Annotated in this window: 46 protein-coding genes, 3 tRNA genes and 1 pseudogene (1 of these 50 cut by a window edge); 23 read left to right on the top strand and 27 right to left on the bottom strand. The window is 45.3% G+C overall.

Annotated elements, in window-relative coordinates:
• The 14 genes from panP to KXJ80_RS15890 all read right to left on the bottom strand — a co-directional run.
• On the bottom strand, window positions 1–505 hold the beginning of the coding sequence (gene panP, locus KXJ80_RS15955) for a pyridoxal-dependent aspartate 1-decarboxylase PanP (RefSeq protein WP_218738334.1). Its footprint begins 1,145 nt before the window's first position; 505 of the gene's 1,650 nt are visible here — the first part of the coding sequence; it begins with the start codon at window positions 503–505; its stop codon lies off the left edge, out of view.
• Window positions 506–747: 242 nt separating this feature from the next.
• Entirely contained in the window at window positions 748–1,893 is a 1,146-nt protein-coding gene (locus KXJ80_RS15950; RefSeq protein WP_218738335.1) for a glycerate kinase, read from the bottom strand.
• 58 nt (window positions 1,894–1,951) lie between these two features.
• Window positions 1,952–3,310: a GntP family permease gene (locus tag KXJ80_RS15945; RefSeq protein WP_037427906.1), complete on the bottom strand. Its 1,359-nt coding sequence runs from the start codon at window positions 3,308–3,310 to the stop codon at window positions 1,952–1,954.
• Between the two features lie 300 nt (window positions 3,311–3,610).
• Window positions 3,611–4,603, bottom strand: coding sequence for a catalase family peroxidase (locus KXJ80_RS15940; RefSeq protein WP_144375644.1), 993 nt, complete (start codon window positions 4,601–4,603; stop codon window positions 3,611–3,613).
• Between the two features lie 253 nt (window positions 4,604–4,856).
• On the bottom strand, window positions 4,857–6,089 hold the full coding sequence (locus KXJ80_RS15935) for a sugar diacid recognition domain-containing protein (RefSeq protein ID WP_218738336.1): 1,233 nt from the start codon (window positions 6,087–6,089) through the stop codon (window positions 4,857–4,859).
• Window positions 6,090–6,107: 18 nt separating this feature from the next.
• Entirely contained in the window at window positions 6,108–6,818 is a 711-nt protein-coding gene (locus KXJ80_RS15930) for a uracil-DNA glycosylase family protein (protein WP_218738337.1), read from the bottom strand.
• Window positions 6,819–6,820: 2 nt separating this feature from the next.
• Window positions 6,821–7,435 carry a hypothetical protein gene (locus tag KXJ80_RS15925; RefSeq protein WP_218738338.1) on the bottom strand — a complete coding sequence of 205 codons (615 nt, stop codon included), beginning with the start codon at window positions 7,433–7,435 and terminating at the stop codon, window positions 6,821–6,823.
• A gap of 280 nt (window positions 7,436–7,715) precedes the next feature.
• Window positions 7,716–9,809 carry an MtrB/PioB family decaheme-associated outer membrane protein gene (locus KXJ80_RS15920; protein WP_218738339.1) on the bottom strand — a complete coding sequence of 698 codons (2,094 nt, stop codon included), beginning with the start codon at window positions 9,807–9,809 and terminating at the stop codon, window positions 7,716–7,718.
• Between the two features lie 12 nt (window positions 9,810–9,821).
• Window positions 9,822–10,823, bottom strand: a complete 1,002-nt coding sequence (mtrA, locus tag KXJ80_RS15915; RefSeq protein ID WP_037417148.1) for a decaheme c-type cytochrome MtrA — start codon at window positions 10,821–10,823, stop codon at window positions 9,822–9,824.
• Between the two features lie 68 nt (window positions 10,824–10,891).
• Window positions 10,892–12,844, bottom strand: coding sequence for an OmcA/MtrC family decaheme c-type cytochrome (locus tag KXJ80_RS15910; protein ID WP_069454675.1), 1,953 nt, complete (start codon window positions 12,842–12,844; stop codon window positions 10,892–10,894).
• 329 nt (window positions 12,845–13,173) lie between these two features.
• Window positions 13,174–15,354 (bottom strand): OmcA/MtrC family decaheme c-type cytochrome, encoded by a 2,181-nt coding sequence (locus tag KXJ80_RS15905; RefSeq protein WP_218738340.1) that lies wholly within the window; start codon window positions 15,352–15,354, stop codon window positions 13,174–13,176.
• 245 nt (window positions 15,355–15,599) lie between these two features.
• On the bottom strand, window positions 15,600–17,519 hold the full coding sequence (locus KXJ80_RS15900) for an OmcA/MtrC family decaheme c-type cytochrome (RefSeq protein WP_218738341.1): 1,920 nt from the start codon (window positions 17,517–17,519) through the stop codon (window positions 15,600–15,602).
• 35 nt (window positions 17,520–17,554) lie between these two features.
• Window positions 17,555–19,693 carry an MtrB/PioB family decaheme-associated outer membrane protein gene (locus KXJ80_RS15895; RefSeq protein WP_218738342.1) on the bottom strand — a complete coding sequence of 713 codons (2,139 nt, stop codon included), beginning with the start codon at window positions 19,691–19,693 and terminating at the stop codon, window positions 17,555–17,557.
• 13 nt (window positions 19,694–19,706) lie between these two features.
• Window positions 19,707–20,672: a DmsE family decaheme c-type cytochrome gene (locus KXJ80_RS15890; RefSeq protein WP_144345834.1), complete on the bottom strand. Its 966-nt coding sequence runs from the start codon at window positions 20,670–20,672 to the stop codon at window positions 19,707–19,709.
• A 425-nt stretch (window positions 20,673–21,097) separates the two neighbouring features.
• Between KXJ80_RS15890 and KXJ80_RS15885 the strand changes: the two genes are divergently transcribed.
• From KXJ80_RS15885 to glnS, 3 genes are all read left to right on the top strand, one after another.
• Window positions 21,098–21,337, top strand: a complete 240-nt coding sequence (locus KXJ80_RS15885) for a FeoA family protein (protein WP_011623257.1) — start codon at window positions 21,098–21,100, stop codon at window positions 21,335–21,337.
• A complete protein-coding gene (gene feoB / locus KXJ80_RS15880; protein ID WP_218738343.1) occupies window positions 21,330–23,624 on the top strand; it encodes a Fe(2+) transporter permease subunit FeoB in 2,295 nt (764 codons plus the stop codon). Before KXJ80_RS15885 ends, feoB begins: the two co-directional genes overlap by 8 nt.
• Window positions 23,625–23,808: 184 nt before the next feature.
• Entirely contained in the window at window positions 23,809–25,479 is a 1,671-nt protein-coding gene (gene glnS / locus KXJ80_RS15875) for a glutamine--tRNA ligase (protein WP_037417167.1), read from the top strand.
• Between the two features lie 193 nt (window positions 25,480–25,672).
• Here glnS and KXJ80_RS15870 read toward each other — a convergent pair whose 3' ends face one another.
• On the bottom strand, window positions 25,673–26,269 hold the full coding sequence (locus KXJ80_RS15870; protein WP_037427921.1) for a Yip1 family protein: 597 nt from the start codon (window positions 26,267–26,269) through the stop codon (window positions 25,673–25,675).
• 280 nt (window positions 26,270–26,549) lie between these two features.
• Here KXJ80_RS15870 and miaE (KXJ80_RS15865) point away from each other — a divergent pair.
• The 3 genes and pseudogenes from miaE (KXJ80_RS15865) to KXJ80_RS15855 all read left to right on the top strand — a co-directional run.
• Window positions 26,550–26,672 (top strand): annotated as a pseudogene (miaE, locus tag KXJ80_RS15865) (tRNA isopentenyl-2-thiomethyl-A-37 hydroxylase MiaE); the annotation flags it as partial.
• Window positions 26,673–26,756: 84 nt separating this feature from the next.
• Window positions 26,757–28,349: a recombinase family protein gene (locus KXJ80_RS15860; protein ID WP_218738344.1), complete on the top strand. Its 1,593-nt coding sequence runs from the start codon at window positions 26,757–26,759 to the stop codon at window positions 28,347–28,349.
• Window positions 28,350–29,046: 697 nt separating this feature from the next.
• Window positions 29,047–30,018 carry a DUF2256 domain-containing protein gene (locus tag KXJ80_RS15855; protein ID WP_218738345.1) on the top strand — a complete coding sequence of 324 codons (972 nt, stop codon included), beginning with the start codon at window positions 29,047–29,049 and terminating at the stop codon, window positions 30,016–30,018.
• Window positions 30,019–30,049: 31 nt separating this feature from the next.
• Here the strand turns inward: KXJ80_RS15855 and KXJ80_RS15850 are convergent, their stop codons facing one another.
• Entirely contained in the window at window positions 30,050–30,601 is a 552-nt protein-coding gene (locus KXJ80_RS15850; RefSeq protein WP_218738346.1) for a recombinase family protein, read from the bottom strand.
• A 388-nt stretch (window positions 30,602–30,989) separates the two neighbouring features.
• On the opposite strand from KXJ80_RS15850, the gene KXJ80_RS15845 reads away from it, so the two are divergent.
• From KXJ80_RS15845 to miaE (KXJ80_RS15830), 4 genes are all read left to right on the top strand, one after another.
• A complete protein-coding gene (locus KXJ80_RS15845; protein ID WP_259474464.1) occupies window positions 30,990–32,006 on the top strand; it encodes a hypothetical protein in 1,017 nt (338 codons plus the stop codon).
• Complete coding sequence (locus tag KXJ80_RS15840; RefSeq protein ID WP_218738348.1) at window positions 31,972–32,343, top strand: hypothetical protein; 372 nt, start codon at window positions 31,972–31,974, stop codon at window positions 32,341–32,343. Before KXJ80_RS15845 ends, KXJ80_RS15840 begins: the two co-directional genes overlap by 35 nt.
• A 14-nt stretch (window positions 32,344–32,357) precedes the next feature.
• Complete coding sequence (locus KXJ80_RS15835; protein WP_218738349.1) at window positions 32,358–33,251, top strand: hypothetical protein; 894 nt, start codon at window positions 32,358–32,360, stop codon at window positions 33,249–33,251.
• A 339-nt stretch (window positions 33,252–33,590) separates the two neighbouring features.
• Complete coding sequence (gene miaE / locus KXJ80_RS15830; RefSeq protein ID WP_256931085.1) at window positions 33,591–34,562, top strand: tRNA isopentenyl-2-thiomethyl-A-37 hydroxylase MiaE; 972 nt, start codon at window positions 33,591–33,593, stop codon at window positions 34,560–34,562.
• A gap of 73 nt (window positions 34,563–34,635) precedes the next feature.
• Here miaE (KXJ80_RS15830) and KXJ80_RS15825 read toward each other — a convergent pair whose 3' ends face one another.
• Both KXJ80_RS15825 and KXJ80_RS15820 read right to left on the bottom strand, forming a co-directional pair.
• On the bottom strand, window positions 34,636–35,355 hold the full coding sequence (locus KXJ80_RS15825; RefSeq protein ID WP_218738350.1) for a UDP-2,3-diacylglucosamine diphosphatase: 720 nt from the start codon (window positions 35,353–35,355) through the stop codon (window positions 34,636–34,638).
• A gap of 9 nt (window positions 35,356–35,364) precedes the next feature.
• Window positions 35,365–35,856, bottom strand: coding sequence for a peptidylprolyl isomerase (locus KXJ80_RS15820; protein WP_011623251.1), 492 nt, complete (start codon window positions 35,854–35,856; stop codon window positions 35,365–35,367).
• Between the two features lie 140 nt (window positions 35,857–35,996).
• On the opposite strand from KXJ80_RS15820, the gene cysS reads away from it, so the two are divergent.
• The gene (gene cysS / locus KXJ80_RS15815) at window positions 35,997–37,376 is read left to right on the top strand and encodes a cysteine--tRNA ligase (RefSeq protein ID WP_047535621.1); all 1,380 of its coding nucleotides are present in this window, start codon (window positions 35,997–35,999) and stop codon (window positions 37,374–37,376) included.
• A gap of 140 nt (window positions 37,377–37,516) precedes the next feature.
• Here the strand turns inward: cysS and folD are convergent, their stop codons facing one another.
• A complete protein-coding gene (gene folD, locus KXJ80_RS15810; protein ID WP_037428154.1) occupies window positions 37,517–38,371 on the bottom strand; it encodes a bifunctional methylenetetrahydrofolate dehydrogenase/methenyltetrahydrofolate cyclohydrolase FolD in 855 nt (284 codons plus the stop codon).
• A 351-nt stretch (window positions 38,372–38,722) separates the two neighbouring features.
• Between folD and KXJ80_RS15805 the strand changes: the two genes are divergently transcribed.
• The 9 genes from KXJ80_RS15805 to ppiD all read left to right on the top strand — a co-directional run bounded on the left by KXJ80_RS15805 (window position 38,723) and on the right by ppiD (window position 47,818).
• Window positions 38,723–38,799 (top strand) — tRNA-Pro (locus tag KXJ80_RS15805).
• Between the two features lie 99 nt (window positions 38,800–38,898).
• Window positions 38,899–38,975 (top strand) — tRNA-Arg (locus KXJ80_RS15800).
• A 9-nt stretch (window positions 38,976–38,984) separates the two neighbouring features.
• A tRNA-His gene (locus KXJ80_RS15795) sits at window positions 38,985–39,060 on the top strand.
• A 261-nt stretch (window positions 39,061–39,321) separates the two neighbouring features.
• The gene (tig, locus tag KXJ80_RS15790) at window positions 39,322–40,626 is read left to right on the top strand and encodes a trigger factor (RefSeq protein WP_047538512.1); all 1,305 of its coding nucleotides are present in this window, start codon (window positions 39,322–39,324) and stop codon (window positions 40,624–40,626) included.
• Between the two features lie 89 nt (window positions 40,627–40,715).
• A complete protein-coding gene (gene clpP / locus KXJ80_RS15785; RefSeq protein ID WP_037417193.1) occupies window positions 40,716–41,324 on the top strand; it encodes an ATP-dependent Clp endopeptidase proteolytic subunit ClpP in 609 nt (202 codons plus the stop codon).
• A 99-nt stretch (window positions 41,325–41,423) separates the two neighbouring features.
• Window positions 41,424–42,704 (top strand): ATP-dependent protease ATP-binding subunit ClpX, encoded by a 1,281-nt coding sequence (clpX, locus tag KXJ80_RS15780; RefSeq protein ID WP_144345839.1) that lies wholly within the window; start codon window positions 41,424–41,426, stop codon window positions 42,702–42,704.
• A gap of 132 nt (window positions 42,705–42,836) precedes the next feature.
• Window positions 42,837–45,194 (top strand): endopeptidase La, encoded by a 2,358-nt coding sequence (gene lon, locus KXJ80_RS15775; protein ID WP_037428151.1) that lies wholly within the window; start codon window positions 42,837–42,839, stop codon window positions 45,192–45,194.
• A 244-nt stretch (window positions 45,195–45,438) separates the two neighbouring features.
• Window positions 45,439–45,726, top strand: coding sequence for a nucleoid-associated protein HU-beta (hupB, locus tag KXJ80_RS15770; RefSeq protein WP_255211589.1), 288 nt, complete (start codon window positions 45,439–45,441; stop codon window positions 45,724–45,726).
• Between the two features lie 226 nt (window positions 45,727–45,952).
• Window positions 45,953–47,818, top strand: coding sequence for a peptidylprolyl isomerase (gene ppiD, locus KXJ80_RS15765; RefSeq protein WP_218738351.1), 1,866 nt, complete (start codon window positions 45,953–45,955; stop codon window positions 47,816–47,818).
• Between the two features lie 143 nt (window positions 47,819–47,961).
• Here the strand turns inward: ppiD and KXJ80_RS15760 are convergent, their stop codons facing one another.
• From KXJ80_RS15760 to pspF, 8 genes are all read right to left on the bottom strand, one after another.
• On the bottom strand, window positions 47,962–48,174 hold the full coding sequence (locus KXJ80_RS15760) for a TOBE domain-containing protein (RefSeq protein WP_037417205.1): 213 nt from the start codon (window positions 48,172–48,174) through the stop codon (window positions 47,962–47,964).
• A 117-nt stretch (window positions 48,175–48,291) separates the two neighbouring features.
• On the bottom strand, window positions 48,292–49,494 hold the full coding sequence (gene fabV / locus KXJ80_RS15755; protein ID WP_218738352.1) for an enoyl-ACP reductase FabV: 1,203 nt from the start codon (window positions 49,492–49,494) through the stop codon (window positions 48,292–48,294).
• A 105-nt stretch (window positions 49,495–49,599) separates the two neighbouring features.
• Window positions 49,600–50,385, bottom strand: coding sequence for a peptide ABC transporter ATP-binding protein (locus KXJ80_RS15750; protein WP_037417209.1), 786 nt, complete (start codon window positions 50,383–50,385; stop codon window positions 49,600–49,602).
• Window positions 50,366–51,373 carry a peptide ABC transporter ATP-binding protein gene (locus KXJ80_RS15745; RefSeq protein WP_037417214.1) on the bottom strand — a complete coding sequence of 336 codons (1,008 nt, stop codon included), beginning with the start codon at window positions 51,371–51,373 and terminating at the stop codon, window positions 50,366–50,368. Before KXJ80_RS15745 ends, KXJ80_RS15750 begins: the two co-directional genes overlap by 20 nt.
• A gap of 3 nt (window positions 51,374–51,376) precedes the next feature.
• Window positions 51,377–52,267 (bottom strand): ABC transporter permease subunit, encoded by an 891-nt coding sequence (locus KXJ80_RS15740; protein WP_037417217.1) that lies wholly within the window; start codon window positions 52,265–52,267, stop codon window positions 51,377–51,379.
• Window positions 52,254–53,285, bottom strand: a complete 1,032-nt coding sequence (locus tag KXJ80_RS15735) for an ABC transporter permease subunit (protein WP_037417220.1) — start codon at window positions 53,283–53,285, stop codon at window positions 52,254–52,256. The genes KXJ80_RS15740 and KXJ80_RS15735 overlap by 14 nt, the downstream gene beginning before the upstream one ends.
• Entirely contained in the window at window positions 53,285–54,910 is a 1,626-nt protein-coding gene (locus KXJ80_RS15730; protein ID WP_037417223.1) for an ABC transporter substrate-binding protein, read from the bottom strand. The genes KXJ80_RS15735 and KXJ80_RS15730 overlap by 1 nt, the downstream gene beginning before the upstream one ends.
• A gap of 69 nt (window positions 54,911–54,979) precedes the next feature.
• Window positions 54,980–56,071, bottom strand: coding sequence for a phage shock protein operon transcriptional activator (gene pspF / locus KXJ80_RS15725; protein ID WP_037428146.1), 1,092 nt, complete (start codon window positions 56,069–56,071; stop codon window positions 54,980–54,982).
• A gap of 177 nt (window positions 56,072–56,248) precedes the next feature.
• Here pspF and pspA point away from each other — a divergent pair, with 177 nt between their 5' ends.
• Genes pspA through pspC form a run of 3 tightly spaced genes read left to right on the top strand, consistent with a single transcriptional unit; the run spans window position 56,249 to window position 57,562 of the window.
• Window positions 56,249–56,932 carry a phage shock protein PspA gene (gene pspA, locus KXJ80_RS15720; RefSeq protein ID WP_011071928.1) on the top strand — a complete coding sequence of 228 codons (684 nt, stop codon included), beginning with the start codon at window positions 56,249–56,251 and terminating at the stop codon, window positions 56,930–56,932.
• A 17-nt stretch (window positions 56,933–56,949) separates the two neighbouring features.
• Window positions 56,950–57,189: an envelope stress response membrane protein PspB gene (pspB, locus tag KXJ80_RS15715; RefSeq protein ID WP_086024023.1), complete on the top strand. Its 240-nt coding sequence runs from the start codon at window positions 56,950–56,952 to the stop codon at window positions 57,187–57,189.
• Window positions 57,176–57,562, top strand: coding sequence for an envelope stress response membrane protein PspC (gene pspC / locus KXJ80_RS15710; RefSeq protein WP_047539490.1), 387 nt, complete (start codon window positions 57,176–57,178; stop codon window positions 57,560–57,562). The genes pspB and pspC overlap by 14 nt, the downstream gene beginning before the upstream one ends.
• The last annotated feature ends 109 nt before the right edge of the window (window positions 57,563–57,671 follow it).

The raw sequence follows: 57,671 nt of genomic DNA, 5'->3' as shown, positions 1-57,671 counted from the left end.
CGCCGAGGGAATGGTTGGCGCTGTGCATCCAATTACGATAAAAATCATCATCTTGAGCGTAAATCAAATGGTGCATCATGCCGAGCACTTGGCGCTCAAGCGGGGTAAACGCCTTGGATGTTTCGATTTTGACCAAGTTTTGATTCAGCCCCACCATCATTTTCGACAGTGGTAACACGAAATAGGGCAGTGCCGAGGTCATATGGCCGATAAAACTCGGCGCCGCCGTATGCACCGAATGCGCCACCAGGTTTTGCATAATTTCGTCGGTGTAGTCGGAGACAAAACGCGGCTGGCTTGGAATTTCAAAGGCTTGAAAATCGGTTTCGATCTCTGATAGCGGCTTTTCTAGCGCGGCAATACTGTCACCCAAAAAACCTGCTAAGTCCTCGGAAAGCTTCTGCTCGATAATGCTTAAGGTGGATTCCGCATCTTCGGGCACAGTGAAAATCCGCATTAGACTTTCTTCAGATGCGATGGCTTGGCGAGGGAGTTTTTGGGTCATGGGGCTTGCCGTCTATTAATTCTTATAGTGAAACCGCAAAGGTGATTAAGAGTATAACCAAATACATGGCGCTTAAACCCGTTTACGGATTACCAAAAAGGGAGCTCACTTTACTGCAAGGCCTTTTAGGCATCAAGCACTAAAACACCACTTGAGTTAGTGCTTGGGTTACAGAATAAACAAAGGCGCTATAAATAGCGCCTTGGGTGTATGTCGTTAGCTATCGTAACACTAAGGTAAAGTTAACGCTGGCCCAGCATCAAGACCGCGGCAATATTGCGGGCGGTATTGGTCAGATTCGCTTTGGCATTCGCCAGCACATCGTCCAGCGGACTTAAGTGAGGGATGATAGGGAAAATCGCCGCCATACCTTGCTCGAGCACGGCATTGGCATTGTCGCCAAGGCAACCGGCAATTCCGATAGTCGGAATATTTTGCAGCTGCGCTTGCTTTAAGACGCCCATCGGGGTTTTGCCAAATATGGTCTGGCCATCGATTCGGCCTTCGCCCGTGATAACAAGATCCGCGCCGCGAATTTTGTCTGCCAATCCCACCGTTTGCATCACAATCTCGACACCGGGTTTAAGCTCAGCGCCTAAAAACGCCATCACGCCAAGGCCCATACCGCCCGCTGCGCCCGCGCCAGCTTGATTGCGGTGATCGGTTACACCACTTTGGGCGATCACATCGGCATAGTGACTCAGGGCGGCGTCTAAAATGCTCACCATCTCGGGCGTTGCGCCTTTTTGCGGGCCAAATATGGCCGAGGCGCCACGCTCACCGCACAGCGGATTATCGACATCGCAGGCCACTTCAAAGGTACATTCTTTCAGTAGCGGATGGGCGTTGCTCATATCGATACTGGCAAGCTGAGATAGCGCCGCGCCGCCCGCACTTAGGGTTTTGCCTTGTTTATCCAGCAGTAAAATATCTAGCGCTTGGGCCATACCTGCGCCGCCATCGTTGGTTGCGCTGCCGCCTAAACCTAAAATAATGTGTTTTATCCCGCGATTGAGCGCATCACAAATTAGCTCGCCCGTACCATAACTGGTGGTGAGCAGCGGGTTACGCTGATCCCTTGGTACATGGTGTAAACCCGAGGCGGAGGCCATTTCAATCACCGCAATCGTGCCTTTGGCTTGCTGGCCTAAAATGCCGTAATGGGCTTTGACTTTATGGCCGAGTGGCCCCATGACCTCTAAATTGACAATGCTGCCGCCAGTGGCGTCGACCATAGATTGCACCGTGCCTTCGCCGCCATCGGCGACGGGGATTTTGACAATCTCACAGTCTGGGATCACTTGTGTTAAGCCTTGTTCAATCGCATTAGCCACATCGAGTGCGCTTAAGCTCTCTTTAAAGGAATCGGGGGCGATAACTATCTTCATTCAAAATCCTACAGCTTTTTGGGCGCTTGGTTGCGCCCAAGGACAAGATAACAGCAGCTTAGAGCAGCACTAAGCTTAGTACATACACGGCCAGCATGGAGGTTACACCTTGGATAAGGGTCGCCATAGTTTGGGCTTTATAGGCTTGTTTAACGCTCATGCGGCTAAATTGAGTCACCACCCAAAAGAAGCTGTCGTTAGCGTGGGAGACTGTCATGGCGCCGGCACCAATGGCCATTACGGTTAACACGCGGCCCATTTCGCTGCCAAGACCGATATCGCCCAGCATTGGGGCGACTAAGGCTGAGGTTGCCACTAAGGCAACGGTGGATGAACCTTGAGCCGATTTTAATGCTGCGGCGACGATAAAGGGCATGAAAATCCCAACGCCGAGTGCTGATAATGAGCTGCCTAAAAAGTCACCAATAGGTGTGGCTTTTAACACTGCGCCGAAGGCTCCACCGGCACCGGTGATCAAAATAATCGGTGCTGCGGCGACTAAACCTTGGCTAATACGCTCGCTAAACTCGGCAATCTTGTTATCGCTTTTCAGTAATAGCAGTGACAGGAATAGACCGATAAGCAGGGCGTTAACGGGTTGGCCGAGGAAGACTAATAGGCTGAATAGGCCTTCTTTGCCCAGTGGTGCAGAAGGGAAGTTAGCGATAGAACCTAAACAAATTAAGAGGATAGGCACAAAAATCGGTGCAAATGCCTTTAATGGGCTAGGGAGTGTGCCGTAGCTTTGTTTTAAGGATTCAAAATCAGCGGCTTGAGCTTTGAGTTCTTCCGCGCCTTCGCCATCGGGTTCAACCCCTGCAAAGCGGTTCGCCCATAGCATGCCCGCAAGTGAGGCAACGGCAGCAACAAATAAACCAACACCAATCACTAGGCCCAAGTTGGACTCTAGCCCTAAGTTACCTGCTGCGGCGATAGGGCCAGGTGTGGGCGGTACAAAGGTGTGAGTCGCATAAAGACCTGTCGCTAACGCCACGCTCATGGACACGCTCGAAACCTTCATGCGGTTCGCCATGGATTGTTTAAGCGAGTTTAAGATGACAAATCCCGAGTCACAAAACACCGGAATCGACACTAAGTAGCCGATAATCGACATAGTGAGTGTTGGGAAGCGTTTGCCCAAGACTTTAATCACCACATCTGCCATGGTAATGGCGGCGCCGCTCTTTTCGAGGATGATACCGATAATGGTCCCGAGCACGATCACCAGACCGATATAGCCGAGGATATTGCCAAAGCCAGTGGTGATGGTTTTAGCAATATCGCCACTCGGTAAACCATAGGCGAAGGCGCCAATAAAGGCGGCTAGAATTAAGGTTAAAAACGGATGGAGCTTAAATTTTGAGGTCGCGATAACAATAAATGCAATCACGCCGATGAGGATGAGCACTAAGTTCATAGATTGTCCCGTTCAGTCTTGGCTGAAGTTCTTAAGTGGTTTTGGCTGTTTTGTAGGGCGCGGTCTTTATTTGATCCCAAGTTCAAATAAAGGCTGCTTTAAGGTCAGCCTATTATTGAATACTGCGAATTGAATAGCTTTGGTTAAACTGACGGAATTACGGTATAAACAGGCCATTATTTTGTGCGTGTGCACAAAATAATGCGTGTGACTTCGAATGTAATAGCAGAAATATTGTTGCGAGGGGTTGGTAAACCTGCGGTTTACCAACCTTAAAAGTGTAGCGTTTAATATCTAGAGTTATTGACGACGAATAAAAGACTCAACATAAGCCGCCGTTCTGGCATTAAGTATCGGATCGGCTGAGGGGGCAATACCCTTAGGTAATAACAGTGGGTTAAAAATGCCTTTATCACACTGTTGCACTTGGGGATCGCTATCGCGGTCCCCGTTAATCACCACTTGGCCGACCAGTAATCGCTTGCGAGTCTCAGGCCAAATCACCGTTGGATTATTAATATCATCACCCGATTCAGCCAGTTGAATATAGAGGTTCCATTGTGCTGGCTGGGTGTTTATACGCTGGAGTAATTCTGCCTTTAAAAAATCATCACCAAGATTAGCCAGTTCGCTGGCAGAAAGGGCTGCTGTGCCGGCGACGGGTTCAAAAATCCATTTACCCGCAACGCTGTTATTTTGCTTGTCAGTAAACAAAAAGCTGTTTACGCCAAAATAGCGACTATTGGCAAAGCTGGGGCTGGGTGGCAGTTGTTTTACATAGTCGAAAAAAGCTTTGGCGTCGGGCTTATTATCGATAAGCCACTGTTTACCTTCGGCACCTTGTTTCACTTTGGTCTGAAAGGTAAAAAAATCATCCAGATTACTAGCAAAGAACACTGGCACATTGGTGGTGACAAAGTTCAGGTTTTCTTTATCACCATCAATTTTGAGTGACATAAAGCGCCCAGGGGTTTTGTCGGAGATTTGAGGATTGGTGCCGCCAAGGGAAAAGCGAGCGGTAACCTTAATTTGGCTTTGATTAAAAAATGGAATCGTTAGCGAATCTTGTAACTCTGGGTTGGGCGCAAAATAGCCGGAGGTGCAAAATCCTTTTGTGTGATTACGCAGTTTCACTTTTTTGCCGGCTTCGCGACTCGCCGCATCCGGCGTGCCATTGACTGCATCAACCAGTTCGGGAATGGTTTTTTCAGCGGCGATTAATGTGGGTGAAGTTAGTGCTAAGCCTGTGATGATGCATGCTTTGGCAAGTAAAGTCAGTTTGAATAGGGTCATTGTCATTCCTTCAATGAACTGTAACGAGCGTTCGAAATGTCGACGCGAGAGAGTTATCCAGAGATATAGGACAGGAGATACGGTATAAATCTTTCACCGAATGTATTGCTTACTCAATAGTGTAGTAATAGTGGAGTAAATGAGGTTAGCTTGAGACATGATTGCGATATCCATTGATTGCTTAAGCCACGTGAGTTAAATATTCAGTCGTTGAATTCGGTGGCTAAAGGAGCGTCTGGTTAAACAGAGGCCGCTACTTTGGGCTTGCAGAAGTATCAAGCAGTTGTCCCAGATACAGACTTAATAAGCCGTGTAAGGATTGAATATCAGTTTTGGTTAATTGCTGAATTTTATCTAGACGATATCTTAAGGTATTTCGGTGGATAAACAGGGCGTTGGCACATTGCTGCGCATCACCAAAGTGGGTGATATAGGCCGCTAAGGTTTTGCGTAGCTGACCATTTTTGTCGGCTTGAGTCAGTTGTTGATAGGGACTTGCTAGTGCTTGTCCGCGCCAGTCATGTTTAAGCCCAGAGAGCAACACTTGTAAGGAATAATCCTCAAACAGATATTTTCTGCCTTCAGGGTTTAGCTGTTTACCTAAGCTCAACGTTTCTTGCGCGGTTTGATAGGAGCGTGCAATCCCGCCTTTTACGGGAAAAAAGTGGCCCAAGGCAATTTTAAAATTTAAGTCCATCTGTGCAGGTAATCGTTGCAATAACTTATCAATACGTTGGTTTTCAAGCTCGGGATCCCATTGTTTTCCATCTAGAAAAGCGGGTTTTAGGATCACCAGCTGTGACATGGAGGTCATAGCAATTAGGTTGCCGCGGTCGGGATTTTGCAGTAGATGCAATACTTGCTTGAGGGTTTCGCTGACTCTGGGATTGCGCTCATCACCACCGCTTAGCTCGTTATCTGTTGATGTGTTTACCTGCGATATCATTTTGTGGATGGCGGAGGGTTGTTTTTCACTCACTTCAATAATGGCGGCCACTCGTGGTAGCGTGATATCAATATCGAGCTGCTTGGCCCAGCGATGCAATTGCTCATCGTCATCGGTTTGTGCCTTGATAAGTTGCAGAATAAATTCTTCACGCTGTCGGTTTTCCCATTGCAATTTATCCTGTTGATTGGCTTGCTCGACAATCATCTCGGCGGTCATTTTTAGCAGCTCGCCGTAGTGGGTTAGTTCTGCCGGGTCGCCAGTAATGCCAATCACACCAATAATTTGTCCTTGGTAATGCAAAGGTAAGTTGATGCCTGGTTTTACGCCATGAAGACCGGAGGCGACTTCTTCGCTCAATTCCACATTGCGATTTTGCGCTATGGCTAATAATGCGCCTTCGTGGACTGAACCCATTCGTTTGGGATCGCCTGATCCTAAAATCACCCCCTGACCATTCATCACATTGATATTGTGTCCGATGATTTTCATCGTACGACTGACAATTTTTTTGGCTATGGCGGAATCGAGCAGATACATGGTCTGTGCCTATTTCAATTAAGCATTTAATAATGCCGCGATACGTGATCTTATCTTAGGTATAAGCACTCGTTCAAATTCGGGATGCTGTTTTAGCCAAAGGTTGTTTCGAGGGCTAGGGTGAGGCATGACCATCAATTGCGGCCAATACAAGGACCATTGCTCAATCGCTTGGGTTACTGTGACTTTTGGGGGCGACAATGGCGTCGATAACGTTAAGTCCGGTGAGGTTAACTCCCTGCATGCTGTACTAAGACGAGCCTTAGCACGTGGCAGATGGTAATCAATTGCATATTGGCCAAGGACGAGCACTAACTCTACCTGTGGCATCAAGGCTAATAACTTTTCATGCCAAGTCGTGGCGCACTCTGGGCGCGGCGGCTTATCACCTTGCTTTTTACCGTTTCGCTCAATGGTTCCCGGAAAACAAAACCCCATCGGTACTATGGCGAACAGGGCGGGATCATAGAATTGTTCTCTGCTGACATTAAGCCAAGTGCGCAGACGCTCGCCACTGGCATCATCGAAGGGAATGCCCTTGTGGTGAGTTTTTACACCGGGGGCTTGGCCCGCAATTAAGATCCGTGCTTGGCTACTGGCTTGGAAGATAGGTTTTGCTGGTAGGGGAAGCTCGGCCTGACACAGTTGGCAGGCGCGAATTTGCTTGAGCAGTAAATTGAGTTCTGTTGAGCAAGCGGGCTCGATACTTGGGTGTGGGGCGGTTGTCATCGTTAAGCCCCTAGTTTGCTCAATAGATGATAGAGCCAATAACCAAAGAGTGCATATGAGGCGGCTAATACAAGATAACTCAATGGCTTAGCACCCAAGGATTTAGTGGGATTTTTGGCATGAGAGGCTAAAGCAATATGGGCCAAGATGATGGCAAATAGAGCGCAGGGCGGCAGTAGATAACTGATGCCGAGAATCAATAAGGCGCCAAGACTCAGTAGCCAGCCCGCATGTTGATTGCTGGGCTGATGAAGTTGGCGTAACTGCAGCGGCAATAAAATCAGCCCAACGCCTACAATGATCATCCCAAGATTGAGTGCAAAGTCGCTCCAAGTGCGTTGTTCATAAAGGGTAAAGGTAAAAGCGAGCAGTGGTACTATCAGTGCGGTTAGTACGTGGCGTTTGGCAAAGATGGGATTGCGATACTGACCCGCAAAAAAGAACAGCCCTTGCATTAAGCTATTAATCAGGGTAAATCCACCCAGACCGACGATGATAAATAAGCTTGCTGTGCCACCGCTGGCATCAAATGCCATGGCAGGGGGTGAGAACAAACTTAAGCCTATCAAGGCGGGTACAGGCGATAAACGCCAAAAAGAACAAGTGAAGGACGACATCTGATATCCACTGATAATTAACGGGCTGAATTAACATCCGCTAAAGTGCTTGTAAACTCAAGGAATACCTTATTTTGAGTGCGAGTTTTGCCCCAGATTCTGATCTTATTCAAGATTTTGTGGGATGGAATAGCGAGATGTTGTAATTAAAGTGCGGTGAGTTTTTGTATAGTTTCGCGAGCACGAGCTTGCCAGAACGAATAATATTTACTCTCGAAACGTCAACACGTTCTAATAAAAAAGCCCGCAGAGCGGGCTTTTGACCATCAATAAACGCAGATTAGAGCTTGTAGCTCATGCTCAGCATTAGCATTTGTGCGGTGTAGTCATGGTTATTAGTACCAAAACCTACGACGTTCCAAATGCCATCAACGGCGATATCATTTGCGGCGTCATTGTCCTTATAGTTCTCAACTTTGTAATCGAAGCGCAGCGCGAGTTTTTCGGTGGCTTGATATTGAGCATATAAGTTAATGTTATGTACTTTGGCAAAATAATCGCCATAGTCGCCAGTGATACCTTGTCTGACTTGAGTGTTACTGTCGGAGTTGGAATAGGTGTAGTCCAGTCCGAGGCGTAACTTGTTCTCTAGCAGATTGTTGTAGCTAATACCTGCACCGACCACATCTACTTTGTCTTCAATAAAGCCAGTCCACGTTGGGGTGCTGTAATTGTTGCTACCCGCCTGTTCAGACTCAATGATTTGGTAGTTGTAGAAGGCGGTTGCCAGTAAGTCAGCGGTGATCATATAGCTGATATTGGCATCATAACTGGTGTCTTTTGACTCAGTTAAGCCAATCACAGTATCGGTATAATCATCCAATGCGTAACGGGCACCGACATCGATAGTCAGGCTTTCAAGCGGCGAATGGGTGATGCGCGCTTCGACTTGGGTTCTGTCACGGTCAGCCAGATTGTACTTACGTAACAGGCTGTTAGTTTCAGAAGAAGTCCATTCAGACGCTTGGTATTGTGAGCCGTCACGTTTTCCGTAACTGCCTTTTACCCACATGTCCCACATATCGAAGCTATTGACGCGTAAACGAGCCCAAACGGTATTTTCATCCGTGGTTTCACGGTCTTGATAATCACGTTGGTCACGTTTGAAGTCATAACCACCATCAAGTTTAATATCGCGGTTAATACGGTAATCTGCCGCGACTTTAAAGCGTTGCGTACGATTATCATAAGGCGTGTTATAAGCCACCTTACCGTTGACATTGTTGATGCTGATCTGGGTCCATTCTTCAACTTGGGTATTATTGTCACGGTCGTAATAATCGTAACTACCGGTCAAGCGAAGATCTTTGCTGACTTTGCTAACGACTTTAAGGTTCATGCCCAATAGATCGACTTTTGCATCAACCGCATCACTTGTTAGCTGGCTGGAATAACGATAGTTATCCGTTACTAACGCCTGATCTTGGCTCATTTGTCCAGTAAGAATACGACCCGATAGGGCGTTACTGCCATCGTTGTACTGTCCCATCAATGACACTGTGTGTGCCTGATTATCGGGATCAAGCGCCAACGTACCTTGGGTTTGGGCACCAAAGGTAGGATTGAATGCACTATCAAAGTCCAATTGGTTGTATTCGTTTTTGAATATAGACCCATTGTAACTGAGCGCTGTGAACCAACGATCACCCTTGAGTTTGACACCCGCTTCAATGGTGTCAGTAGTGTAATCCACTGGCTCTGCTAACATCATCGATTGGTTGAAGAAGCTACCAGAGGCTTGTTTTAAGCCAGTTTTTTCTTCACGCATGTAGTTAACATAGGTGCTCCACAGGGATTCGCCTTGATATTCAAATCCCAATCCCGTGCGTTCACGTTTAAGTGATAATTCGAGGGCATTGAGGCTATCCATCAACAATGGCATTTGGCTGCTTGAACCAGCAGTTACCCAGTTATCGGGTAATGTCAGGTTATTGCCACCAATACCCGCGTAGGGCGATAGGGCGCTATTGCTGTCGTAGGTTGCAATTTGGCGATAGTTTACATTGACGTTGTACTGGCCTTGTTTGCCCGCATTCACATCTAAACGACCGCCATCCATACCGAGTTGATAAGCTTCAACACTGGCACGGTAACCTTTTTCACCTTTAAAGCTTAAATCGGCATCAAATTTGCCCGCGACTTCATTGGATGTCCCAAAGGCATTGGCGGAGCGAATATCCTCTTCACTGTTATAACCGACACCGACACCCACAGTGCCAGATGTGCCCGTTTCAACCACGCAGCCTTTGCAGCTCCATGCGGATAATTTCACTTTATCAGTATTGGCATTAGCAAGACCATAACCATCAGCGGCTACGGCAAAGCCAGTGTTGGCTAATAACGCTAGAGTGATCAAATTGAGTTTAAATTTCATTTTCTCGTCTCCTTAGCGCTGTAATAGCTTGCCAGATGGATGGTTAGAACCATGGACCTGACTATGGCAATTTAAGCAGCTTCTTCCACCCGTAAAGGCATTGTCACCGACATTAGAACCTAAACCAGTGTTACCTAAGTAAGCATTGCTGGCGTGGCCATCGCTAGCATGACATTGCTGACACAGCTGCGGCGCGCGGGTTTTCAGCATGGCATCATTCACACTACCGTGAGGATTGTGGCAAGTGACACAATTCTCAGTGACGGGTGCATGCTCCCAAAGTTTTGGGCCGCGTTTCTCGGCATGACAGGAATAACAGGTATCATTAACACTAGGCTTGTTAAGATCGGAATCTGTCATGCTCCCATGGGGATTGTGGCAGTCGCTACAGGTCATTTGGGCCCATTTGAGTGGATGACTTGAGCGTTTATTCATATCCGCTTTTTGCTTAGTGTGGCAGCTAGTACAGACTTCCATCTCAGTGTTTTTAGATAACACAGGATCTTTAGCTACGTGTACTTGGTGACAAGAAGCACAAGCAACATCGGCGTTGTCATGGTGACCGCCATTCCAAGACATACGTTTATCATCTTGGTGACAGCTCATACATACGCTGTTTTGCTTATCGGCACTTAAGGTTGATTGCTTACCAAAAGTGATCATCGGCTCGTTGCCGCCTTTGTTGTGCTGACCCATTGGGCCGTGGCACGCCTCACATTGCAGGCCAGCCATGGGGCTTTTTGACGAATCAATCGCGCCGTGGACACCTTTGAAAAGGTCCATCACTTTTTCAGATTTTTTATGGCACATGATGCAAGAGTCTGCACCTTTAGGGGAGTAGTTGCCTTCGGCAAACTTCTTATCCAAGGTCGCTTCGACTTGCTCAGGGGTCATTTTTTCATCCCACTTCGACGCGTAAGCGTTTGGTGTGATGCATAAAGACATAACTGCTGACATTGCCATTGTGATGACAAATGCCGGCAGTAGATTTTTCATTTTGTGACTGTTCTTCATAATAGGCTTCCCAATTTGTCCCAACAAAATTCAAGAAAGGGGGAGCGAACTCCCCCTGCTTGGGCAAATTACATTTTCACTTGAGTGTGATCTGCAACTGTTGGGGTATGGCAGTAGAAACAGGTTTCTGACTGTGCCGCTTGGTTGGCTTGAGTATAATCACCGTTCACAATCGCACCCATATTTTCTAAGCCGTGGCCAATAGATTCTGGCGCGTGGCATGAAGTACAAGTTGCTGTGATTGGGGTGGTGTATTTACCTGCAGAAGTAGCCAGTGCACCTTTCACTTTAAACGCATCTAAGTTGAAGTCGTTGTGGCACTGAGTACATTCTTTGATCACGCCTTGCTCACCGTGAACCACATGCAGTTTCATTTCGAAACCACCTTTGTTAGCACCGTTTGCATAGGTACCATCTGGTGTGTGACAGGCAACACAAGCATCAACACCCACGATAGGCTTACCGTTTGCATCTTTGGCATGTGAAACTTGTTCAGACATCACAAAGCCTGCATGGTGACCTTTGTGGATTTCAAAGGTGTCACTGTGACAGCCTTGGCAAGTACTGAAGTTAACTGAGTTAACATGACGCGTACTAGGCGCTTTACCAGATTTAGTACCAAAGGCTAACTCGGCTTTCATACTGGTGGTTGTGCTATTAGCAGTACAAGCCGTTAATGTGGTACCAGTGTTACACATTTCTAAGCCAATAAAGGTAAAGGCGGTATCAGTATCGCCCGCACCAAATGGCAGTGCGGGAGTAGTGAACACCAGTTTACCATCAGCGATGGTAACATCAGCTTGTAATGCACCATCTTTGACTAGATCTTTGGCCACTTTAGCTGTACCGCTACCAGGGCTCTTGTTATAGCCCATGATGGGGAAGTTAGGTCCAACGTTAGTGATAGTTTCTAAACGTTTAATCTTATTTTGTACACTAGCCGCATCAATGGCATTGCCGTCTTTATCTAAGATAGACACGGTTAATACCGCAGTATTGTCTGCTTGAGCAGCCAATGTTGCAGACATACCTAATTGAGCGATAACGGCTTTTTTGTCAGCGGTTTTAGCTGTATGTAACTCGGCTGTCCAAGTGCTGTTATGGCAGGCTATACAGTTAGAGTTATCGAGTTGTTGAGAGTGACCTTTACCCGCAGCAAAATCCACAGTGCTATGACAGCTTCCACAGGTTGCGGCAGTTGGAATACGTGACCAGTTGCCCCAATCAGGTGTTGCTTCATTTTCAGTGTGACAGCTTTGGCAGCTTTCTAATGAGCCTAAGGTCAGGTCTTTATGCTTGGCGTGAACTAGAGCATTAAACTCTTTACCTACGCCCACTTTGCCTGCGGTGTGGCACGTTGCGCAGTAGTTAACATCTGAATACGCACCACCATGTTTAACCTGTGCTAAGTCTTGGTGGCAAGTATTACAGCTTTCAGTGGCAACGATTTTACGGCTATAACCAGGCTCGGCACCTGTGTCAGCGGTGAAATCTACAAAAGCGTTGCTGTTAGGCACTAAGGTGCCATCTGGTAGTGGCGTATTGTAAGCGCGGATTAGCACACGTTGAGCCAACTGGTCGTTGTAGGTGATCTTAGCATTGGCAGTTAAGTTCATCTTGAAGGTATAGCTGTAGTGGCCGTTCTTCTTGTCAACAAAAGTACCTGGGCAAGTTGAAGCGAGATCACAGGTTTCATCACCAAAGTATTGCCACTGAGAGGCATTACCGGCACCTGTAGCGCCTTGAGGAAGTAATTGAGCTGCTGCAAAACGCATTTTTTGCAGACCCACGACCGGTAAATCGTCTTCGTTGGTGACAGTGAATTCAACACTAGGTACACCGTTAGTCACAACAGATTTGTTGAATGTAAAATTGAGCTTTTGAATAGCGGGAGCTGGCTCTCCACCAGGTTCTCCGGGTTTACCATCGTTACCATCGCTACCACCACAGCCTGTTAAGGCCATAGTGACGGCACTTGCTGCAAGCAGCAGTGCGAATTTTGATTTTTTTGCGTTCATCATTTTTTTCCCTGCATAGGTTTGGCATTACTTAAGTGCTTGTCTTCTTCACCCGACAGATTCTTTGTCTGTGCTTTGGTCTTGAAGGCAACCTAAGTGGATGCTGGAAATAGAATTCCCCAAGGAAAGGCTAACCTAACATGCCTCTAAAATCTTCTAAGCCTTTGCTAATGTGTGACTTGGATCTTTCTATTTCTAAAGAGGTAGTTAAACCACAGGGGAAAAACAAATTTAGATCAAAAAAACGGCGGATTGTGAAGCTAAAATAAAAAAGAGAGAGGGGATACCTCTCTCTTTTTGTTCTTGCTCTCTATTGAGATCATTACGTCGACTTAGTTACCGTGAGCTTCCATCAATTGTGATGGAGTATGGCAAGTCGCACAGCTTTCAGAGGCACGAGTTTGAACATCTGCTGCACTTGAGCCATTTAAGATACCGCCATTAGTCTCGATGTGCGATTTAGCAGCGTCAGACAGATATTTCTGGTGACAACTTAAGCATGCACCCGCATCGGAAGATACCCAAATTTCTGCACCGTTGTTGTTAATATCACCAAAGCGCCATGCACGTTCTGGTGATCTGCCTAAAGCAATACCTGTAACAACGTTTGATTTATCTGCAGTATGACATGTTGCACAATCGGTTTTTAGTACAGTACCGGATTGTACGCCTGCATATTTCAGATAATGTCCTTCACGTTCGTGCGCTTTCCAAGCAAAGCTGGTTGGTATCTTACCGCCTGGATAGGCCGCATCATTTTTCAGGGTTTTGTCCGATGTATGACAAGTTTGGCAGTTGACGCCATTGTCATAATGGTGGATTACTTGATTATGACAACCTTGACACTTAGCTGGGTCAATGATTTCACGGCGTACACCTGGTTTAGCACTTTGGTCAACAGCTGTTCCGTTCCAAACAAAATGGAATGGAGCTTCTTTGATCATAACTTTACGTACATTGGGTGTAGAGCAATCGGTCATCACAACATCTGAAACACCGTAACCGCCGTTGTTGAAACAAACTTCAAGAGTTGACCATAGTTCGAAAGTTTTACCTACAGCGTCTGCAGGAAATACCATTTTACTAGCAGTTAACGAATAAGTTTTGTTAGCCGCATCAAATGTACCTTCCGATAGCGCAACGCGACGAGAAGAAGATGAAGCGTATTCTGGGTAGTTTTTATCACTATCCCATGCAATAAGCACTCTACTTGACTGATTTATGCTGAGTTTATCTACTGCATTACCAGAACCGTCTAAGATTTGGACTTTGAATGTTAATTTGCCATTAGCATCTGCTGCAATGTCAGTGAACTTAACGCTCATTGCTTCTGCATCTTTGTAAGCTTTAAGCACATCACCATGTCGCTTAGTTGCACTACCTGTACCACCGTAAGGCTCTGTCGCATTGTGGCAAGAGGTACAGTCAGTGCTGCTATGGTGAGCAGATGGTTTTTCAGTATGGCAACCAATACAAGCTTGATTGCTTAAGTCTGCTTTGAATAGGTCTGCATTGGCAGGTGCACCAGCACCTTCAACGTGACAAGCTGAACAATCAGCAGCAGGTTTTAATGGGAAGCCTACTTTGCCGTAGTCGATCACTTTACCACCGTAACCGACAATCTTATAAGGAGCAGGTACTTCTGCGCCTGTCTCATCGAAGGTATGACGCTCACCACCTTTGTGGATAGCGTGGATCATGTAAGTAAATTCAATGCTATTGCCTGATTCTGGATCGCCAGAGGTCGCAGTATGGCAAGATGCACAGTTTTCAATATCGATACGGCGACCACCATGAAGCTCTAAGCTTTCAGGTTGGTGACAGGTATAACAAGCTTGAATAGAAACCACGTTACGGGTTTGAATACCTTCCGTCTTACCAGTAGAAGGTTGCCAGTCGAAATGGGCGTTGGCTGTGAGTTGTGGTAATTCAAGCTCCATCGTCGCGCGTTGAGTCGCGTCAGCGCTGTAAGTGACGGTTAATGGCTGAGTTACATTGGCAATGTTGGCTTGGTAGGTGTAGCTATAGCTACCATCACCATGGTCAACTAAGCAAGTATCACATTTACTTGCGGCTTCAACGTTTGCTTGGTATTGGGCTGATGGCTTGAGGTTATCAACGCCGGATGGAATAGTACCTGGCTCTTTTTTGGCATTAATATAAGCTTGCCATTGATAACCGCGGTTAGCTTCAGTTTCACCCACTTTTTCTTTAACTGGAGTTAATTGCGCAATACCAAACCGTAAATCGTGATCTTTAGTTAAGCCTAAAACGGCAACGCCATTAGCATTTTCCAACGTAAAATCAACGGTGACTTTGCCTGCATCAACAGTGGCATTTGTGAATTTTGCTTTTAAGGTTGAGGTGGAGTTGATATTGACACCAACAACGCCTGGTTTACCATCTTCACCATCTTTACCGTCACTGCCACCGCAGCCAGTGAGAAGAAGTGAAAGTAAACCGGCACCCAACATCGCTTTTGTTGCGGTATTGAAATTGAACCGTTTCATCATGATATTTCCCTGCAATAGTTTTAATCATCATTAAACACTTATCAAATAAGAATAAATCTCATTATTGGCATTTAATGTGTGGGATTAGATCCCACCTGTAAGGCTAACTAAGTCATTGGTATTTATCAGTCACTTTAAGCGGGTTATGTGATTGAGATCTGACTATTTCTTTAGAGGTAGAAGACTGCATAGTATGAGTTCCTTTTATATCTGCAGTTGCAGGCCTTTTGGCCTGCATCATAGGGTTAATTAATTGGGTGGACTTTGAGTACATCGGCGACGGCCCCTTGTCCATGGCAGAATGCACAGGTTTCAGTGCCTGCGGTTGCATCAGCTTTGGAGCCTGCAAACACGGCACCTTGTTGCTTCATATGATTGTGGGTCGCATCACTTGAGTGACAGTTACTGCATACGGCGGCAATTGGGCTGGTAAAGGTGCCATTGTTAAGCGCAAGCGGTTGAACCGCTGTATTTAAGGGCAGGGCAACCGTTGAAACGCCTGCTGCATCTTTTATATGGCATTGAGCACAATTACCGATTTTGCCTGGGTAGTTGAGATCTGCAAAACCAGCAAATTGGCTGGTATGGATGCCATGAATTAACTGCTTAAAGTCAAAGGAGGTAATGGAGGGATTTGCCGCAGTAGCGTCGGCCTGCATATTCGGGTTGTGGCAAAGTTGGCATTGGCCCGCTAAATCGTTGCGCGCACCATGAATATTCAGTTGTTGATCGCCGTGGCAGCTAGCACAGTTGGCATTGCTAATGATTTCGCGGCGGCCAGTGCTGGTTAATGCAGACATATTGAAGTAACTATGACTTGATTTGATCACCAGCACTTCTGCCTGTTCGGTGCTGCAATCCACTAATACTTTATCTTTGGCGCAAACTCGACCTTGAATCGCTAAGCCTCCATGGTCGGCCTCAGTACCAGCGGGAACAGTGAGACCTGAAATAGTGTAAACGTAGGTGCCATTGCTGCCAGAAACTGGCGTGGAGTCAGGGAGACGAATCGAGCGCGCAGAGCGGGTACTGTAATCGAAACTGGTTCCCCAGTTAGCATAAACCCTTAGATCGCTGATAAATCTGAGTTTATCTGCGCTATCTAGGTAAGCAGTGCCTGTGCTGGGGTTGGTCAGGGTCACCGCAACAGTCACTGTGCCATTGGCATCCATGCTTGCACTACTGATGCTAGGACTAAATTGAGCTAACGCGGCCATTTGATCTTCATTGCCGTGTACGCTGGCGGTCCAATCGGCATTATGGCAAGCAACGCAATTGCTATTATCCGCTTGGGCTGGATGGCCTTGGCCCGCAGGGAAATTAATTTGGGTATGGCAGGCACCACAGGCTTCCATGGTGGGTACCCTATGCCAATTTTGACGCTCGGCTAAATCTGGATTATCAACGTGGCAAGTCTGGCAATTACTGATGGATTGAGGGAATCCCGTTAAATGTTTGCTGTGGATCATTTGCGGGAAAATATCCGCAGGATTGCTGACTCTTTTACTGTTATGGCAAGTTACGCAGGTTTCAACTTGATTGTAACGCCCACCATGGAACGCTAAATTGTTGTGGCAGCTATTACAGGTTTCAATGGTAATTAAGTTACGGGTATAAGCCAAGGTATTCCCCGAGGTTTGCCAATCATAGTGCTGATTAGTTATAGGGAGCGCTGTGCCATCGGCTAATGCATCGCCGCCCAGTTTGATGACTAGTCGTTGGGTGGCGTCGTTAACGAATGTCACCCCATTCATGCCGTTAAATGTGGCGCTAAAACGATAGCTGTAATGGCCGTTTTTATGGTCAACAATCGTGCCTGGGCAAGAAGCGGCGCACGTTTCAGAGGTGAAATGTTGCCACTCACTGCTATTACCAGCACCTGTGGCGCCCTGAGGTAGTAATTGCGCCGCAATGAAGGTAGCTGAAGGAATACCAACCACGGCTTCATCGTCTTGATTGCTCACCTGATAATCGACTTGGGCAATGCCGTCGGTCACGGTAACTTTATCGACCATGATGTTTAGGCTAGTGATCGTTATCGCGGGTGGTTTCCCCGGCTCACCGGGTGAGCCATCATTACCATCATTTCCCCCACAAGCGGAGACAAGTGTGGTGAGGAGCAGCATCAAACTATATTGTGTGGTTAATTTGGCAAACTTGTTCATATTTCTATCCTTGGAATACGCTGTCAGTGCCTAAGTTACATTTGGTAGCTTAAGGTCAAACCTAAGTAATGAGCATTGTAATCGTGGCTGATGTCGCCAAAACTGAGCACATTGGGGACAGTGTCCCAAGTGGTGTTTTGGTTTTGCCAGTTTGCATCTTGATATTTCTCGAACAACCAATCGAAGCGTAATGACATACTGTCGGCCAGCTTATATTTGGCGTAGGCGTTAATATTGTGCTTGCGACTGTAGTAGTCACCGTAGGGGCTAGTGATGCCATAGGTGATTTCAGTATCGCTTTGACCATCGGAGTAGCTGTAGTCCAATCCCAGATCTAAACGATTATCCAGCAGGTTTTGATAGGCTATACCCGCGCCAATCAGGGTCGATTTCTCTTCCGCGGTGCTGTACCAATCAGGTGTTGAGAAACGATTGCTTCCGGCCTGATCTGAATCGCGCCAGTCTTGGTTGAGATAGGCGTTAAGACTTAGACTGTCGCTAATGAGATACTGCGCAGTTACATCGTAGCCAAGGTAAGACACTTGGGTGAGCCCGACTGATGTATGGTTATAGTCATCATCAATACTGTGTAAACTCGCACCCACAGAGAACCCTATATCGGTTTGGTAATCTGTGTGCAAGGTGACTTTTTGACGTTTGCGATCAGCAAGATAAGACTTACGTAGCCAAGGATTACTCGGACTTTGTGTGCTTGTTACAGCATCGTATTCACTGCCATTACGATCTAATACTTCGCCCTTTAACCAAGCTGACCAAGCTGGCGAATAGCGGTAGCTGAGTTTGGCAAAGAGACCCGATTCATCGATGGACTGCCTATCAAGCTCCGAATACATGATTTCATCTCGGCTATATCCCGCTTCAGCATAGGCCGACGGCGTTAGGCGATATTTACCTTTGAGATCAAATTGTTTACTGCGTTTATCGTAGAGACGATTTGTAGCTGTGCCTTGATAAAAGCTGTCGGTCACGACCTGTGGGAAATCTAACTGAGCCGTCTTGTTTTCCCTGTCTTGATAGTTATAACTGGCTTGAACACTCAAATCCTGTGTGATGCGGCCTGAATACTTAAGCACCATATCTAGGATGTCCACTTGGGCATCCAGATTATCGGTTGGCAGTACAGGAGAGGGGCCATTAATGGTTGCTGGCAGAAAAGCCTCATCCTGTGACATGTTACTGATGCCCGCGTGCATAAGGATGTTATGACCATTTTGACCACCACTGGCCTCGGCTGCGATCCGATAGGCCTTGTTATCTGGGTCGACGGCATTTTGGCCAAAGTAGGCCGCACCAAATGTGGGCGTATAGGCCGATTGCCATAGCAGTGCCTGATGGTCATTCTTGTATTGGCTTATCTGGCTGTTTATGCCCGCTTGCCAGCCTGCGCCGCCAAAATAAACTCTGGCATCGACTTCATTTGTGCTGTCATCAATTGGCTGCGCCAACATCACACTGTTAGTGAGAATATTTGCGCTGGTCTTTTTCGCGCCGCTGCGGTTTTCATGCTGGTAGTTCACCGAGGCTTTGTAGCGGCTGCTCGATGAGATATGGCCTGCGTAGTAACCGCCGAGGTTGAATCTATTCCGCGTAATGCTTAAGTCCTGCTCGATTAAACTCGATTGCAGTAACGGCATGGAGTGGGTCGTTGCTCCCTCTACCCAATTATCAGGCAAGAGCATATTATCGTTATCGGTGAGATAAGGGCTCTTTAGCTGATTGTATTGATAGTTGGCGAGACCTTTATAACCCAATTGGATTTGATAGTGTCCAGGTTGGCCTGTGGTGAGCTTGGCAGAACCCGTATCAAATCCCAGTTTATCGGCCTCTAGCCGGGTTTGGTAACCACTCTCAGCTTGGTATTGCATATCGGCGCCCACAGCACCGACCAAGCCATCTTTATCCGTGCCAGTGCGATTACCAAAACGGCTATCTTCGCCGTCATTATAGGCGAGCGTGGCGCTGACGTTGCCTTGGTGCCCTGTTTTGGGCTGGCATTGCTTGCAGCTCCATGAGTCACTTTTTACGCCGCTGCGATTCGCTTTTTGGATTTCATATCCTTCAGCATGGGCTGTGTTGAGTACGCCACTAATCGCCCAAGCCAGTAATGTGAGTGAGAAACAAGCTCTAGGAGTCGATATGTTCATTATTTGCATGATCATTTCCTTGTTATCTCTGGAGCAACTTGCCGGATGGATGGTTTGAACCATGCACTTGTCCATGGCAATTCATACAGGAATTACCCGAGGTGAAGGCATTGGTTTGATTACCAAAGTAAGCATTACTGCTGTGGCCATCGGAGGCGTGGCATTGTTGGCATAATTGTGGCGGTTTACTGATGAGCATTGACTCATTCACGCTGCCGTGGGGGTTATGGCAGTTAGCACAATTGTCGGTGACTGGCGCATGTTCCCACAATTTAGGACCGCGTTTTTCGGCGTGGCAGCTGTAACAGTTTTCGTTGACGCTCATTTGTTTCAGACTGGCATCATTTAAACTGCCATGGGGATTGTGGCAATCGCTACAGACCATTTGTTGCCATTGTAGTGGATGGGATGAGCGTTTGTGCATATCCGCTTTTTGCTGAGTATGGCATTGGGTACAAATCGCTACTTCGTTCGCTTTGTCGCTAATAGGATCTTTTGCCACGTGTACTTGGTGGCAGCTACTGCAAGGGATATCGGCATTGTCATGGTGGTTACCTTTCCACGCGATGCGTTGATCGTCGTTATGGCAACTCATGCAGACACTGTTTTGTTTTTGCGCGGGAACCGGAGAATTCTGGCCGAAGGTGATCATCGGCTCTTTGCCGCCCTTGTTATGATTACCGAGTGGGCCGTGGCAAGCCTCACACTGTAAGTCGGCCATGGGGGAATCTTTGACATTAGGATTACCATGTACACCATCGAAAATGGCCATCACAGTGGCACTTTTCTTATGGCACATCAGGCAAGTGTCAGCCCCTTTGGCCGAGTACTTACCTTCGGCAAATTTTTTGTCCAAAGTCGCGACGACCTCCTCGGGTGGCTTGTCATCCCAAGGTGTCGCTACCGTTGAAAGGCTGAGTATCGATAACATCAGAGCAAGCATAACCTGAGTTATGCTTTTGAACTTTAAACCAATATCCATGTTCATCTATTCCCGAGTGCGTTTTATTTGTTATTTTTCAAGCTTTCGACATCGCTAATTTAGCTGATTAATATTAGAACAAGCACGTGACAAGTGCTTAACATTTTTTAGCTGGTTGACTGTAAAGAGGAATGATTTTGTAGGGATAAACAATAAGCGTGATCAATGTCTCATTTTGTACCGAGGATGACTTTTTTTAACGCTTATTGAACATGTTGTTCGATTGCGATAAATGGTGGCAGCTAGCTGGCATTTTTATTTTCGGTCAGGCGTTTATTCATTGAGATTTTTGTCACATAATACTCAACACAATTGAAAACTATTATCGTTACCAGTCAAAAAGCTTGATCTAGGTAAAGTTATTAGCTCCATAGCTCAGATAAAATGAGCACAGTTTTTCAAGCTGAAGCTGTTACAAGGTGAAATAGGTAATGAAGTTAAGCGAACTCAGTCCCGGTGACCGTGGCATTATTTCTGAAATCGGGCGATTAGATTTGCCGCAAACAGTGAAGCGTAAATTATTGTCCATGGGCATTACCCCAAATACACGATTTTCTTTGATTCGCCGAGCGCCAATGGGCTCTGGTTTAGAGCTGGATATTCGTGGTAGTAAGCTTTGTATGCGCAGAGACTTGGCAGACATTATTGAGGTGGAAAAGGCGAATGACTAAGCAGTTTCATTGCGTCACCGTTGGTAACCCAAACGCTGGGAAATCAACACTCTTTAACGCGCTTACAGGCGCGAATCAGCAAGTTGGCAACTGGTCCGGTGTGACGGTTGAGAAAAAAACCGGTCATTTCACTCTCAATGGTGCTGACGTTTACTTAACCGACTTACCCGGTATCTATGATTTACTCCCTGCGGGTAATAGCTGTGATTGTTCTCTCGATGAGCAGATTGCTCAACAATATCTCGCCGAACAACGTGTCGATGGCATCATTAACTTAGTTGATGCGACCAATATCGAGCGCCACCTCTATTTGACGGCACAACTCCGTGAATTGTCGATCCCTATGGTGGTGGTGTTGAACAAAATCGATGCAGCTATCAAGCGTGGCATTCGTGTCGATTTAAAGAAAATGAGCCAAGAGCTTGGCTGCCCAGTGATCGGGGTTTGTTCCCGCGATCCTGCTGATGTTGCTAAAGTTCAAGCGCAAGTGCTTGACTTACTTGAAGGTCGTGTATCTGAAGCGCCTTTGTTACTTGATTACGACGAGCAAATTGAAGCAGGCGTGCAACTACTTTGTAGTAAAGATCCCAATTTAAGCCGTGGCCGCGCCTTAGCGATGTTGGGTAACGGTTCTGGTTGTGGTAGCTGTAAAAATGCTGAGCTTCAGGATGAGGTGAATACTTGTACTCAGCAAATTGCGCAGCAAGGACACGACATTGAAGTGATGGTCGCAACCACTCGCTTTAATTTTGTGGAGCGAGTATTCCAAGGTTCCGTTAAAGCCGATGGCTTCTTAACCTTGAGCGATAAACTCGATAAATTAGTCTTACATCCTGTACTTGGCATTCCGGTGTTCTTATTTGTCATGTATTTGATGTTTATGTTCAGCATCAACATCGGCAGTGCGTTTATCGATTTCTTCGATGTGTTCGCAGGGGCATTACTGGTCGATCATTTTGGTGCACTGCTCAATAACATAGGCGCGCCAGCTTGGTTGGTGACTATCCTTGCGGGTGGTGTGGGCCAAGGTATTCAAACCGTTTCTACGTTTATTCCTGTGATTGCGGCATTATTCCTTGGTTTATCTGTTCTTGAAAGTTCGGGCTATATGGCTCGTGCCGCGTTTGTGGTTGACGGATTAATGCGTCGCATAGGTTTACCGGGCAAAGCTTTCGTACCAATGATCGTGGGCTTTGGTTGCTCTGTGCCAGCCATTATGGCAACGCGTACCTTAGGCAGTGAGCGTGAGCGTATTGTCACAGGGATGATGGCACCCTTTATGTCTTGTGGTGCACGTTTACCTGTCTACGCACTATTTGCGGCGGCATTTTTCCCTGACTCCGGCCAAAATCTGGTATTTTTACTGTATATCATCGGGATTTTTGCCGCCATCGGTACCGGATTGTTGCTGCGAAGCACTTTATTGCCAGGAACGAGTAGTGCGGTAGTGATGGAGCTACCAAGCTATGAGTTACCAAAATTTAAAGCTGTGATGGTGCGTACCGGTAAGCGGACTAAGAGTTTTATCCTTGGTGCGGGTAAAACCATTGTACTAGTAGTGACACTGCTCAATTTTATCAATGCGATAGGGGTAGATGGTAGCTTTGGCCATGAGAATAGCCAAGCGTCACTCTTAAGCGTAGCGAGCCAGAAAGTGACACCTATCTTCTCGCCAATGGGAATTGAGCAAGATAACTGGCCTGCAACGGTCGGGATTATCACTGGGATTTTTGCCAAAGAAGCGGTGGTGGGAACACTCAATAGCTTATATACCAATGCCGGTTCTGAGGGCGGCGAATTAACACCATTAGCCGATAGTTTTAATGAGGCTCTTGCGACTATCCCAGCAAACTTGTTTGGTTTAGATTTGGAAGACCCGCTTAAGTTATCTGTAGGCGATGTGTCCAGTACCGATGTTGCGGCAGAGGCGCAAGGTGTTGCAACGTCAACCTTTAGTGCCTTGCAATCTGGGTTTACTACCAAGGTGGCAGCGTTTTCTTATTTGCTGTTTATCTTACTCTATACTCCCTGTGTTGCGGCGATGGGCGCTTTAGTGAACGAGTTTGGTACTCGTTGGGCAACGTTTGCAGCGACATGGACATTCTCTCTGGCCTATGGCAGTGCAACTATCGCTTACCAAGTAGCAACCTTTGCCGAGCACCCATTGCAATCGGGTCTATGGATTGGTTTCTTCCTCAGTGCGTTAGTCATATTCTATCTATGGCTAAAACGTAAAGGGCGCAGAACTCAGCAAATTATCCCAGGCGTGCGGATTATTACTGAGTAAATCCCTGAGTAATAAATGTCAGCTTAGTGGTTACAAAGATAAAAGCAGCTTTCACGGCTGCTTTTATTGTTTTACTATCCACGGCATAACCCTTAGTTTTTAATACTGGGCATTGTAACTGGCCGAGATCTGTAGGATCATGCTGGTTTTGTTAAAATTGCCATTGTTCGCAAAGAGGAATTCCATGAGTCATGTGGACACTGAAGTACGTCCGAGTAACTTTATTCGTAATATCATTGATGAGGATCTGAAAAGCGGTAAGCACACGAGTGTGCAGACGCGTTTTCCACCCGAGCCAAATGGTTATTTACATATAGGTCATGCTAAGTCCATCTGTTTGAACTTTGGCATCGCCCGCGATTACCAAGGTCTCTGTAACTTACGATTTGATGATACCAACCCTGAAAAAGAAGACATCGATTATGTCAATTCTATTCAGGCGGATGTGCGTTGGTTGGGATTCCAGTGGGATGGTGAGGTGCGTTATTCCTCTAACTATTTCGACCAATTACATCAATATGCCGTTGAGTTAATCAATAAAGGCCTAGCCTATGTATGTTTCCTCAATGCCGATGAAACCCGTGAATACCGTGGCACGTTAAAAGAGCCTGGTAAAAATAGCCCTTATCGCGATACTCCTGTGGAAGAAAACCTGCGCTTATTTGAAAAAATGCGTCTAGGTGAATTCAAAGAGGGCGAATGTGCGCTGCGCGCAAAAATTGACATGGCATCGCCTTTTATGTGTATGCGCGATCCGGTGATTTATCGTATTCGTTTTGCTCACCATCACCAAACGGGTGATAAGTGGTGCATTTATCCAATGTACGATTTTACTCACTGTATTTCCGATGCGCTCGAGCACATTACTCACTCATTATGTACACTTGAGTTCCAAGACAACCGTCGTCTGTATGACTGGGTTCTCGATAATTTAGATGATTTCCAAGCGCCAAATCGTACTCGTCAATATGAGTTTTCACGCTTAAATCTTGAATATACGCTGATGTCTAAGCGTAAATTAAATGACTTAGTGACACGTAAGTTAGTAACCGGCTGGGATGATCCCCGTATGCCAACAATTGCAGGTCTACGCCGTCGTGGTTATACCCCAGCGTCTATCCGCGAGTTTTGCCAACGTATTGGTATCACTAAGCAAGAAAACATGATTGAAGCGGCGATGCTCGATGCCTGCATCCGTGAAGAGCTCAACGAACATGCGCCACGTGCGATGGCCGTACTGCGCCCATTAAAAGTGGTGATTGAGAACTACCCAGAAGGTCAAATCGAGACGATTCAAGCGGCTTCTCACCCAAGCGATGAAAGCATGGGTACACGTGAACTTGCCTTTGGCCGCGAATTGTATATCGATGTGGCTGACTTCAGAGAAGAAGCCAATAAGCAGTACAAACGTCTAGTCATGGGCAAAGAAGTGCGCCTGCGTAACGCCTATGTGATTAAAGCCGAACGTTGTGACAAAGACAGTGAAGGTAATATCACTACCGTCTACTGTAGCTACGATGCCGATACTTTAGGTAAAAACCCTGCCGATGGTCGGAAGGTGAAAGGCGTAATCCATTGGGTTGAAGCGACTACGGCTAAACCTGCTGAGTTCCGTTTATACCAACGCTTGTTCACTGATCCAAATCCTGCTGCTGCCGAGACAGTGGATGAAGTGCTTAACCCTAACTCACTTGAAGTGGTTAATGGTTTAGTTGAAGCAAGCCTTGCGAATGCGCCAGCGGAAAAAGCTTATCAGTTTGAGCGTGAAGGTTATTTCTGTGCTGACAATAAAGACTCTTCAGCCGAGCATTTAGTGTTTAACTTAACGGTTGCACTGCGGGACTCGTTTGAATAGCAAGTTGTTGGCCGCGATAATCTCTGTCGCGACTAACTGTCAACAGCAGTAAAGAATAAAAAGGCCCTTAGTGTTTTCAAGCTAAGGGCCTTTTCTGTTTTACAACTTTTCGTTTTCAACACGTCTATTTGCCACTATCAATTTGTCACTATCAGTATTTCAAGCCGTTTGCACCTGAGTGCGGATTAATCCCTTATTGGTACATAGGACCAAAGCCAATGCTCCAGAGGATAACACTGGTGGCCATTAATCCAACCAAGAGCACTAAACCTGCTGTGACCATCGAACTGGCGTAAATAAAGCCTTTCTCTTCAGGGATATTCATAATGATGGGCACACCTGCATATAGCAGATAAACCGAGTAGGCTAAACCAATCAGCCCAACAATCATAATAAACCAGAGTACTGGGTAGAGTGCCGCCAAACCAACCATAAACAGCGGTGTTGCGGTGTACGACGCGAGTTCTAATGCTTGGGTGAAAGTTGGCTGAGCATCGAAGGTTTTTGCCATCCAAAAGGCTAAATAGGCGAGGGCAAAGACGCCTGCAATTAGGCCAAAATACATACCTACGGACATAAACATTGCACTTTGCGGCGTGAGATAAATAGGATCACCGGCTCCTGGATTCCAGCCAATGTAAGCTGTTGCAATAAAGCTACAGACAGCGGGAATGAGTGCGATGAGAAGAACGTGACTTAAGCTACTTTTGAGTGCTTCATGGTTTTGTTCAATCGCATGCCACTCTTGCTTTGGATGAGTGTATAACCCCATTAAGTGATTCAGTATCATTATAATTATCCTTGTTCAGCATTGATGTTGGCTCGCCAAACGTCAGACGAGCTGATAACAGCTCTGCAATCAGGGTTAATGCTCCACAATCCCTTTAACTCCTGATTGCCTACTCTTTGAATTGAGATGTGCCGTGATCAGGATCTCAGTTCTTAAAGTGTAGATTATTTATTGAACAAAAAGTTCAGCTAGTCAAGTTTACTGGTGTCTAAAGCTATAGCTTGTTGATAATTACGCGTAAAATATGACGATATTTTCTTTAAGATTTTTGAGTGATCCCATGCAGCAATTACTGGCACCTGTTCATGCGTTTCTTCGTTGTGAGACGCCGCAAACTTGGATTGATGTAGCAAGAGCCTCTGCCTCGTTAGATGAACTCTTAATTGACCATTGTAATTGTGAGCAATAAGAAACAATGTACAAATGAACTTCTTGAGCCTTAGAATGTTCTCATTCGAAAGTTTTTTGTTTGTCGAGGGTATATTGAATGAGTGAGCCACAGAAGAGGCAAGCAGTCTCCTATATTAGATTCAGTAGCGATAGGCAGAAGGGAAATAGTTCTGAAGACAGGCAGAACTCCCTCCTTAGAAGATGGTTGGTTGACCATCAGGAGGAGTTTGAACTCTATAAGAAGAAATTTGAAGACCTTGGAGTAAGTGGTCGCGGAGCTCATCTTAAGCATGCTCTTGGTGAGTTGCTAACAGCGATTGAGGAAGGCTTCATTCGGTCTGATGCTGTTATCTTGGTTGAGGAAATTGACCGCATTGGTAGATTGGAGCCGCTTGAGTTCATTAGCTTAATTTCAAGTATTCTACAAAAAGGAATATCAATTATCACTTTGCAAGATGGTCAAATTTATTCCAAAGATTCTATTGGGAGCGGTAATGGCCAACTTTTTATTTTAGCTGGTAAGGTTGAGCAAGCCCACCGCTATTCAGAGTCATTATCTAAACGTATTGTAGCTAGCTATGCCAGACGCGAAACAGATGCTAAAGCTGGGAAGCCAGTCAAACGCAGAACTCCTTTTTGGCTGGACTCTGAAGGAAAATTAAAACCAAGGGAAACCGAAGCACTAAAGCAATTATTTAGCGATTATATTGACGGACTTGGCGAGCGAAAAATCAGAAGTCGGCTTATCGAAGCTTACCCCGACATTTTTATAAGAACGACCAAAGCTGGGCGTAATGTCACACTCAATCCGTCTACAGTAATAAAGTATCTGGAAAACAAAACTGCAATAGGTTACTGGGGGGAAATTCCTGACGTATATCCGAAGGCAATTGATGAAATTACTTTTTACAAAGCTCAAAAGGAGAGAGAAAGACGGCATGTTGTTGTTGGCAATCAACCTCACTCACTTTTTTTATCTGGCTTGGTTAAGTGCGCTTGCGGTGCCAATATCAGCTTTGTTCATACCTATCGCGGTAATGCTACATTCGTGAACGGTCGCTGCAATCGCAGAGGGAGAACCCCTGAACAGTGCAACAACAGAACCACTCTTCCGTTAAAGATATTTGAGTTTATCTTTGAGCACACAAAAGGTGATGGTGATGGCTGGGAGTTTATACTTAGGAATAATCAAGCAAAAGAACATGATAATGTAGAGCTAATAAGGATTGAAGGATTACTCAGTGAAAAGCTTTCCAAGCTTAGAGATTACTCTGAAATTTTTAGAGATAATCCAAGCAAGACTGTTGGAGCCTTTATTACTGACTTGGAAGCCGAGATTGAAGAGCTTCAAGATAATAAGTCTGCATTTATTACAGCAGAGTTATCAGGGTGGACTCGCAGTGATGAAAATGATTTTTATGTAGAACCTGAAGACTTGGATAAATATATTCCACAAGATAAGCAAATATTAAAGGCTAAATTAATAAAGTATGGCTTTGCAATTGTCGCATCAGGAAGGGAAATCAGCATTAACATTCCTCATCCCGTATTCTCTAATAACGGATACCGATTCCGATATGATGGGGTTGTAAGGTCTAAAGCAAACAAGCAGTATGGAAAGATGAAATTGGTGACGTTGAGCTATGAAAATGGTAATTCAGAAGGGGATGGTCAAATATTTTATCTTTGAAGGGGTCTTGCTCGCGATTAGCCTTTATCAAAAACTGTAGAACCACACAAGGGGAATGGAGCTAATTAGCTGAAATTTATAGAATATTAACCATTAAAGCATTGCTAGAATACTAGATATTTATAGTTATGCCTGGCTCGTTAACTATCTGATTAACAATAGATTAATATACTCCTTATTGACAATGTTACACATTTGCTGTAATGTCTCGCTTGTAAGTTTAAGTACTCATCTCATTTAGTGATTGGCTTATAACGCGCTCATCGCTCATATCTTTGCAAGTCCTTTTCCCTGTGTTTTCGAAGGGAATATATATTTTCAGTCACCAACTAGAACCTAGCATTATTTGTTAATGGGCAATGCTGCACGCAAGCTAAAGTTAAATTCATTTCTTGCATCATTTCACAGGCGAATATGCGGTAAGAAAGGTCATTAATTGCTTTTTTGTTGCACAGGTCTATTAGTAGCTTAAATAGCAACGGTACTGAGAACGGATTGAATAATGGGGCTGATTTGGCTTCGTAAAAATCCATTGAAACCCTTTGATGATAAGGGGTGAGAGTACTGTGCAGTTAGCTATAAATGTGTCCGAGATAATCTCCAAGATAACCTTTTCTAGTCCTTCTTTAGGTCTTTATAGGCCTTGTACATCCCCCTCCTGAAGTCAAAGAAATACCCATCAGACAAAGGAGGAATTATGCACACAATTACATGTGTTCATTGTAAAACTTCTTTTAAGGCTAAGAGAGAGGATGCTAAGTATTGTTCTGATAAGTGTCGTAAAGCCTCCAAAAGAAGTTCAACTAAAACAACAAGAAGCACTAGACCGCTTAATCATTGTAAATTCTGCGGTAAGCAAACTAAGAATGCTCATTACTGCAATCGTCAATGCCAGTCTGAACATGCTAAAAAGAAGAAGCAAAACCGAGCACTGGAAATCTTCCCAAGAACTCGATTCGGCATGTGGCTAATTAGTAATGTAAGGAGGGCTGGGACTGTTCAGATTCTTGAAGGGGTGGCGTTTCAAGACTTTGCCGATTTGCTAGAACTCTATAAAAGAGTGGCCGCAGCTAATGGAATTGGTAATCAGGATAGAACCTATGAGTTATCTCACTTATCCCCCGCCAAAGGCAAGGATTCTGTAGGGCTTCTAAGTCCATCCAATTTAACAATTGCTCTAGTGGGACTAAATCGGAAGCTTGGGAAAAAGGAGTTCGGCCACACTTGCAAAGTGCTTAAAACTGATTTGCTACAGTGTTATCGAGTACATGAGAAAATGAGTAGTAGAGAGATTATGAAGCTTATTAATAAACTTACTAAAGGGGCTTTTTATCGCTTAATTAGGGCTGAAAATCTTCAATTGCCAACAAGGTCTAAATCTAATACAACCTACATCAGGGAGCCATACCCTTTGGTTGATGTGGTTCATGAAGAGGTTGTTAGGCTAAGTAAGAGAGTAGACCTCTGTGGCACAGCTTTATGGCAAGGGCTTGATAGAATTTATGACCACTACTTTCATCGCAAGCGATTCACTAGAACTCAGAATGGTGGTTATTATGAGTTCAGGTTGACCGCAGAAGAAGCGGAAAAAATACAACGTATGATTTTGGAAAATAGGTTAGATGATTATGAAATACCTGACCCCTATTCCACAGATTCCATCTGGTAAAGACTCAAATACCGCAGTAACTATGAGGTCGCTAGGCCTCATTCTCTATATTCAGAATGGTAGCTCTACTCACTGAAAACTCCTTAGACAGCTTGAGCTTACTCTCACCATTTTTTAAACGTGTTTTCACTTCTTTTCGTTGCTCAGGGGTTAGCTTGGGAGTTCTTCCTCCGAGCTTTCCTGTGCGCTTCCTTCCAGACTGCAATCTATCCGTAATTATCGAGTGCTCAAGCTCCGCAAACACCCCTAGAAGCTGCGTAAAGGCCTTAGCCATAGGGGAGTCATTACTTGTATCAATTTGCCCGTCTAAGGTCTTTATAGAGACTCCTTTCTTGCTTAAAACGTCTACTCTAGCTAGTACCTGATTAAGGCTTCTACCTAATCGGTCAAAAGCAGTGACAACGACAATATCTCCTTCCCTTGAATAGTCGATGAGTTCATCTAACTTCTTCCAATTGTCGTCCGACTTACCTGATTGCTTTCCATGATAAATCTTCACACAACCCGCATCGGTAAGGGCTGTAATTTGAGCCTCTAATGATTGGTCTTGAGTTGATACCCTTGCATACCCAATAAGCGCCATCTTAATCACCTTGCTAGACTGTTAATAACTACATAGATATTGACAGTGTCACTTGTAGGTGTCAATAACTTTTGTTTTGATGATTTTAACAGTGTAAGATTTTGAAGGATAGTTTTTGACATGTCTCTAGGGATTTTAAAATTGTTAGCGACAATGTGTTGGTGCTATATCTGCAGGCTTATTACTTCAACATGCTTGCTGCAAAATTTTGAAGTTGGATTTTTCATGCCCAGTAGAAGGTTGGTTGCTTTTCTTCAAATCCATTGCTCTGATTGATGATTAGTGGCATGACTGGCAATTTTTTAACTAAAAGTGTGATTTTTCTTATCATTATTATAGGATATGCTGTCTTGCAATAGGTTAGATTTGAGATAAGAAAGGGACACTAGTGAGCGCGGAACTAAATCGCAAAATTGAGCTAATCATGAAGTTGTTAGAGCAGACCTCTAATAAAAATGCTGTGGTGGAGCTTCTTAAGAGTAAAAATCTGAGTTTTTCAGGAACGTGGCCTGAGTTAACCGAAAAGCGAGTAATTCCCGCTGTACAGGATAATAAGCTTAGTATCTCAGAATTAACCAACTTACTTGCTACATCTGAAGAGCATGGAAGGCAGCACGTTTTTCTATATAAATTGAAGCCTGAACTGATTGACTCGCTCACTCCTGAGGCTCTGACCCCCATTCTTCATACTCTAGGTCTCGACTCATTGCTCAAGGCTCCTGCTGTGCTGGATGAACCTGATGAGCCAACTATTTCAGATGTTCGCTGGGACTCTGATGGGGCATTGACCATCAAAGTCATTTCTAAGCGAGTTCAGAGAGAGCCTGTCGATGAAAAGCTCGATGCAGAGGGGTATATTGTTTTACGCTATAAACCCACCACATCAAGAGCGGTAAATTTGGTGAAAATAAATCCAAACGGTCTCGTTGAGGTGAGAATATCATCTAAGAGCAATTCAACGCGCTATCAAGAGGATGTTAATAATTTGCTGGGTATGTTAAAAGATATTATCCCAAGTGCGAAATTAAAGGCACATCCAATCAGTCTTTACCCTTCAAAAAACAATATATGGGAACGCAGAGAGGAATTATCGGGTATAATTAGGTTTAGCGATGCCACTCTTAAGAATGATTCTGGCTACACATTAAGGGCTGCTACTCCTGATAGGGAATCTGATTTACTGAAGGATAGTGGCGTAAGGGATAGTATGGCCAACTTCAAAGGTGGTAATGTCCATTGCGACTCAAATAACTTGTTTTTTAGTCAGAGAGAAGGCTACGACACCCCTAGTAGGGAAGTTCATGTGCTAATGACTGGCGAGTACAATGAGTTTGCGATAACTACTCACTGTAAGAGTGAGGATTATAAATATGTCCTCCAAAGAGTACTTGAATTTAATGAGTGAGAACCCAGAAAGCCGCGAAGTATTTGAACGACTTAGCGCGCTTTATGATGAACTAGGTAGAGATTCTAATCGGTTATTGCCTTTGCCGAGGATGCTCTACATGTTGTCGCTGGAGCCTTCACCGAGTACTTTTACAGTTATACAAGCTTTAGAATCTAATGGCTTTATTCGTAAAGTTATTCAGATAGAGTCTCCAGCGCTTGGCGGTCTTGCTAAATACGATTCATTGCTCGATATTCCCGAATATGTTGATGACTTTAGAACTGGCATGCGCCTCAAAGTTATGCCTGAAAACATTAAGGTTCTTTATTCGATTAGTAACAAAGTCGAACAGTAAGGAGCCTGACTGGAATGGAGTCTTTTGAATCGTTTCAACGTAATTTGACTGCTGACTTGCAGAAGGTTAAGCCAGAGGACAAGCTCCAATATCTAAAAGATAGAATTTCCCGCCTTGAACCTGAATACCGAGTCGTGGCTGAAACGTGGGCTTTATGGGCTATAGAGTTGAATATCCCCCCTGTTAAAGGCCTTCTAATTGCTGTTGCTCATGGTATTCGTACCGATGCTGTTTGGCAGAGTCAGCTAAAAGCCTCTGTAGCAAGCAAGGTAGAACGTGAGAATGTATATGTAGAGCCTATACGTTTAGGCTTTGTCGATGTTTTCCGTTTTGCTGCATGGTTTCCGTATTTTAGAAGATTAGCTATTAAATCTGCCACTACGCAATTGCGATTCCTTGCAAGAGATTATCGTAACTCCGATATAGTTATCGTAGCTCATAGCTTCGGCACTTACGTCATATCTCATTTTTTAAAGGAAAATCTAGACTTTGAAGTGAAGCGTATTTTGTTCTGTGGCTCGATAGTTCCTGAGACATATCAGTGGGAAGCATTACCCAATTTGCCTAAAGGAAAGGTTGTTATCAACGAAATCGGCACATCGGATTTTTGGCCTGTGTTTGCAAAATCTTTTACTTGGGGTTATGGAACTGCGGGAGTAAATGGCTTTCGGAGTACTTTAGTAAAGAACCGATATCATGATGTTGACCACAGCGGTTTCTTCACTGAGGAGATGTATGAAAAGTTTTGGTTACCATTCTTGATTGAGGGGGATGTTGTTGAGTCACCGCATGATGCTGAAAGGGCTGGAGTACCGTGGTGTTGGTCTGCATTTTCTTTATTTTCCTGTCAGGGATTAATTTTGCTTATCATATTGATAGCAATTCTCCTCTACATATTTTTTAGTTAATTAAGTTTTATCATTGACTTTTGCTTCTCTAAACATAGTTTTTGCAAGTTTCTTATCCATTGTTTCTGCGAGGTTTTCTTGCATGACTCAGCTAGTTTACGGATATTTATTTCACTCACTATTTAAATGGGGGAGAAGCAATAACTGGATTAGAAAAGGATACCGAGAGGAAAACGAGCGTGATAAAAAATGAGTTAGATTAGCTCAATTAAATAAATGGTTATCAATAAAATTATTCAGTTATGGTTTATCGCTGGGCGGCAGTTAAGCCTACTCACACGTCTTATGAGTAAATTAATGATACAATTGAACTGACTTTTAGTATGAGTAGTATTCAACATGTACAGTGACTTACTTAAACCTATCAAAATTTTCTTACGTTGTGAAACACCTCAAGCATGGATTGATGAAGCATTAAGACAAAAAAACCTTCAACAGCTCCTTGTAGACCACTGCAACTGTGAATGGAAAGCTGCTGCTACCGCTGGCAAGGTGCTTCGGAAGTACGCACTTGATTCTGAATCACAACTTCAACTGTCCTATGTATTTAAACCCTATGAGTTTTTTATCTTTCATTTCGGTGTTTGGACTAAAGAACTCTTTGATAAATGGTTTTTCCCTAATGGCTTGCACAATGTATCTGATAGTGAGCTAAAAGCGGCGCAGACTGCGATGTTCTTATTGAGGCGATATGCCTTGGATAAAGACAGCGGACAATCGCTATTGGCATGGGCGAAACCCTATGAGGAATTTGTTTATCATAAGGATCGCGATATCGAGCAGTTTTTGGCTCGTGATGTCAAAAAGAATGAGTTGGTAGCCAATCTACAGCCGAATCAACATGTTGCTTTTGCACAGGATCTGATCCCACCCCTGATCCGTTTGATAAAAGAAGAATTCCATCATTTTGAGCAAGTGCTGGAGCTGATGCACGCACGGCAAATCCCATATCGTAATATTCGTGCTGGGCGTTACGCAAAAGGGATGATGAGCCACGTGACCACCCATGAGAAGGATATTCTGCGGGATAAGTTGATTGTGGGTGCATACATTGAGGCGCGCTCCTGTGAGCGTTTTGCCAAATTAGCGCCTTATTTAGATGCTGAATTAAATAAGTTTTATATATCTTTATTGCGCTCAGAGGCGCGTCATTTTGAGGATTATCTTAAGCTGGCACAGTTAGTATCGACCGAGGATATCAGCGAGCGAGTTGCTTATTTTGGCGAGAGAGAAGCCGAATTGATTATGGCGCCCGATGACGAGTTTCATTTCCACAGTGGTCAACCCTTAGTTGCCCAGCGGGAAAGATAAGTAGCGGCCTCAACCATATTCAGGTATGAGGCCTTAGCGGTAGATGTGTTAATGGTGAAGACGCTATAGGTGCTTAGCTGGCGTCGAAGGGCAGGCTTTTTAGCTCCACGCCGTCGGCGCTGACCACTAACACGCTGCCTTGCTCGTACCAATCACCGACTACAATCCGTTTGCAGCCATTGTTTAATTCATGGATAGCAGGCCTATGGGTATGACCGTGGATCATCTGTTTGCTGTGGGTTTGAGCAAATAACGCATTCACCGCACTGGGTTCTACGTCCATAATCACATAGCTTTTTTGCTGATTACTGCTTTGGCTGTTACTGCGGATTTTATTGGCAATGGCTTGACGTTTTTTCTTCGGCAAACAGCTATAAAGCCAACGGGCGAAGGCAAAACTACGTAGTTTGCGAAAGCGTTGGTAGGCTTTATCTAAGGTGCACAAGCTATCGCCATGCAAAATAACCGTGTTAACGCCATAGAGATCTAAGCATTTGACTTCGGGCAACATTTGCATACCCGCAGCATCGGCAAATTGTTTGCCTAACATAAAGTCTCGATTACCGTGAATAAAGTAGATGGGCAATCTTTGGGAGACTTGTTTGAGCTTGCGCGCTAATTCGAGGGCAAAAGGTGCGGCTAAATCGTCGCCGACCCATACCTCAAAGAGATCCCCCAGAATATAGAGAGCATCTACATCATCAAGTTCGATATCGAGAAAACGATTAAAGGCTTGGGTGATATCGAGGCGATCGGCACTTAAGTGCAGATCGCCAATAAATAAGGTCCGCATCCTAGGGAATTAGGCCGCACTTACTTTTTCAATCACAACCGCTTCTAATGGCACATCTTGGTGCATGCCACGGTTACCAGTGCTGACAGCTTTGATTTTTTCAACGATGTCCATGCCTTCAACCACTTCACCAAATACGCAGTAACCCCAACCTTGCATGCTTTCAGATTTGAAATCGAGGAAGGTGTTATCGTTGACGTTGATGAAAAACTGAGCCGTCGCTGAGTGTGGATCTGAAGTACGCGCCATCGCGATAGTACCAGTACGGTTTGATAAACCGTTGTTGGCTTCGTTTTTCACTGGCTCATGGCAACGTTTTTGGCTCATTTCAGCGGTAAAACCACCGCCTTGGATCATAAAGCCGTCAATTACACGGTGGAAAATGGTGCCGTCGAAGAAACCTTCGTCAACATATTTCATAAAGTTTGCCACGGTCAGCGGGGCTTTTTCGGCGTTCAGTTGCAGTTTAATGTCGCCAAAATTAGTGTGTAATGTGATCATGTTTTCATACTCTCAGTAAATAGTGGCGCGATTCTAACTTATCTCGGATTGCGCGCAAAGTGCAGTATTCAAAACCCTCGTCAGCGTGGTAGACTGACCCCTTGATTTTACACTTGAATCTATCTTTGAAGAGAATACCGATGTTGAAGATTTACAACAGTATTACCCGCCAAAAACAGGAGTTTAAGCCTATTAATCCCGGAAAAGTTGGGATGTATGTATGTGGCGTGACCGTTTACGATCTCTGTCATATTGGCCATGGGCGTACTTTTGTTTCCTTCGATATGATTGTTCGCTACCTGCGTTACGCGGGTTATGAAGTGAATTTCCAGCGCAACATCACCGATATTGATGACAAAATCATCAAGCGTGCTAACGAAAACCAAGAAGACTGCAATACATTAACCGACCGCTTGATTGGTGAAATGCACAAGGATTTCGATGCGCTGAATATGAAACGCCCTGATTTTGAGCCGCGTGCCACACTGCACATTGCTGAAATCATCGATATGGTCGAACGTTTATTGGCCCGTGGTCATGCTTATATTGCTGCCGATGGCGATGTGCTGTTTAGTGTGGCCTCTTTTCCTGAATACGGTCGCCTATCTGGCCAGAATCTGGAGCAATTACAGGCTGGCGCACGGGTTGAGGTTGATGATAATAAGCAAAATCCAATGGATTTCGTGCTGTGGAAAATGTCGAAACCTGGCGAACCAACGTGGGAATCCCCATGGGGACCGGGTCGACCAGGCTGGCATATCGAATGTTCGGCGATGAATAGCAAGCACTTAGGTTTACATTTCGATATCCACGGTGGCGGCTCAGATTTACAGTTTCCACACCATGAGAATGAAATTGCCCAGTCTTGCTGCGCTCATGACACGCCTTATGTGAATTATTGGATGCACACTGGCATGGTGATGATCGACCGCGAAAAGATGTCTAAATCTTTAGGCAACTTCTTCACTATTCGTGATGTATTAAGTCATTACGACGCAGAAACCGTACGTTACTTCCTGCTATCGGGTCACTATCGTAGCCAAATCAACTACTCTGAAGAAAACCTCAAGCAGGCGCGTGCGGCGTTAGAGCGTTTATACACTGCGATTAAAGATGTTGACCTGACTGTAGCGCCAGCACCTGCCGAAGAGTTTGTTGCTAAGTTTAAAGCGGCAATGGACGATGACTTTAACACCCCTGAAGCCTATTCAGTGCTGTTTGATATGGTGCGTGAGATCAACCGTCTGAAACTCACTGATATGGCAGAGGCTTCTGCATTAGCCGTGTCAATGAAACAACTTGCTGATGTGCTGGGCTTACTGCATCAATCTCCCGATGCCTTCTTTAAAGGTGAGGGCAGTGACGATGAAGTTGCAGAGATTGAAGCATTGATCGTTGAACGTAACCGCGCTCGCAGTGAAAAAGATTGGCCAGCGGCTGACGTGGCGCGTAATCGTTTAAATGAGCTTGGTGTGGTCTTAGAGGATGGCCCAAGTGGCACCACTTGGCGTAAGAAATAGGCTTAATTAGCGATAGTCTTTAATCAAAAAATCTTCAGCCAATAAAAAACCTGCATTATGCAGGTTTTTTTATGCTTGCCGAACCTAGAACCTAGAACCTAGAACCTAGAACCTAGAACCTAGAACCTAGAACCTAGAACCTAGTCGTGATATTGCTCGGCGGCATACAAGGTGTTTTCTAAAAGACTGGCTATGGTCATTGGTCCCACACCGCCAGGTACAGGTGTGATAAAGCTAGCGTTTTGCGCAGCAACATCATATTGCACGTCGCCTACTAAGGTGCCATTTTCTAAGCGGTTGATACCCACATCGATAACGATGGCGCCGGGTTTAATCCATTCACCGGGGATAAAGCCAGGTTTACCCACGGCAACCACCACTAAATCGGCTTGGCGAATTTTTTGTTCGAGGTTTTTAGTAAAACGATGGCAAGTTGTGGTGGTGCAGCCCGCAAGCAGTAGCTCGAGTGTCATTGGTCGGCCGACAATGTTCGAGGCGCCAACGACAACCGCATCTAAGCCATAAGTATCGACGCCAGTGGATTTAATGAGTGTCATAATGCCCATCGGCGTGCAAGAGCGTAATACGGGAATACGCTGCGCTAAACGGCCAACGTTATATGGGTGAAAACCATCGACATCTTTATCGGGGCGAATACGCTCGATCACTTTAGAGTCTTCGATATGGGCCGGTAATGGTAACTGCACTAATATCCCATCAATGTTAGGGTCATCGTTGAGTTGATCAATCAAGGCTAAGAGTTCAGCTTCGCTGCAGCTGGTATCGAGATCGTAGGAGCGAGAAATAAATCCTACTTCTTCACAGGCTTTACGTTTACTACCAACATAAACCTGAGAGGCGGGGTCTGCTCCCACGAGAATTACGGCTAAACCTGGTACGCGTTGTCCAGCCTCTTTACGGGCGGTAACTTTTTCGCGCAGTTGAGTGCGGATGGATTGAGCAATCGCCTTGCCGTCGATTATTTGGGCTGTCATGGGTGTAGGATATCCTTTATATTGGCGATGGTTAAAACGGTAGTTAACACAGAGATTGGCAATCGCGGCTATTTTAACAGGGCGTAGCGGGTGTGTCATGGCAAATGCCGTCGTGAAATGGATAAAAAAAAGCGTATTCGACTGATAATTCAGCATCTAGCATGAACGGTTAAAAAAATCGTTGACGGGTGCAAAGTGAGGGGCTAAGATGCGCTCCGTTCTCGAGCAGATGTGTTGATTTGCTTTGAAAACTTTTTTGGTGATTAGCGCAGTCCTGTAATGAATCCTGATTTTGGATGAGCGCGGGGCTGAGGAAATGCTCTGAGTCAATGCCAAATATAGTAAGACCTTCGGTGATTAGCGCAGTCCGGTAGCGCATCTGGTTTGGGACCAGAGGGTCAGAGGTTCGAATCCTCTATCACCGACCACTTTAATTGTTATTTGCTCGAGTGTTTACATGAGCGAGTAGCATGGATAGCCAAATGCTATCCAACGCCGGTTAGGATGCAGAGTAATCTGTAGACCATGCGCCCGTAGCTCAGTTGGATAGAGCACCCGCCTTCTAAGCGGGTGGTCGCAGGTTCGAATCCTGCCGGGCGTACCAGTTTCAGTGGTGATTGTAGCTCAGTTGGTAGAGTCCCGGATTGTGATTCCGGTTGTCGTGGGTTCGAGCCCCATCAGTCACCCCATTTTTAGTACTTTGAGTACAAAATAAAAAAAGCGACCTCTGGTCGCTTTTTTTATACCCTAGATTCGGCCGTTGAGGCTCGACTCTGCACAAAACGGTGGCTATAATGTCGCGTCTTGATAGATATCAACTAACAGCGACCTGTGCCAAAAGCCAGTAGTGGTGGGCATTGTAGTCAAATTTAATGATCAAGAAACGAATACCTGAATAGTTGAAGATTCGACTATTACAAAGGACGTTAGACAAATTTCGAGGTAAAACAATGCAAGTTTCTGTTGAAGCAACCCAAGGCCTAGAGCGTCGCCTGACCATTTCTGTTCCTGCTGAACAAATTGAAAAACTGGTTAAAGACAGTTTACAACGTGAAGCTAAGCGTGCTCGTATCCCAGGTTTCCGTCCTGGCAAAGTGCCTGTTACTGTAATCAACAAACGTTATGGCGCAGCTATTCGTCAAGACATCACTGGTGAAGTGATGCAACGTAACTTTATCGAAGCGATCATCGCTGAGAAATTAAACCCAGCAGGTGCACCAACTTTCGTTCCAGGTGCAACTGACGGTGAAAAATTCGAATTCGTAGCAACTTTCGAAATCTACCCAGAAGTTGAGCTGAAAGGTTTAGATGCAATTGAAGTAGAGCAACCAAAAGCCTCTGTAACCGATGCAGATGTAGACAGCATGATCGAAACTTTACGTAAGCAACACGCGACTTTCGCCGCTGTTGAGCGTGAAGCCGCTGACGGCGACAAAGTGAAAATGAACTTTGTGGGCTCAGTTGACGGCGTTGAATTCGAAGGTGGTAAAGCTGAAGATTTCGAACTGCAATTAGGTAGTAACCGTATGATCCCAGGTTTTGAAGCGGGTATCTTAGGTCACAAAGCCGGTGAAGAGTTCGTTATCGACGTGACTTTCCCTGAAGAATATCACGCTGAAAACTTAAAAGGTAAAGCAGCTAAGTTTGCTATCACCTTAACTGAAGTATTAGCGGCTAACTTACCTGAAGTAAACGATGAGTTTGCAGCATTATTCGGTATCAGCGAAGGTGGTTTAGAAGCCCTTAAAGCTGAAATCCGTAAGAACATGAACCGTGAGCTTGAGCAAGCGTTAAAAGCTAATGTGAAAGAGCAAGTGATCGCAGGTTTATTAGCTAACAATGACATCGAACTGCCAAAAGCACTGATCGATGGTGAAGTTAACGTATTGCGTCAACAAGCGATGCAACGTTTCGGCGGTCAAACGGCGAACATGCCTGAACTGCCAGCTGAATTATTCACTGAGCAAGCTGCACGTCGCGTTAAAATCGGTCTGTTATTAGGCGAAGTGATCAAAACTAACGAGCTGAAAGCGGAAGATGAGCGTGTACAAGGCTTAATCGCTTCTATGGCTTCTGCTTATGAAGATCCAAGTGAAGTGATTGCGTATTACAACAGCAATAAAGAGCTGATGCAAAACATGCGCAACGTTGCGCTTGAAGAGCAAGCTGTTGAAGCTCTGCTTAAAACAGCCAAAGTGACCGAAAAAGAAGTCGCTTTTGAAGAATTTATGAACAAGGCTACAGGTCGCGCATAAGCTAAGCTTGACTTGATTGGCAGTTCGCCATTTATAATGGCTCGTATGAGGCTCCTCATGCGAGCCATTTTTATTTAGGGAAATGAATAATGCATAATGCGTCAGACATACAAAGTGCTTTAGTGCCTATGGTGATCGAACAGACTGCTAAGGGTGAACGCTCATTCGACATTTATTCTCGTCTGTTAAAAGAGCGGATTATCTTTTTAGTGGGTCAAGTTGAAGAGCATATGGCGAATCTGATTGTGGCGCAGTTGCTATTCCTCGAATCAGAAAGCCCAGATAAAGATATCTTTTTATATATCAACTCACCCGGTGGATCAGTCACCGCTGGCATGGCGATTTACGATACCATGCAATTTATTAAGCCTAATGTGAGTACTGTGTGTATTGGTCAAGCGGCCAGTATGGGCGCGTTTTTATTAGCTGGCGGTGAAAAGGGCAAGCGTTTCTGCTTACCTAATTCTCGCGTGATGATCCACCAACCACTGGGTGGATTCCAAGGTCAGGCTTCTGATATCGCTATTCATGCCCAAGAAATCTTAGGCATCAAGCATAAACTAAATCTGATGCTGTCAGAGCATACGGGCCAGCCACTCGAAGTAATTGAGCGTGATACTGATCGCGATAACTTCATGAGCGCTACTCAAGCTGTGGAATATGGTTTAGTTGACGCAGTGATGACTAAACGCAGCTGATTTTTACTTTTGACTGGGCTATGCTCTGTAAAGCAACGCTGAGTTTAAAGTGAACAAGTTTAAGATAAGCAGTAGAGCAGACTGCAAATGAGGTAATTAATGGGCGACAACAAAAATAATGGTGACAGCGGTAAATTGCTGTACTGCTCTTTTTGCGGTAAGAGCCAGCATGAAGTCAGAAAACTGATTGCAGGCCCATCAGTATATGTATGCGACGAATGTGTCGAGTTATGTAATGACATCATTCGTGAAGAGATTAAAGAAATCTCCCCCAAGCGTGATAATGATAAATTACCCACGCCACATGAGTTGCGTGCACATTTAGATGATTATGTCATTGGGCAGGACAGAGCTAAAAAAGTCCTTTCTGTTGCGGTATACAATCACTACAAACGTCTGAGAAATTCATCCCCTAAAGATGGGGTGGAATTGGGCAAGAGTAACATTCTGCTGATTGGTCCAACGGGCAGTGGTAAAACACTGCTGGCCGAAACGCTCGCGCGCTCATTGAATGTCCCATTTACTATGGCAGACGCTACCACCTTAACTGAAGCCGGTTATGTGGGTGAAGACGTTGAAAACATCATTCAAAAGCTGCTGCAAAAGTGCGATTACGACGTTGAGAAAGCGCAGCGTGGTATCGTGTATATCGACGAAATCGACAAGATCAGCCGTAAATCAGATAACCCATCGATTACCCGTGATGTATCGGGTGAAGGCGTGCAGCAAGCGCTGCTGAAACTTATCGAAGGTACGGTTGCCGCGGTTCCACCCCAAGGTGGTCGTAAGCATCCACAGCAAGAGTTCTTACAGGTAGATACCTCTAAGATCCTGTTTATCTGTGGTGGTGCATTTGCGGGTCTTGAAAAGGTGATTGAGCAACGTGCTCATGTTGGTTCGGGTATCGGTTTTGGTGCGCAAGTTAAAGGCGAAAAAGATAAAGCAACGATATCTGAAACCCTGTCTCAAGTTGAGCCAGGCGATTTAGTTAAATACGGCTTGATCCCCGAGTTTATCGGCCGTCTACCAGTCGTTGCTACACTAACTGAATTGGATGAAGATGCATTAGTGCAAATTCTGTCTGAGCCTAAAAATGCCTTAACTAAGCAGTACAACGCACTGTTTGAGATGGAAGGGGTCGAATTAGAGTTTCGCGAAGATGCACTTAAAGCGATTGCCCATAAAGCCATGTCACGTAAAACAGGGGCCCGTGGTTTACGCTCAATCGTAGAAGGTATCTTACTTGATACTATGTATGATATCCCATCGATAGAAGGTGTAGTGAAAGCGGTTGTCGATGAGTCAGTGGTTAATGGTGAGTCTGCACCGATTCTGATTTATGAGCGCAATGAAGCACAGGTGGCTTCTGGCGAACAATAATTGTACAGATAGCTAATAAACTGAAAATCAAGGAGTCCAATGGGCTCCTTTTTTCGTATTGACCATTGAAAGGGCCTAAACCGCCCCAATATACTCCTTAACAAATCCCTTTTATTTAAACGGAATCGAACTATGACCTTAGAGCGTGAAGCGCATATCGAACTCCCCGTGCTGCCACTGAGAGATGTGGTGGTCTATCCCCATATGGTAATTCCGTTGTTCGTTGGCCGAGAAAAATCGATTCGTTGTCTCGAAACGGCAATGGCCCAGGATAAGCAAATTATTTTAGTTGCTCAGCGTGATGCTGAGTTAGATGAGCCGACCAAAGACGATATCTTTGACGTTGGTACAGTGGCATCTATTCTGCAACTGCTGAAACTACCAGACGGTACAGTCAAAGTGCTGGTCGAAGGTGGTCGCCGCGCCCGTATTACGCGTTATACCCAAGAAGCAGATTTCTTTGTGGCTAAGGCTGAATATCTCGAATCTGAGCCTTTAGAAGACAAAGAAGAGGAAGTCTTGGTTCGTAGCGCGATTGGCCAATTTGAAGGCTATATCAAGCTCAACAAGAAGATCCCGCCAGAGGTTTTAACCTCTCTTTCAGGTATCGATGAAGCGGCGCGCCTTGCTGACACGATGGCGGCTCACATGCCGCTTAAGCTTGAGGACAAACAATCCGTCCTTGAGATGACTAATATTGGCGAACGTCTTGAATATTTAATGGCGATGATGGAGTCGGAAATTGACCTGTTACAGGTTGAAAAACGCATCCGCACCCGCGTTAAAAAGCAGATGGAAAAGAGCCAACGTGAGTACTATCTGAACGAGCAAATGAAAGCCATCCAAAAAGAATTGGGTGACTTAGACGAAGGCCATGACGAATTTGAAGTCTTAAATCGTAAGATTGAAGAAGCCAATATGCCAAGCGATGCCAAAGAAAAGGCGGTCGCTGAACTGAACAAATTACGTATGATGTCGCCGATGTCTGCCGAAGCGACCGTGGTTCGTAGCTATGTGGATTGGATGACGTCTGTGCCTTGGAGTCAACGCTCTAAAATCAAACGTGATTTAGCGAAAGCCCAAGAGGTATTGGATACTGACCACTATGGTTTGGAAAAGGTCAAAGACCGTATTCTGGAATACTTGGCGGTGCAGAGCCGTGTGCGTCAACTGAAAGGGCCAATCCTGTGTTTAGTTGGACCACCAGGTGTAGGTAAAACCTCATTGGGTCAATCGATTGCCAAGGCGACGGGTCGTAAGTATGTGCGTGTTGCCTTAGGCGGCGTGCGTGATGAAGCGGAAATTCGCGGACATCGCCGCACCTACATTGGCTCTATGCCAGGTAAAATCATCCAAAAAATGGCCAAAGTGGGCGTGAAAAACCCCTTATTCCTGCTGGATGAAATCGACAAAATGAGTTCGGACATGCGTGGCGACCCAGCATCAGCACTATTAGAGGTGCTCGATCCTGAACAAAACGCGACTTTTAACGACCATTACCTCGAAGTCGACTACGACTTATCCGATGTAATGTTCGTGGCGACCTCGAATTCGATGAATATTCCGGGGCCACTTTTAGATCGTATGGAAGTGATCCGTCTGTCGGGTTATACCGAAGATGAAAAACTCAATATCGCTAAGCAGCATTTATTGACGAAGCAAATCGAGCGTAACGGCCTTAAAGCGAATGAAATTCATATCGAAGACAGTGCGATAGTCGGCATCATCCGCTACTATACTCGTGAAGCGGGTGTGCGGGCGCTAGAACGTGAGTTGTCGAAGATTTGCCGTAAGGTCGTAAAAATGATCCTGCTGGATAAATCCATCAAGTCAGTTACAGTCACCGCGGATAATCTCAAGTCTTTCCTCGGTGTGCAGCGTTTTGACTATGGCAAGGCGGAATCGAACAACCAAATCGGTCAAGTCACAGGGTTGGCTTGGACTGAAGTGGGTGGTGATTTGCTCACCATTGAAGCGACTTCAGTGCCCGGCAAAGGCAAGTTGACCTACACTGGCTCACTTGGCGATGTGATGCAAGAGTCGATTCAAGCGGCAATGACAGTTGTTCGCGCCCGTGCGGAACAATTAGGTATCAACGGCGACTTTTATGAGAAGCGTGATATCCATGTTCACGTGCCAGAAGGGGCAACGCCTAAGGATGGTCCATCCGCAGGTGCTGCAATGTGTACTGCGCTTGTTTCTAGCCTCACTGGTAACCCTGTGCGCGCCGATGTGGCGATGACGGGTGAAATTACCTTACGCGGTGAAGTGTTACCTATCGGTGGTTTAAAAGAAAAACTGCTGGCAGCACATCGCGGTGGCATTAAATTGGTGCTTATTCCAAAAGAAAATGAGCGCGATCTGGAAGAAATTCCTGCCAATGTCATTGCCGATTTAGAAATTCGCCCTGTGCGTTGGGTCGACGAAGTGTTAAAACTGGCGCTAGAAAGACCCGTTGAAGGCTTCGAAGTGGTTAAAAACTTGGCATAACGCAAGAAAATGCGCTATGACGTTAAAAAAAATGAAAAAAGGGGCTTAACAAAGCGCAGACCTGTGGTAGCCTAGGTCAGTGGAGAGCCAGCTGCTCCAAGCCCTTGGGGCAACTGGCTTTGAGCTGTATCTAGTTTTATTTCTTTGGTTTTCGAACTCAGCTTGAACTTTGAATTCAAGCTTGTTATAAAAGCCTCCGCAGACCGCTCTAGAGACGGATTTGGTTGCGGCGCAAAAAAATTACATTCAAGGGGATGACATGAACAAATCTGAACTAATCGAGAAAATCGCTTCTGGTGCTGACATTTCTAAAGCCGCAGCCGGCCGTGCACTGGATTCTTTTATCGCAGCTGTGACTGAAGGTTTGAAAGAAGGCGATAAAATTTCTCTTGTTGGTTTTGGTACTTTTGAAGTGCGTGAGCGCGCTGAACGCACTGGCCGCAACCCACAAACGGGTGAAGAAATCAAAATCGCAGCAGCAAAGATCCCAGCTTTTAAAGCGGGTAAAGCTCTGAAAGACGCTGTCAATTAATTTTTGATATCGCAGCCTTTGTAAGGCGTTCGTAATGATAAGCACTGTTTAAACAGTGCTTTTTACGAATTGAAAGTAATGGATTTTGAAGGTCAATTTCTACCATTACTCGGGGTTTTAGCACTTACCAGTGGTAGCGTCTGAATAATCCCTATTAATTACAGAAAGGCGCATCTCAACCTGATGCGCCTTTTTATTTTGTTAATCGCAACGAGCGAGATATCTGATGTTAGAAAAGATCCGCGATGGTTCGCAAGGCGTGATTGCTAAAGGCATTCTCGTACTTGTGATTTTATCTTTTGCATTTGCAGGGGTGAGTAGCTATTTAGGCTCAACTTCCGATGTACCTGCCGCAGAAGTCAACGGTGACAAGATCACTAAAGCCGAGTTAGAACAAGCCTACCAGAGCGAACGCGCTCGTATGGAACAACAACTGGGCGAAATGTTTGCTGCCCTATCTGCGGACGAAAGATACCTAGAAAGCATTAAGCAGAGCGTTCTCGAGCGTCTAGTGGCAGACAAACTGATCGATCAAGCTGCCGCTGCGATGGGATTACGTGTTTCTGACGAACAAATTATTGCAGCGATTAAATCTGAACCCGCTTTCCAAACTGACGGTAAATTTGATAACGACCGTTATCAGGCTATTTTGCGTCAGTTAGGTTATCAGCCACAAACCTTTAGAAGCATGATGCGTGTCGATATGACTCGTCGTCAGTTAACTGCGGCGTTAGTGGGCACTGAATTTGTATTACCCGGTGAAGCTAAACAATTAGCTGAGCTGCAAGGCCAAACTCGCGACATTCGTTATTTAGTGGTGGACTCTGCGCCATACCTTGCCAATGCCTCTGTGACAGACGAGCAAGTAAAAAACTACTATGACGCCAACCAGGGCCAGTTTATGAGCCCAGAGAAGGTGAGTTTAGAATATGTTGAGTTAAACGCGGCTGATTTTGCCAAAGACAGCAAAGTGACCGAAGAAGAAGCTCAGGCTTACTACGATGAGCATAAGACACAATATGTGTCTAACGAGAAACGTTTAGCCGCGCACATTCTGATTGGCCCAGGTAGCGATGAAGCCGCTGCGAAAGCCAAGGCTGAAGATTTAGCCAAGCAGTTAGATAACGGTGCTGATTTTGCTGAGTTAGCCAAAGCCAATTCTGAAGATACCTTAAGTGCAGAGCAGGGCGGAAAATTAGACTGGTTTGAGCCCGGTGTGATGGACCCCTCATTCGATGCTGCGCTTTTTGCTCTGCAAAAAGGCCAACACTCAGCTGTCGTCAAAACAGATTTTGGTTTCCACATCATCAAACTGTTAGACGTTCAGCCTGGTACCACAGTGCCCTTTGCTGACGTTAAAACTAAGATTATTGCTCAGTTACAAGAGAAAAAAGCGGTAGATCAATTCTATAGCTTGCAGAGCAAACTGGCTGATACCAGCTACGAAGTGCCTGATACCTTAGCCGAAACTGCAAAAGTAGTGGGTGTTGAGATTAAGACAACGCCGCTATTTTCGCGTGATGATGTGCCAGCGGCATTGAACAAGCCTGATGTAGTAAAAGCAGCATTTTCAGACTCAGTGATGCGCCAAGGGCTAAATAGTGAAGTGATTGAGCTTGAGCCGAATCATGTAGTGGTTATTCGCATGAAAGAACATCACGATGCGGGCACTATGCCATTAGCCGAAGTGAAGGCCGACATCGCAGAGCGTTTAAAGCAAGATCAAGCGAACGCAGCAGCACGTGCTAAAGCAGAAGAGTTAATGGCGCAAGTGAAAGCGAGCGCTGCTGATGTGAGCTTAATCGCTAAGGCTAAATTGGGGCGTGGTGCACAGGATTTAGACGCGGCCATTGTGACTAAAACCTTCCAAATGCCAACGCCGAGTGCTGCACCTGTGGTTGATACTGTCGCTTTAGCAAATGGCTATGCTGTGATTGCACTGGACAAAGTGAACGCGGCTGAGTCTGTTAGCGATGAGTTAGTCAATGCACTAAAACAACGCCTAAATGCACAATACAGCGAAGCGGATTACCGCGGTTTGATCGAGTCACTGAAAGCGAATGCGAAAATCCATTATCCTGTAGAAGGTTAATGTTGATAAGGGATAACTCAGTCTATCCCTTATGTTTGCAAAGCAAATATAAAGTGTTTTGCTAATCAAATAGAAAAGGCCAAGTGTTTACTTGGCCTTTTTGTTTGTGCGTTATGAAACGATATGGGCGCTATTTCAGCAGCTTAATCATCCACGCCAATCATCACGCTGCTGGCTTTAATGAGTGCGTAAGCCGAATCACCCACCTTCAAGTTTAAACGCTCACAGGATGCTTTCGTCACGACGGAGGTTAACACTACGCCCGGTGCCAGTTCGATAGTGACTTCGTTGTTTACAGAGCCAATTTCGATAGCGGTAATAGTGCCACTTAGGGTATTCCGTGCACTGATCTTCATTCTTTATCCTTATTTAGTGTTGAATGGTCATGCTATTCTAGCCTATTGCCATGGGTTTGCAGCAAATAAAAACGCCACCCGAGGGTGGCGTTTAAAAGCAAGGTGTAATCTTGACGATTACAGGTCGATCACATCGAACTCAACGTACGGATTCACATCAGCGTCGTAGTCGATGCCTTCAATACCAAAGCCGAAAAGTTTAATAAACTCGGCTTTATATTCTTGATAATCGGTCAGCTCTGATAGATTTTCAGTGGTCACTTGTGGCCACAGATCACGGCAATGCTGCTGGATATCTTCACGCAATTCCCAATCGTCTAAACGCAGACGGTTATCGCTATCGGTCTCAGGTTTTGCACCATCGGCACGGAACAGACGCTCGCTGAACATGCGATAGATTTGCTCCATACAGCCTTCATGCAGACCTTCTTGGCGCATCTTCTTAAATACCATCGCAATATACAGTGGCATCACCGGGATGGCTGAGCTGGCTTGAGTGACAACGCTTTTGAGCACGGCAACGTTGGCGCTACCGCCTGTCACTGAGAGCTTATCGTTTAAGGCTTTTGCAGCACGGTCTAAGTCCATTTTGGCTTTACCTAATGCGCCATGCCAGTAGATTGGCCAAGTTAACTCAGTACCGATATAGCTATAGGCAACGGTTTTGCAGTTGTCGCTCAATACGCCAGCTTCGGCGAGCGCGTTAATCCACAATTCCCAATCTTGGCCGCCCATCACAGTGACTGTATCGGCAATTTCTTGCTCTGTCGCAGGTTCGACAGTAGCTTCGATAATGCAGTCTTTATTAGTGTCTACCGCTGTTGCAGTGTAAGTTTCACCAATTGGTTTGAGCGCAGAGCGTACTAGTTCGCCAGAATCTGGCAGTTTGCGCACAGGTGATGCTAATGAATACACCACCATATCCACTTGACCTAAATCTTGCTTGATTAGCTCAATGACTTTTTGTTTAGCTTCATGGCTAAAGGCATCGCAGTTGATGCTCTTAGAGTACAAACCTTCAGCTTTGGCAAACTTGTCGAAAGCGGCAGAGTTGTACCAGCCAGCAGTACCTGGCTTAGCTTCTGTACCTGGTTTTTCGAAGAACACACCAATAGTTGCTGCATCGCTACCAAAGGCGGCGGCAATGCGTGAAGACAGGCCATAACCACTTGATGAACCAACAACGAGGACTTTTTTAGGCCCGTTGGCGATTTTGCCCTTCGCTTTGGTTAAGGCAATTTGTTCTTGAACGTTAGCTTCGCAACCAACGGGGTGAGTAGTGGTACAAATGAATCCACGAATTTTGGGTTTGATAATCATGTTTAAGCTTCTTCTATCAAAATGACCAATAGGATAAATACTTCGGCGATTAAATGGCATCTATTTTTAGCCAATTTGCCTGAATATTTAAGTGGTTGGAGCAGTTTAACGCTTATGAACAAACAGGCTCTGCTCCTGAATAAGCCTTTGGGTATATTCGTGCTGCGGTGAATTAAATATCTGTTCTGTGGGAGCTTTCTCAACCATAACGCCTTTATGAAGAACCATAATTTTATCGCTAACATGGCGAATAATATTGAGGTTATGGGACACAAAAATATATGACAATCCTAAGTCTTTTTGCAATTTCAGTAGCAAATTGAGGATTTGCGAGCGTACGGACAGATCTAAAGCGGTCAACGCTTCATCGGCGATAATGATTTTGGGGTTGAGCATTAGCGCCCGCGCCACGGCAACCCGCTGTTTTTGGCCTTCAGAAATCATATGCGGATAAAAGTCAGAATGTTCAGGTAATAAACCGACTTTCCTTAATGTCTCAATTACTTGAGAATTACGCTCTTTGGCAGATAGCTGAGTGTTAAAGCGCAATGGTTCATCGAGTAACTGACCAATGGTGAGCCTTGGGTTGAGCGAGGTATTAGGATCTTGAAAAATCATCCGAATAAGGCGGCAGCGTTGTTTGATATTACGGCTGTCTAAGGCTTCGCCTTCGAAGTAAATTTCACCGCCGCTGCGCGGTTCTGCGCCCACTAAAATACGCGCTAACGTACTCTTACCTGAACCTGCCTCACCCACAATAGCTAAGGTTTCGCCGCGATTGAGTTCAAAGGAAACCGGGGCTAAGGCATCGTTATATTGGCGGGTAAAGCCTTTATAACCAGTATCATACCTTTTAAAGAGATCGTTAACTTTAAGCAGTGGAGTCGTCATTTGTCGTTTCACCGTGGTAAGGGAAATGGCAGGCAAAGTAGCGGTCTCTTGAATGACTCAAACTTGGCTGATTAACACATTTCTTTTGCGCCTCAGGACATCTTGGCCCTAAGCGGCAACCAATGGGGAGATGTTGGAGTGCTGGCGCCGAGCCTGGCAGTGTTGGCATAATTGCCTTGTGCGCCTCTATCCCCGAATAATCCGGCATATTATCCAAGAGTGCCTTAGTGTAAGGATGATAGGGCTGATTAATTAATTCATCCGTCGGCCCTGACTCCATCACTTGGCCGCAATAGAGTACCGATAAGTGATCGCACCATTGGGCGAGGGTCTCAAGCTCATGACTGATGATTAAAATCGACACATTTTGCAGTTGGTTAAGCTGTGATAGTAGGCGAAATATCTGTGCCTGAGTACTCAGCTCCATCGAGTTTGTCGGCTCATCTGCAATCAATAATCTAGGCTGGTTGGCAATTGCCATAGCGATCATCACTTTTTGGCATTCGCCTTCGGATAATTCCCATGCATAGCTAGACATGACTTTTTGCGGATTTTTAATGCCAACTTTGTGTAGCCATTTTTGCGCCGTGAGTTTGGCATGTTTGTGCTTTTGCCAAAAATAAGCTTTAGGATTCTTAGGCATGGCCTGCATCAGCTGGCTACCCACGGTTTGCGAAGGATCAAGGCTGCCTGATGGGTCTTGGAAGATCATCGCCATATCTGAGCCCATCAGATTACGGCGCTCCTTCGAGGTCATGGCCATCAGATTGTTACCATCCCACATCATGCGGTCGGCAGTAATGGTCCAGTTGGGACCAGGGATCCCTAGAATAGCTCTGGCGAGTAGACTACGGCCTGAGCCGGATTCACCCACTAGGCCGTGGATTTCACCCGCATTCAAGGTCAAGCTTACTTTCTCAAGAGCCCGCACTTTGCCGTGGGGCGTGTCGAGTTCAATAGTCAGGTTTCTAACGTCGAGTAATGGCATAGGTTAGTTTCTGATGGGCGCAAGCGCCGATCTCAAGCCATCGCCTACCAAGTTAATGGCAAGCACACTAAAAAGAATCGCTAGCCCTGGAATAGTTACAGTCCAAGGTGCGGTCAATAAATTATCCATGCCTTGCGCCACCATAGCGCCCCATTCTGGGCTAGGGGCTTGAGCACCAAGACTTAAAAAGCCGAGGGCGGCAATATCTAAAATCGCGGCAGAAATGGCTAACGTGGTTTGAATAATCACCACTTCCCAGACGTTTGGCATGATTACATACCAAAAAATCTGCATTGAATTGGCTCCATCCAAACGGGCAGCGGTAACATATTCTTTTTGTAATTCTTCATGGACCGATTGATGAATAGAGCGGACAAACTGCGGCGTTAAGGCAATGCCCACGGCCCAGAAGACGTTTTCAAGCCCTGGCCCCATAACGGCAACCACTAAAATCGCCATCAGAAGCGAAGGTATTGACAGCAATGCATCGAGCAAATGGCCCAAAATACTAGACTTTAATCCACGCATCATGCCGGAAAGTGAGCCGATGATAAATCCAGTAAACAGAGCTGTACCGACAATCATTAATGCCATGCCAAAGGTTAAATGCGCGCCATGTAGCAAGCGGCTAAAAATATCCCGGCCAAGATCGTCGGTGCCTAAAAAATGCGCCACAGTGCCGGAAGGATCCCAAGAGGGAGGTAACAATAGGGCGCGTGGATCTTGAGCCTCTGGTGCGAAAGGCGCAATCATTGGACCAAAGAGGGTGAGCAGCAGCAGAAAAATAATGGTCCACAATCCCGCTAAGGCAAAAGGGTTTGCCGAAAAATTTTGCCAGACCCGCATCATTGGGGAAGCAATTTGATCTTCCTGATAAATTTTAACTGGAGGCATAAAGATCTTTTCTGCTTAATGGATTGAAGACGGTATGTAGCACTTCAATCAAAATACTTAAAAAGATGATCAGCAAGGCGACAGCCAATATTCCACCTTGAATAACCGTGTAATCTCGCTGATAAATTCCTGATACTAACCAAGAGCCTACACCTGGCCATGAAAATATCACTTCAACAACAATAGCATAGCTAGCAAAGGCACCTAGCATTAAACCTAAGTGCTTTAATACAGGGATAAGCGCGTTGGGTAAGGCATGGCGTAAAATAATGGTATTGGTGTGCATACCTCTGGCTTCGGCTGCGCGGATAAAGGTTTGGTTCATCACATTCATCATTGCAGAACGTGTGCTACGTACTACCACAGTAAAAGGCAGCACTGCGAGCGTTGTCGCTGGCAGAATAATGTGTAGCAGTGCATCCTTAAACGCCGATATGCGATACTCCGAATCAGAAAGTAGGATATCGACCAGCATAAAACCAGTGACGGGTTTTATCTCATATAAAAGATTGAGTTGCCCCGATATTGGCAACCAACCGAGATCGACACCAAACCAAAGCGATAAATACAGTCCCAACCAAAAGACTGGAACAGAGTAACCCGTAAGAGTAATAGCCATAATGGTATTTTGGGTGAGTTTATGCTGACTTTGTGAAGCCAAAACGCCCAAAGGTACGCCTAAACCAATGGCGATTACCGCGGCCATGACGGCGAGCTCGAAGGAGGCTGGGAGTACGGTACTTAACTCCTCTGCAACGCTTTGATGGGAAGTCACTGAAACCCCTAAGTTACCACTCAGCCTTTGCTGTAAATAAGCAATAAACTGCAACGCCTTGTTGCTATCTAACTTATAGTCTTGTTCGATTTGGCTAAGCTGAGCTGCAGATGGTGAATGTATTCCTGTGAGGGCAAAGGTGCGTTCAATCGGGAACAAACCTGTTGCATAAAATAGGACACCAATCATGACGAGTGAAGTCGCTAGGAATAAATTGAGGCGCCGTAACAGGTATCTTAACATCAGTTAGTCTCCTGTGTGGTTTGGCTGGTTTTTGTAAAGGAAATGCCGCCAAAAGGCGTGAGTTGCATATTATGTACATTATTACGCGTTAAAGCGACCCGTTTGGCATGAGCTAAACTCAGCATTGGTACTTGCTCGGCGATGAATGCTTCGGCTTCTTGATAAATTTGCTTGCGCTCTGCTTGTGTTGAGACTTCTCTTGCTCTGTCTAGAATGGCATCAAACTGTTTATTGCACCAGCGAGAGCGGTTGTTGTTTGATTGCATTGACGCGCAGCTAAGCAGTGGCGTGAAAAAGTTATCGGGATCACTGTTATCGGCGTTCCAGCCGATGAGCACTGAATCGTATTCATCTCGACTTAATCTTTGGGTAAAAACACTCCAGTCGTAACTGATTATGTTGACTTTAACACCGATATTGGCCAAATCAGATTGAATTAACTCAGCTGTTTTCAGTGCATTAGGATTATAAGCTCTCGCAACAGGCATTGCCCAAATATCGATGCTGAGATTGTTAATACCTGCCTCTTTTAGCAGGTCTCTGGCTTTTTGGGGATTATAATCGAGTAGCTTCTTATTGCTGTCGTAGGCCCAAGAGGCTGGTGGAAGTACGCCTATCGCCTCTATTGCGGTGTTTTGATACACAGCACGTAAGATATTTTGTTTATCCACCGCATGGGCGAGCGCGCGGCGAACTCGAACATCATTTAATGGCGCTTTTTGAGTGTTAAATGCCCAAAATGCTACGTTAAGGCCGGGTTGTGATTCGATATTGAGCTGTTCATGTTGCTTAATAACGGGAAGTTCCCCTGCTTTGGGCAGGGCTGAAACACTGCAGTCACCCGCGATTAACTTTGCTAATCTCACGGTGCTTTTTGGGGTGATATCATAGACCAACATCTCGACATTGGCGGGTTCTCCCCAAAAATCTGGATTACGGCGATAGCGAATATATTCGTTTTTGGCGTAATGCACTAAAGTAAAAGGCCCTGTACCAATGGCAAAATGGTCAACATTTTCCGGGTGACCTAGTGCAAGTTGTTGTTCGGCGTACTCACTGGAGAGAATAACGGCAAAGTCAGTCGCTAAATTCGATAAAAATGAAGCATCCTTACGGGCTAAGCGAAAGATGACTTCATAGTCATTGATTTTTTCAACACTTTTAACTTGTTCAGAAAAACCAATACTTTGAAAAAAGGGATAACCAGTGCGTGACACACCATGGTAAGGGTGATGCTTATCGATAATTCGATTGAAGGAAAACAGTACGTCGTCGGCGTTAAATGAGCGACTTGGCGTAAAACGGGAAGAATGCTGAAACTTAACATCCTCCCTGAGCGTAAAACGATAACTAAGACCATCATCACTTTCAGCCCAACTGGTTGCCAAGGCCGGAACCAACTGACCAGAGAGCGCGTCATAGTCTACTAATCGGCTATAAATCAGGTGTGAAGTGGCGTCGATCGTAGTGCCTGAGGTCACCAACTGCGGATTAAAAGACTCGGGATTCCCTTCGGAACAATAGACCAAACCAGAAGGAAGCCGTTGGGGGCCACATGCAACCAACAACCCACTCATGCAGAATACCGCAGTTGCTAGGCACAGGCGTCTAATTAGCACACTCATTTATAAATCATTATTTTATCGACTATGAACGACTATTTTAGCAGTGCATCTCGCCCATGGGCAATCAGCTTATGCTTTATCGAGCAAATTGTATTTTTTCAGAATGCCGCGTAGCTGATGATAACTTAACCCCAAGATTTCAGCGGTCTTCTTTTGATTATATTGGCTCGCCGATAAGGCTTGCTGAATAAGCTCCATCTCATAACGCTCGGTTTGTTCTTTAAAGTCTAATGGAAAACTAAAGTCATTTAACGGCGCTTCACTAGGTGCAATGACATCAATATCGGTTTTTGCCGTAACGGTGGGAGGGCTTATGATGGTTGAGTGCGGTGTGGGCACCACCTGACGCTCAAGAGTGCGCACCCGAGTTGTCGGCCGGTACGGGGAGGCGAAAGGGTCGAGAATAATGTGCTCGATGGGACGATTTTCACCGCAATTACGGTAAACACTTCGCTCAACGACGTTTTTAAGTTCACGAATATTACCGGGCCAGTCATGACTCATGAGCTGCTCGATGGCATTTGCACTAAAGCCACTAAAGAGTTCGAGCTTGAGTTGCCGAGCCATTCCCACAGCAAAGTATTCGGCTAATGTCATGATATCTTCTGGACGACAACGTAGTGGCGGCAGGGTGATCACATCGAAGGCTAAACGATCGAGTAAGTCGGCCCGAAATTCACCGGCCTCGGCCAGTGAGGGTAAATCTTCGTTGGCGGCGCAGATAAGGCGCACATCTGCTTGAATGGTTTTACTGCCACCGACACGTTCAAATTCACCGTACTCGATAACACGCAGTAGTTTTTCTTGAATCAATCCAGAGGTATTGGCTAACTCGTCAAGAAACAGTGTTCCACCATCAGCCCGTTCAAAACGGCCTTCGTGTTTACCTTTGGCACCAGTAAAGGCCCCAGATTCGTGGCCAAACAATTCACTTTCAAGCAAGTTTTCGCTCAAAGATGAACAATTTAGCTTAATAAAATTTTGATCCCAGCGCTTAGACAGATAATGTAGGCGTTCGGCAATCAGCTCTTTACCTGTGCCTCGTTCACCAATGATCAGTACAGGCTTTGATAACGGAGCGATTTGTGAGACGTGCTCTAATACTTCAAGTAGGGCGTTTGATTGACCGATTAGATTGTCTTGCTGAAATTTATTATCCACGATATTTTTTAGTCTTTAACGCTAAATTTTGGTGAAAATCATAATAAGTGGCTTGCGCTGTAAAATAAAGGAAAAGTTAAGATTTTGTTTATCTAATTGAATTTAAATAATAAATAAAAGTTGGCACAGTTAGTGTATTACCTTAAGCGAGACCAACATCAATTTGAGGATAGCATTATGGGTATTTTCTCTCGTTTCGCCGATATCATTAACTCTAATATCAGCGCATTACTCGACAAAGCCGAAGACCCTGAAAAAATGGTTCGCCTGATCATCCAAGAAATGGAAGATACACTGGTAGAAGTGCGTTCAACCTCAGCTAAGGTATTGGCTGAAAAGAAAGAATTGCATCGCCGTATCAGCCGAGTCGAGGAGCAAGTTCAGGATTGGCAGGATAAAGCGGAACTGGCACTTTCAAAGGACCGCGAAGATTTAGCCAAAGCAGCTTTAGTTGAAAAACAAAAAGCGGCGGGTTTAGTGGATACTTTAAACCAAGAGTTGGCAGTGCTGGATGAGCATATCGCTCGTTTAAAAGACGAAGTGAGCCTGCTGCAGGAAAAACTGTTAGATGCAAAAGCGCGCCAAAAGACCATTATTTTGCGCACTCAAACTGCGTCATCACGTTTAGAAGTGAAAAAGCAGTTAGACTCAAGCAAAATTGATAATGCCATGCTTAAGTTTGAGCAATATGAGCGCCGTGTTGAAGGATTAGAAGCGCAGGTTGAATCCTACGATCTTGGCAGCAAAAAAACCTTAGCTGATGAGTTTGCGGCATTAGAAGCTGAAGATTCAGTCAATGCTGAGTTGGAAGCGCTCAAGGCAAAAGTGAAAGGCAAAGCTCCCACAAAGTCAAAAGAATAACATTTTAGAGGTGAGTTATGGATATGGACATACTAATGGCTCCGATTATCATCTTTATGATAGTAGTGGCGCCTATATGGTTAGTTCTTCATTATCGCAGTAAGCGACAAGTGAGCCAGGGACTCACTGAGGAAGAGTTTTCACAGCTGAATGACTTGATTGCGAAAGCCGATAAAATGGCTGCGCGTATCGAAACCTTAGAGGCGATTCTCGATTCTGAATCGCCTGAATGGAGGGGGAAACATGAGAGGATCTAATGGTCGAACTTTGTACCGTATTCCCCAGTCAGGTAAAATCGCCGGAGTGTGTGCAGGGATTGCTGAGTACTTTGCGATTGAAACTTGGTTAGTACGCGTACTTGCTGTTTCTATCTTTCTATTAGGTGGTTCGGGTGTTGTCTTTATCATCTATGTGGCGTTATGGGTGATACTCGATATCAAACCTCAAAATAGCTCTGTTAGGGATGACATTGAAGTGAAGAAGAAACCTTGGCAGTCGGGAGAGCCAGCTAAACAGGCGCTGAGCGATGTGAATCGTCAGTTTAGGAGCCTAGAGGTGAGATTGCAAAACCTTGAGCGCCATGTGACTTCTGATAATTTTGATTTAAAAAGACAAATCAATAGCTTGTAATCCCTCTAAAGGGCGGCCATGTCCGCCCTTGTTGTTTTATCTTTCGTTGATTCCAGTGTCATCTCTCGTTGATTCCAGTATATAGTTATCTCATTCAACATTTAGGGAA

This window comes from Shewanella xiamenensis, from assembly GCF_024971755.1.
GTDB lineage: Bacteria > Pseudomonadota > Gammaproteobacteria > Enterobacterales > Shewanellaceae > Shewanella > Shewanella xiamenensis.
This window is presented reverse-complemented; position numbering and strand designations above follow the sequence as displayed.

Bases quoted from the DNA above. Each gene is read 5' to 3' on its own strand.
- KXJ80_RS15760 (WP_037417205.1), bottom strand. From the start codon at position 48,174: ATGAAGATCAGTGCACGGAATACCCTAAGTGGCACTATTACCGCTATC.
- KXJ80_RS15935 (WP_218738336.1), bottom strand. From the start codon at position 6,089: ATGTATCTGCTCGATTCCGCCATAGCCAAAAAAATTGTCAGTCGTACG.
- KXJ80_RS15820 (WP_011623251.1), bottom strand. From the start codon at position 35,856: ATGATCACATTACACACTAATTTTGGCGACATTAAACTGCAACTGAAC.
- KXJ80_RS15905 (WP_218738340.1), bottom strand. From the start codon at position 15,354: ATGATGAAACGGTTCAATTTCAATACCGCAACAAAAGCGATGTTGGGT.
- KXJ80_RS15825 (WP_218738350.1), bottom strand. From the start codon at position 35,355: ATGCGGACCTTATTTATTGGCGATCTGCACTTAAGTGCCGATCGCCTC.
- KXJ80_RS15740 (WP_037417217.1), bottom strand. From the start codon at position 52,267: ATGCCTCCAGTTAAAATTTATCAGGAAGATCAAATTGCTTCCCCAATG.
- feoB (WP_218738343.1), top strand. From the start codon at position 21,330: ATGACTAAGCAGTTTCATTGCGTCACCGTTGGTAACCCAAACGCTGGG.
- KXJ80_RS15895 (WP_218738342.1), bottom strand. From the start codon at position 19,693: ATGCAAATAATGAACATATCGACTCCTAGAGCTTGTTTCTCACTCACA.
- KXJ80_RS15745 (WP_037417214.1), bottom strand. From the start codon at position 51,373: ATGCCATTACTCGACGTTAGAAACCTGACTATTGAACTCGACACGCCC.
- clpX (WP_144345839.1), top strand. From the start codon at position 41,424: ATGGGCGACAACAAAAATAATGGTGACAGCGGTAAATTGCTGTACTGC.
- KXJ80_RS15750 (WP_037417209.1), bottom strand. From the start codon at position 50,385: ATGACGACTCCACTGCTTAAAGTTAACGATCTCTTTAAAAGGTATGAT.
- pspC (WP_047539490.1), top strand. From the start codon at position 57,176: ATGAGAGGATCTAATGGTCGAACTTTGTACCGTATTCCCCAGTCAGGT.
- KXJ80_RS15835 (WP_218738349.1), top strand. From the start codon at position 32,358: ATGGAGTCTTTTGAATCGTTTCAACGTAATTTGACTGCTGACTTGCAG.
- KXJ80_RS15855 (WP_218738345.1), top strand. From the start codon at position 29,047: ATGCACACAATTACATGTGTTCATTGTAAAACTTCTTTTAAGGCTAAG.
- KXJ80_RS15930 (WP_218738337.1), bottom strand. From the start codon at position 6,818: ATGACAACCGCCCCACACCCAAGTATCGAGCCCGCTTGCTCAACAGAA.
- KXJ80_RS15860 (WP_218738344.1), top strand. From the start codon at position 26,757: ATGAGTGAGCCACAGAAGAGGCAAGCAGTCTCCTATATTAGATTCAGT.
- fabV (WP_218738352.1), bottom strand. From the start codon at position 49,494: ATGATTATCAAACCCAAAATTCGTGGATTCATTTGTACCACTACTCAC.
- KXJ80_RS15890 (WP_144345834.1), bottom strand. From the start codon at position 20,672: ATGAACATGGATATTGGTTTAAAGTTCAAAAGCATAACTCAGGTTATG.
- clpP (WP_037417193.1), top strand. From the start codon at position 40,716: ATGCATAATGCGTCAGACATACAAAGTGCTTTAGTGCCTATGGTGATC.
- KXJ80_RS15925 (WP_218738338.1), bottom strand. From the start codon at position 7,435: ATGTCGTCCTTCACTTGTTCTTTTTGGCGTTTATCGCCTGTACCCGCC.
- KXJ80_RS15900 (WP_218738341.1), bottom strand. From the start codon at position 17,519: ATGAACAAGTTTGCCAAATTAACCACACAATATAGTTTGATGCTGCTC.
- KXJ80_RS15910 (WP_069454675.1), bottom strand. From the start codon at position 12,844: ATGATGAACGCAAAAAAATCAAAATTCGCACTGCTGCTTGCAGCAAGT.
- KXJ80_RS15850 (WP_218738346.1), bottom strand. From the start codon at position 30,601: ATGGCGCTTATTGGGTATGCAAGGGTATCAACTCAAGACCAATCATTA.
- KXJ80_RS15945 (WP_037427906.1), bottom strand. From the start codon at position 3,310: ATGAACTTAGTGCTCATCCTCATCGGCGTGATTGCATTTATTGTTATC.
- KXJ80_RS15940 (WP_144375644.1), bottom strand. From the start codon at position 4,603: ATGACCCTATTCAAACTGACTTTACTTGCCAAAGCATGCATCATCACA.
- ppiD (WP_218738351.1), top strand. From the start codon at position 45,953: ATGTTAGAAAAGATCCGCGATGGTTCGCAAGGCGTGATTGCTAAAGGC.
- tig (WP_047538512.1), top strand. From the start codon at position 39,322: ATGCAAGTTTCTGTTGAAGCAACCCAAGGCCTAGAGCGTCGCCTGACC.
- glnS (WP_037417167.1), top strand. From the start codon at position 23,809: ATGAGTCATGTGGACACTGAAGTACGTCCGAGTAACTTTATTCGTAAT.
- mtrA (WP_037417148.1), bottom strand. From the start codon at position 10,823: ATGAAGAACAGTCACAAAATGAAAAATCTACTGCCGGCATTTGTCATC.
- folD (WP_037428154.1), bottom strand. From the start codon at position 38,371: ATGACAGCCCAAATAATCGACGGCAAGGCGATTGCTCAATCCATCCGC.
- pspA (WP_011071928.1), top strand. From the start codon at position 56,249: ATGGGTATTTTCTCTCGTTTCGCCGATATCATTAACTCTAATATCAGC.
- KXJ80_RS15920 (WP_218738339.1), bottom strand. From the start codon at position 9,809: ATGAAATTTAAACTCAATTTGATCACTCTAGCGTTATTAGCCAACACT.
- KXJ80_RS15870 (WP_037427921.1), bottom strand. From the start codon at position 26,269: ATGATACTGAATCACTTAATGGGGTTATACACTCATCCAAAGCAAGAG.
- miaE (WP_256931085.1), top strand. From the start codon at position 33,591: ATGTACAGTGACTTACTTAAACCTATCAAAATTTTCTTACGTTGTGAA.
- KXJ80_RS15840 (WP_218738348.1), top strand. From the start codon at position 31,972: ATGTCCTCCAAAGAGTACTTGAATTTAATGAGTGAGAACCCAGAAAGC.
- cysS (WP_047535621.1), top strand. From the start codon at position 35,997: ATGTTGAAGATTTACAACAGTATTACCCGCCAAAAACAGGAGTTTAAG.
- KXJ80_RS15950 (WP_218738335.1), bottom strand. From the start codon at position 1,893: ATGAAGATAGTTATCGCCCCCGATTCCTTTAAAGAGAGCTTAAGCGCA.
- KXJ80_RS15735 (WP_037417220.1), bottom strand. From the start codon at position 53,285: ATGTTAAGATACCTGTTACGGCGCCTCAATTTATTCCTAGCGACTTCA.
- KXJ80_RS15730 (WP_037417223.1), bottom strand. From the start codon at position 54,910: ATGAGTGTGCTAATTAGACGCCTGTGCCTAGCAACTGCGGTATTCTGC.
- lon (WP_037428151.1), top strand. From the start codon at position 42,837: ATGACCTTAGAGCGTGAAGCGCATATCGAACTCCCCGTGCTGCCACTG.
- KXJ80_RS15885 (WP_011623257.1), top strand. From the start codon at position 21,098: ATGAAGTTAAGCGAACTCAGTCCCGGTGACCGTGGCATTATTTCTGAA.
- pspB (WP_086024023.1), top strand. From the start codon at position 56,950: ATGGATATGGACATACTAATGGCTCCGATTATCATCTTTATGATAGTA.